The following is a 57430-nucleotide window of genomic DNA, read 5'->3' on the forward strand; positions in this document are numbered from 1 at the left end:
CAAGATCGATTTCCAGGATTATTACTACTACTCCCAGCCCAAATCGACGCCGGGGCCGAAGTCGCTCGACGAGATCGATCCGGAAATCCTCGCCACCTACGAGAAGCTCGGCATTCCGCTGCGCGAGCGGGAAATCCTGCTGGGCATTGAGCCGTCGTCCCGCGTGGCGGTTGACGCGGTGTTCGACAGCGTGTCGGTCGCCACCACTTTCAAGGCGGAACTGGCCAAGGCCGGCGTGATCTTCTGCGCGATTTCCGAAGCCATCCGCGAACATCCCGACCTCGTGCGCCAGTATCTCGGCTCCGTGGTGCCGGTCTCCGATAATTTCTACGCCACGCTCAATACGGCGGTCTTCTCAGACGGGTCGTTCGTCTACATCCCCAAGGGCGTTCGCTGCCCCATGGAGCTGTCGACCTATTTCCGCATCAACGAGCGCAACACCGGCCAGTTCGAGCGCACTCTCATCATCGCCGAAGAGGGGGCCTATGTGAGCTACCTCGAAGGCTGCACCGCACCCCAGCGGGACGAGAACCAGCTTCACGCTGCCGTGGTCGAACTGGTGGCGCTGAAGGATGCCGAGATCAAATATTCCACCGTTCAGAACTGGTATCCCGGCGACAAGAACGGCAAGGGCGGCATCTATAATTTCGTCACCAAGCGCGGCGACTGCCGGGGCGACAATTCCAAGATCTCCTGGACCCAGGTGGAAACCGGCTCTGCCATCACCTGGAAATATCCCAGCTGCATCCTGCGCGGCGACAACAGCCAGGGCGAGTTCTATTCCATCGCCATTTCCAACGGCTACCAGCAGGTGGACAGCGGCACCAAGATGATCCACCTCGGCAAGAATACGTCGAGCCGCATCATCTCCAAGGGCATCGCCGCCGGCCGCTCGGAGAACACCTATCGCGGACAGGTGACGGCGCATCGCCGGGCGACCAACGCCCGCAACTTCACCAATTGCGATTCGCTGCTCATCGGCGACAAGTGCGGCGCGCATACCGTGCCCTACATTGAGGCGAAGAATTCCACCGCGGTGTTCGAGCATGAGGCGACCACCTCGAAAATCTCCGAGGACCAGATGTTCTACTGCCTCCAGCGGGGGCTTTCCTCCGAGGAAGCGGTCGCGCTGATCGTCAACGGCTTCGTCAAGGACGTGCTCCAGCAACTCCCCATGGAGTTCGCCGTGGAGGCCCAGAAGCTGATCTCGGTGAGCCTCGAAGGCTCGGTGGGCTGATCGCTTTGAACGGCCCGGGCCAAGCCCGGGCACGCTGCAAATTGCGGACTTGCTGGATGTGATGGCCGGACCTGACCCGGCCGCTCCAGCAGCCCGCCGAAACAAAACGGACAAGACCATGGCCCTGCTCGAAATCAAGAACCTGCACGCCCAGATCGAGAACAACCAGATCCTGCGCGGCCTGAACCTCACGGTGAACCCGGGCGAGGTGCATGCCATCATGGGGCCGAATGGTTCCGGCAAGTCCACCCTCTCTTACGTCCTCGCCGGCAAGAAGGACTATGAGGTCACCGAGGGCGAGGCGCTGCTGGACGGCGAGAACCTGCTGGACATGGAGCCGGACGCGCGCGCTGCCGCAGGGGTGTTCCTCGCCTTCCAGTATCCGATCGAAATTCCTGGCGTCGCCACCATGACGTTCCTGCGCACCGCCATCAACGCGCAGCGCAAGACGCGCGGCGAGGCCGAGCTTTCCACCCCCGAATTCCTGCGGGTGGTGAAGGACAAGGCCGGGCACCTCGGCATCAACCAGGACATGCTGCGGCGCGGCGTCAATGTCGGCTTCTCCGGCGGCGAGAAGAAGCGCAACGAAATCCTCCAGATGACCCTGCTTCAGCCAAAGCTCTGCATCCTCGACGAGACCGATTCCGGGCTCGACATCGACGCGCTGAAAGTGGTGTCGGAAGGCGTGAACGCGCTGCGCTCGCCCGAGCGCGGCATGATCGTCATCACCCATTACCAGCGCCTGCTGAACCACATCGTGCCCGACGTGGTGCATGTGATGCACAAGGGCCGGATCGTGCGCACCGGCGGCAAGGAACTGGCGCTGGAGCTGGAAGCCTCGGGCTATGCCGGCTACAGCCAGGACGCGGCGTGAGGACGAGACCATGAACGTCCAGACTCAACCCGTGCGCACCGCCGCAGAGCAGGCACTTCTCGTGCTGATGCAGGAGCGCGTCGCCGACGCGACGCTTCAGGGGCCGCTCGCGGCGCGCCTCGATGAACTGCGCCGGGCGGCGCTGGCGTCCTTTGCGACCCATGGCCTGCCGCACCGGCGCGTGGAAGAGTGGAAATACACCGATCTGCGCGCGATGATGCGCACCTTCGCCCCGCCGGCCAAGCCTCTTGGCCTGGACGTCGATGGCGCGGTGCAGCCCGTGGCGTTTCCCGGCACACGGCGCATTCTGTTCATCGATGGCCAGCTCAACGCGGAGGGCTCGGATCTCGCCGATCTTGAGCCCGGCATATCCGTGGTGGCGCTCGCCAGCGCGCTTACCGACGGCCGTGGCACGGTGGAGCGCCTGGGAACCCTGGCGCCGCAGCGGTATGACGCCGTACTCGCTCTCAACACCGCCTATTTCGGCGAAGGCGTGGTGATCCATGTGGCGGACGGCGCCAAGATCGAGCGCCCGCTGCATATCGCCCACGTCTTCACGGGCACGGACGCTGGCTCGACTTTCACTCGGCATCTGGTGGATGTGGGCGCGGGCGCGACAGTGACCCTGGTGGAGAGTTTCCAGGGCCGCGAAGGCGTCGCCTACCAGATCAATGATGCGCTCGAAGTGTTCGCGGGCGACGAAAGCCATGTGGACTATGTGCGCCTTCAGGAGGACAGCCTCGCGGCGCTCCATTTCGCCACCGTGATGGTGGAGATCGGCCGCGATACCAAATTCCATTCCTTCGGTCTCACCACCGGCGCCGCCGCATCGCGCGTGAGCCTCTACGGCCGGTTCGCCGGGGTGAATTCCCACGCCGGCATTCGCGGCGTGACCCTGCTGAAGGGCCGCCAGCATGCCGACGTGACGCTCGTGCTGGACCATGCCGTTGCCCATTGCGAAAGCCGGGAACTGTTCAAGACGGTTCTTGCCGACGAAACGCGCGGTGTGTTCCAGGGCAAGATCGTGGTGCGTCCCGACGCGCAGAAGACCAACGGGCGCATGATGAGCCAGGCCTTGCTGCTCGGCGAAGCGGCCGAGATGGACAACAAGCCCGAGCTTGAGATCTTCGCCGATGACGTCCAGTGCGGCCATGGCGCGACGGCGGGCGATCTCGACGAGGATCTGCTGTTCTACCTCCAGGCGCGCGGCATTCCTCCCAAGGAAGCCGAGGCGCTGCTGATCCAGGCGTTCGTCGGTGAAGCTCTGGAATTCGTGGAGAACGACGATCTGCGCGAGGCCCTGATCGCCCGCGCCGAAAACTGGCTGAAGACGCGGGCGGGCTGAGCCCGGAGGTTCCCTCTCCCGCTTGCGGGGGAGGGCTAGGCAGGAGGAAGGCGCGGCATTCGACGGAACGGCGGGATGCCGCCCGGAATGCCCCCACCCCAACCCTCCCCCGCAAGCGGGAGAGGGCGTTGTCCGGCAAGGATTATTCCATGACCCAGCCTCACCGCGCCGTTGCCAACGGCTCTTATGATCTCGAAGCTGTCCGCGCCGATTTTCCGGCGCTTTCACTCGAGGTAAACGGCCACCCGCTCTCCTATCTCGACAATGCCGCCTCGGCCCAGAAGCCGCGCCAGGTTCTGGACCGGATGCGGCAGGCCTATGAGAGCGAATATTCCAACGTCCACCGCGGCCTGCATTATCTCGCCAATGCCGCGACCGAGGGCTTCGAGGCGGCGCGCGAGACCGTGCGGGCGTTCCTGAATGCCGGGTCGATCGACGAGATCATCTTCACGCGCGGCGGCACAGGGTCCATCAATCTGGTGGCAAATTCGTTCGGCCAGTCGATCCAGCCCGGCGACGAGATCGTGCTCTCCATCATGGAGCACCACTCCAACATCGTGCCCTGGCACTTCCTGCGCGAGCGCAAAGGCGCCGTCATCAAATGGGCGCCCGTGACCGAGGACGGCGCGTTCGACTTCGCCGCCTTTGAGCAGCTTCTGACGCCCAAGACCAAGATCGTCGCCGTCACCCAGATGTCCAACGTGCTCGGCACCGTCACGCCGGTGAAGGAGATCGCCCGCGCGGCCCATGCGGTGGGTGCGAAAGTGCTGGTGGATGGTTGCCAGAGCGCGGTCCACATGCCGGTGGACGTGCGGGATCTCGACGTCGATTTCTACGCCGTGACCGGCCACAAGCTCTACGGTCCGACCGGCATCGGCGTCCTCTATGGCAAGCTGGACCTCCTGGCCGAGATGCCCCCCTATGAGGGCGGCGGCGAGATGATCCGGGAGGTGAGCGAGGAGCGCGTCACCTACGCCGCCCCGCCGCATCGCTTCGAGGCGGGCACCCCGCCCATCGTGCAGGCCATCGGCCTTGGCGCGGCGCTGGACTATATGACAAGCCTTGGCCGCGAGCGGATTGCCGTCCACGAGCATGAGCTTTCCCTCTACGCGCACGAGAAGCTGGGGGCGATGAACAGCCTGCGGATCATCGGCACGGCTGCGGGCAAGGGCGCCATTGTCTCTTTCGAGATGAAGGGCGCTCATCCCCACGACGTGGCGACAATCCTGGACCGCTATGGCGTTGCCGTGCGCGCGGGCACCCATTGCGCACAGCCGCTTCTTGCCCGATATGGAGTGACGGCGACCTGCCGCGCATCATTGGCGCTCTACAACAGCCGTGCCGACGTGGACCGCCTTGCGCAGGCCCTTTTGAAGGCGCAGGATTTATTTTCATGAGCGATACGATCACCAACGAGACCCCGAACTCTCCGGCGTTCACCTCCGCGATCGCCGAGGAGGAATTGACCCGCCTGACGGACGACATCGTCGCCGCCATGAAGACCGTCTATGACCCCGAAATCCCGGTGGATATTTACGAACTCGGGCTGATCTACAAGGTTGATATTGCCGACGACCGCACGGTTGCGGTGGAGATGACGCTGACGACACCCAACTGCCCGGCGGCTGCTGAACTGCCCGGCATGGTGGAGAATGCAGTCGCCTCGGTGCCCGGCGTCGGCGATGTCACGGTCGAGATCACCTTCGATCCCCCGTGGGATCAGGGCCGTATGTCCGAGGAAGCACGGGCCACCTTGAACTTGTGGTGAGCCTGTCTCCAGCCCGACGCTGACACCTGATCGGCGGGCGAAGGAGATGTCACGGCTTCAGCCTCCGTTAGAATTATTCCATATTTTGAGCAATTGACGCACCTCGGCCGCTGGGTCCTGCGCGCGCATCACGCCGCCCATAACAGCGACGCCGGCAATTCCTGATGTCTTGCAGCGGGGTAGCGTGCGGGCGTCGATGCCGCCGAGCGCCAGCAGCGGCACACGCGAGGTCGCGGCCAGGAGGCTGAGCCCCATTTCCTCCAGCGCCGGCCCATAGCCCGGTTTCGAGGCAGTCTCAAAGGCCGGGCCGGCCACCACATAATCGAGCACGCCGGGTTCGGCGTCCGAGGCTTCTTCCATGCCATGGATTGATTGCCCGACCAGAGCGGCCGTTCCCAGCCGCGCGCGCGCGGCGAAGGCATTCTCGCCCGCCGGAAGGTGCACACCATCGAGCCCGGCGCGCAGGGCAAGGTCCGCCTGCCCGTGCAACGTCACCCGCGCACCGAACGGGATCGCCAGGGCGCGGATGGCTGAGGCGAGCGCCACCTGTTCGTCGTCCGGCAAGTCTTTCTCCCGTACGCTGATCCAGCGCACGCCTCCGGCAAGAGCCGCTTCGACCACGGCCATCAGCCCGCCCTTCGCCTGCGCGCGGTCGGTAATCAGCAGCAGGGGCGGCGAGGGGAGGGGCGGCAAGGCAGGCGTCCGGTTCGGCGGGAGGATGCCATGGGCGGTGAGACAAGGTAAGCGGTGCGTCACGATGCTGCGGGGACGAGTTTGATGGTCCTGCGGCATTTCCTCAACGCGAAGCAGAGTCCCGTTCCGCGCGAAAATGCTCTAGTGGGAACGTAGGTATCCCTGGACGGGCACCTTGCGTGGGAGGAGCTTCATCGTGGCTGACATGGTCTCTATCGCCCCGAGTTCCGGGCCCGCACAGGCCGGCGACTTCAAGGAGATGATCCGCCAGTTCACGCCGAACTGGTTCGGCGCCACCATGGGCACCGGCGTGCTCGCACTCGCGCTCAATCAGTTTCCGCTGCCGATCCCGTTCTTGCCGGAAATTGGCCGTGCGCTCTGGCTGATGAACATCGCCCTCTTCGTCCTGTTCTCCTGCATGTATGCCGCGCGCTGGATTTTCTTCTTCGACGGTGCCCGGCGGATTTTCCAGCATCCCGTGGTGTCCATGTTCTTCGGCACCATTCCCATGGGGCTGGCCACCATCATCAACGGCTTCCTGGTGTTCGGCATCCCCATGTGGGGCAGCACGGCGCTGAGCATCGCCCATACCTTGTGGTGGATCGATGTGGCCATGGCGATCGCCTGCGGACTGATGATTCCCTTCCTCATGTTCACGCGCCAGGAGCACAGCCTGGAGAAGATGACTGCGGTCTGGCTGCTGCCGATCGTGGCAGCCGAGGTGGCGGCGGCGAGCGGTGCGCTGCTGGTGCCCCATCTCGAACCGGCTGAGGCTTATGGCGTGCACATCATCAGCTATGTGCTCTGGGCGTTCTCGGTGCCGCTGGCCATGAGCATCCTGGTGATCCTTCTGCTGCGGCTTATCCTCTACAAGCTGCCGGTGCGCGACATGGCGGCCTCCAGTTGGCTGGCATTGGGTCCCATCGGCACCGGCTCCCTCGGCCTGCTGCTGCTGGGCGGCAATGCGCCCGCGATTTTCACCGCACAGGGCCTTCCGGTGGTGGGAGATGTGGGGTTCGGCATCGGCATCATCGGCGGCGCCATCCTCTGGGGCTATGGCGCGTGGTGGCTGATGCTCGCGGTGCTGAAGACTGTGCGTTACATGGGGGAGGGCATGCCGTTCAACATCGGCTGGTGGGCCTTCACCTTCCCGCTGGGGGTCTATTCCCTTGCGACGCTGGCGCTGGCGCGCGTCACCCATTTTAGCTTCTTCTCGGTGATCGGCGGGGTCCTCATCGTCTGCTTGGCCGGCTTCTGGCTGCTTGTGATGTCACGCACCATCCACGGTGCCTGGCGCGGCTATCTATTCTTCTCGCCGTGCCTCGTATCGGGTGTCGCACCCATCGAGCGGGCGCCGAAGCAGGTGTAGCTTCAGGTCCCCACCAGCCCGAATTCCGGGCTGGAGGCTTCCGCGTGCAACTTCTTGGGGATGCGCCCGGAGAGGCGAGCCAGCCGTCCGCCATCCACCGCGTGGCGGAAAGCGGCCGCCATGCGGACCGGGTCGTGGGCCTTCGAAACCGCTGTGTTGAGCAGCACCGCCGCGCAGCCCAGTTCCATGGCGAGCGCCGCGTCGGAGGCGGTGCCGATGCCGGCATCCAGCACCACCGGCACCGGCGAGCGGGCGCAGATCAGTTCGATCATGTGCGGATTGGCGATGCCCAGCCCCGAGCCGATCATGGAGCCCAGCGGCATGACGGTCGCCGACCCCAGGTCCGCCAGCTTCTGGCATGTGACGGGGTCGTCATTGCAATAGGGCAGCACCACGAAGCCGCGCGCGACCAGATCCTCGGTGGCCTTCAGCAATTCCTCGACGTTGGGATAGAGCAGTTCGCGGTCGCCGATCACCTCCAGCTTCACCCAATTCGTCTCCAGAGCCTCGCGGGCGAGTTCGGCGGTCAGCACCGCGTCCTTGGCGGTCTGGCATCCGGCGGTGTTGGGCAGGATATGGACGCGACCGGTGAGCAGGTCGGTCAGGCTTTCCTCGTAGCTTGCCAAGCTGATCCGGCGGATCGAGGCGGTCGCCATCTGCGAGCCCGAGGCTTCGAGCGCGTCCAGAAACACCTTCTGGTTGGGATAGCCGGCTGTGCCGAGGAATAGGCGCGACGTAAAACGTGCGGCCGGCGATGACGAGGGGGTCGGAAAAGCTGGTCATGGTCTGGTCTTTCAGCGGGCTTATCCGCCCTGTCTTGCCTGAATGATCTCGATGGTGTCGCCCGAGGTCAGCATCTGCTCGGCCCAGCGGGCCCGGGGCACCACGGCGCCGTTCAGCGCCACGGCGATACCCTTGCGCGCGGCCTCGATGCCCTTGGCGTGGAGGAGATCGGAAAGGGTGCTGACGGCGAGCGTTTCGCCCGCACCATTCACCTTGAGGTCGAGGAGTGTAGTCTGCATGGGACTCACTCAGCCGCCGCGCGGGGCCGGAACCGCTCTGCACCGAACGGCGCAGCATGGGCATCGAGCCGGCCGTCGAGCACCAGATCCGCGATGACCTTGGCCGTGATCGGCAGCAGCAGGATGCCGTTGCGATGATGGCCGGTGGCGTAGATCAGCCCGTCCAGTTCGCTCGGTCCGAGGATCGGCGCATCGTCGCGGCTGCCGGGGCGGAAGCCCACCCATTGCTCGATGATCGGCAGTTCCTCGATGGTCGGCACGGCGCGCCACGCATGGGTCAGCAGCGCCAGTTGCCCTCCGGCGGTGATCTGAGTGTCGAAGCCCTTCTCCTCCACCGTGGCGCCGATGATGAGGCGGCCGTCCTTGCGGGGGACCATGTACGTGCCCGGTCCCCACAGCACATGGGAGAGCACCGGCGCGGCCGGGTCCATCTGCACCGCCAGCATCTGCCCCTTGATGGGGCGGACGGGGAGGGGCGCCGCCGGTGCGATATCGACGCCGCGCGACCAGGCACCGGCCGCCAGCACCACGATGTCGGCCTTGTGCAATTGCCCGCCGACCATGACGCCCCGCGGCCGGTCGGCGCCGGCCATCACACGCTCCACCGGCGCATGCTCGTGCAGCCTCACTCCGGCCTTCTCAGTCGCGACAAGAAGGGCGGCGGCAACCTTGCGGTTGTCCACCTGGTGGTCTTCGGGACACCAGAGCGCACCGGCGAGCTTGGTGGCGAGGTGCGGCTCGCGCCGGCGCGCCTCGGCGCCGGTCAGCCATTCCACCGGCAGACCGAGGGATTGCTGGAACGCATGCTGGTGGCGCAGCTTTGCTGCATCGTCGGCATTGAGGGCGACGACGAGGGTGCCGCTTTCGCGCAGATCGACGGACAGGCCGGAGGCGCGCTCCAGGTCGGCCGCGAAGGCCGGCCATTGGCGCTGGCTCTCGCGGTTCAGATCGAGCAGTGTTTCCTCGCCCGGCTCCGCCTCGGCACAGGCCGCGAGCATGCCGGCGGCGGCGTGGCTCGCGCCTGCACCGGCCTTGCCGGCATCAAAGATATCCACCGTGCAGCCGGCCTGTGCCAGGACGCCAGCCGATGGCAAGGCCGACTACGCCCGCGCCGACAATGGCGACGGACGGGCGGGACTTCGCAACAAATGGGGGCGACAAGCTCTCGCTCATCGGCTCCTCCCTACGCTGGTATGATCCAGACCAGGTTTCGATGGGTATGATCTCAGCCGTGCATTATGCACGGCACCCCAGGCCGTCCAGTCATTATCGCCGTTCGACCGTGAGACGGCAAGGGAAACACGGGGAGGACGCCGGCCAGCGCCTTGGCTGACGTCCTCGTTCTCTATATGTTCTAAAGTCTCCATAACAGGAAAACGCCATCCATGAAGCTGTATTGGGCTCCTCACACCCGCGCATTCCGCACCCTCTGGATGATGGAGGAGGCGGGCCTTCCCTATGAGCGGGTGCTGGTGGACATCAATGGCGATGCTCTGCAAAGCGCGGAATATCGCGCCATCAATCCCATGATGAAGGTGCCGGCCTTCGAGGACCAGGGCGTTGCGTTCGCCGAAAGCGGTGCCATCTGCGCCTATGTGGCGGACCTCGCGACCGAAGCCAAGCTGGCCCCGCCGGTGGGCGATATCGCGCGCGGCCCGTATCTGCACTGGATGTTCTTCGATGCCGCCTGCATCGAATCGGCCTTCGTGGAGAAGCTGGCGAATGTCTCCATCCCCTCCCGCGCCGCCGGCTGGGGCACGTTCGACCGCGTGATGGACACGATAGAAGGGCTCGTCTCGCCCGGCCCTTGGGCGATGGGGGAGCAGTTCACCGCCGTGGACGTGATGATCGGTTGCAGCATGTGGTACGGCATGACCCTGCTGAAGGTCGTCAAGGACCGCCCGATCATCGCGGATTACGTGGCCCGCTGCGTGGCGCGTCCCGCGTTCCAGCGCGCGGAAGCCATCGAAGCCGAGACGCTCGCGGCCTGAGGCCAGCACAACGCGGCCGGCGCGTTATAAAATCCCGCGCCGGGCCACGCCGTGGCTATAAAGGGGAAACATGGCTTTAATCCGCCCCCTGCTTCGCCGCATCACCCATGGCGTGACGCTTGGCGTGCGCGTCATCGTCATCGATCCGCAGGAGCAGGTGCTGCTGGTGCGCCACGGCTACGCCCCCGGCTGGCACCTGCCGGGTGGCGGGGTGGATGCCCTTGAGAGCGCGGAGGATGCCGCGCGGCGGGAGTTGCTGGAAGAAACCAATGTCACCGCCGAGGGGCCGCTCGTTCTGCATGGGCTGTTCCACAACCCGCGCTTCGGCGGGCGCGATCATGTGGCGTGCTACCGGGTCTCCGGCTTCTCCTGTGGTGCGGTGCCTGCGCCCCGCTTCGAGATTCGCGAAATCGGCTTCTTCCCTCTCGCGGCGCCTCCGGCGGATGTCTCCGGCGGCACGGCGCGCCGTCTCGCCGAATTGCGCGGCGAGGCCGTTGCGCCGGCCAATTGGTGAACCGGCCCGCCGAACAGCGATTGGCCGCCGGCCGCTAAGGTCGTAATGTGCCGCCGCGCCGCGTCGGGTATCCCGGAATTTCCCGCCTTACGCAGATCGAGACGCGGCAGACAGCGGAAATACTCTCCGCAGCAGATACTTGGAGCTTCGCCGGTGCTCGATCTTTCCCTCCCCGCCACCATCGCCAAGGACGCCCGCGCCATCCTCGAGCGCCTGGGAGTTCCCGCTGATGCACTGGAGGGCGGAAGTCTTGACGCGCGCTCTCCCCTGACCGGCGGCCGCATCGCCGATCCGCGCGAGACACCCTCCGTTTCCGACGCGATCGGCCGCGCCCACGCCGCCTATCTCATCTGGCGCACGGTGCCGGCGCCGCGCAGGGGCGAACTGGTGCGCCTGCTCGGCGAGGAATTGCGCGCCGCCAAGACCGACCTCGGGCGCCTCGTGACGCTGGAGGCGGGCAAGATCCTCTCCGAGGGCCTTGGCGAAGTGCAGGAGATGATCGACATCTGCGACTTCGCCTGCGGCCTGTCGCGCCAGCTTCATGGCCTCACCATTTCCACCGAGCGTCCCGACCATCGCATGATGGAGACATGGCATCCCGCCGGCGTGGTCGGGGTCATCTCAGCGTTCAATTTTCCCGTGGCCGTCTGGTCGTGGAACGCCGCCCTGGCTTTGGTGTGCGGCGATGCGGTGGTGTGGAAGCCGTCCGAAAAGACCCCGCTGACCGCGCTCGCCGTCCAGGCGTTGTACGAGCGTGCGGCGGCGCGTTTCGGTGACGCGCCTGAAGGCCTGTCAACGCTCATCATGGGTGGGCGCGGCGCCGGGGAGGCGTTGGTGAAGGACCATCGCGTGCCCATCGTCTCGGCGACCGGCTCCACAGCCATGGGGCGCGCCGTCGGGCCGCGCCTCGCCGAGCGGTTCGCAAAGGCGATCCTCGAATTGGGCGGCAACAATGGCGCCATCGTCTGCCCCTCGGCGGATCTCGACCTGACCCTGCGCGGCGTCGCTTTCTCCGCCATGGGCACGGCAGGACAGCGCTGCACCACCCTGCGGCGCCTGTTCGTGCATGACAGCGTCTACGACGCGCTCGTTCCGCGCCTCAAGCTGGCCTATGGCTCGGTGAAGGTGGGCGACCCGCGCGAGGCGGGAACGCTGGTCGGCCCGCTGATCGACCGCGACGCATACGCCGCCATGCAGCGCGCCTTGGACAGTGCACGGGCCGATGGCGGCAAGGTCACGGGCGGCGAGCGTGTCGGAGCCGACGTGGCGCCGGACGCCTTCTATATGCGCCCCGCGCTCGTGGAGATGCCCGCGCAGACCGACGTCGTGAAGGCCGAGACTTTCGCTCCTATTCTCTACGTCCTGCGCTACAGCAGCCTCGATGAGGTCATCGCGCAGCACAACGACGTGCCCCAGGGCTTGGCCTCCTCCATCTTCACCACGGATCTGCGAGAGGCCGAGCGTTTCCTTTCGGCGGCCGGCTCGGACTGCGGCATCGTCAACGTCAATATCGGTCCCTCGGGGGCCGAAATCGGCGGCGCGTTCGGCGGCGAGAAGGAGACCGGCGGCGGCCGGGAGGCCGGCTCGGACAGCTGGAAGGCCTATATGCGCCGGGCCACCAACACCATCAATTACGGCACCACGCTGCCCCTCGCCCAGGGCGTCTCCTTCGACGTCGGCTGAAGCACAATGGCAGCCCGCCTTTGCCGGTGGGCTGCGTTTGGGAACCCAGAGATCATTCATGTCAGCACCCCTCGCCGGCGTCCCGCGTCCTTGAGCTTGCCCGCATTCTCGCCGGCCCTTGGGCGGGGCAGTTGCTGGCCGACCTCGGCGCCGAGGTCATCAAAGTCGAACGGGCGGGGGGCAGGCGACGACACCCGCGGCTGGGGCCCGCCGTTTGCTACCGGGGCGGACGGCATGCCGATCGGCGCCGCCTATTTCCACGCCACCAACCGGGGCAAGAAATCCATCGAGGTGGATTTCGACAGCGCCGAGGGCCAGGCCACGGTGCGCGCCCTCGCGGCCCGCAGCGATATCCTGATCGAGAATTTTCAAGGTGGGCGGCCTGGTGAAGTTCGGGCTCGACTACGAGAGCCTGCGCAAGATCAATCCGCGCCTGATCTATTGCTCCGTGACCGGCTTCGGCCAGACCGGCCCCTACGCTCCCCGCGCCGGCTACGACTATCTGGTGCAGGGCATGGGCGGGCTCATGGATCTCAATGGCGAGCCGGACGGCGAGCCGCAGAAGGCGGGCGTGGCGGTGGCCGACATCTTCACCGGGCTTTATGGCGTAACCGGCATCCTCGCCGCGCTGCATCGCCGGGGCGAGACGGGGCAGGGCGCGCATATCGACATGGCGCTGCTGGATACGCAGGTGAGCGTGCTGGCGAACCAGGCGCTTAACTATCTGGTCTCCGGCGAGGTGCCGCACCGCATGGGCAACGCCCACCCCAATATCGTGCCCTACCAGGTGTTTCCAGCGGCGGACGGGCATCTCATCGTGGCGGTGGGGAACGATGGCCAGTTCGCCCGCTTCTGCGCGGTTCTGGGCGAGCCGGGGATCGCGCTGGACCCGCGCCATCTCCACAATGCCGACCGCGTACACAACCGCGATACCCTTTGCCGGACACTGGCGGACCTCACCGCCCGATTTGCCCGCGACGACCTTCTGGCGCGGCTGGAAGGGGTGGGAGTGCCGGCGGCGCCGATCAATTCCATCGACCAGGTGTTCCAGGATCCGCAGGTCATCCATCGCGGCCTGAAGGCGATGCTGCCCGAGGGCGGCGGGGGCACCGTCGCGAGCGTCGCCAGCCCCATCGTCATCGACGGGGTGCGTATGGTGGCCCCCGCGTCCAGCCCCCGCCTCGGTGCGGACACGGCCTCCATTCTCGCTACGCTCGATCAGGGAGAAGGCGCATGATCGCCCCCATCGCCGCCCCGATCGCTCCGCGCACCGGGGGGCAGCTCATCGTCGATCAATTGCTGGCCCAGAAGGTCGAGCGGATCACCTGCGTGCCCGGCGAGAGCTATCTCGCGGTTCTGGACGCGCTGCACGATGCCGCCATCGACGTAATGGTCTGCCGCAACGAGGGCGGCGCCGCGATGATGGCGGACGCCTACGGCAAGATGACCGGCCGGCCGGGCGTCTGCTTCGTGACGCGCGGCCCCGGCGCCACCAATGCCAGCGCCGGACTGCATATCGCCGCGCAGGATTCCACGCCGCTGATCCTGTTCGTCGGCCAGGTCAACACCGCTATGCGCGAGCGCGAGGCGTTCCAGGAGCTGGATTATCGCGCGGTGTTCGGCTCCATCGCCAAATGGGTGGTGGAGATCGACAGCCCGGAGCGGATTCCCGAGCTGGTAGCCCGCGCGTTCCGCGTCGCCCTTCAGGGCCGCCCCGGCCCGGTGGTGGTGGCGCTGCCGGAGAATGTGCTCACCGACCTCGCCGCAGTGGCGGACGCGCCCTATGTGGAGCCCTCCGAGCCCTATCCCGCGCCCGAGGCCATGGCGCGGCTCGCCGAGATGCTGCGCGAGGCTGAGCGCCCGCTGGTTATCCTCGGCGGCACGCGCTGGACACAGCAGGCGCGAGATACCCTGGCGGATTTCGCGGCGCGCTGTGCGCTGCCCATCGCCACCTCGTTCCGACGCGCCGACCGCTTTCCCTCCGACCACCCCTGCTATGTCGGCGATGTCGGCATCTCGCCCAACCCTAAGCTGGCGGAGCGGGTGAAATCGGCGGACCTGCTGGTGCTATTGGGCGCGCGCATGTCGGAGATGCCGTCCTCCTCCTACACGCTCATCGATATTCCCAACCCGCACCAGAAGCTGGTGCAGGTGCATCCCGGTGCCGAGGAACTGGGCAAGGTCTACCAGCCCGAACTGGCTATAGAGGCAACCCCTGGCGCCTTCGCTGCGGCGCTTGCCGCGCTGCCGGCGCCGCCGCAGGGCAAGTGGGAGGACGACACCCGCGCCGGGCATGCGCAATTCCTCGCCTGGACAGAGACGCCAGCCAAGCTGCCGGGGGACTTCCAATATGGCGAGGTGGTGAAAGCGCTCAGCGCGCAGCTTCCGCCTGACACCATCATCTGCAACGGCGCGGGAAATTACGCGACCTGGCTGCACCGCTACTTCCGCTTCCGCACCGGCGGCATCCAGCTTGCGCCGACCTCCGGCTCGATGGGCTATGGCATCCCGGCCGGCGTCATGGCGAAGCGCCAGTTCCCGGAGCGCACGGTGATCGCGTTCGCGGGCGACGGCTGCTACCTCATGAACGGTCAGGAGTTCGCCACCGCCGTTCACTACAAGATCCCGGTCATCATGGTGGTGGTGGACAACGGCATGTACGGGACCATCCGCATGCACCAGGAGCGGGAATATCCCGGCCGTGTCTCCGCCACCCGCCTGACCAACCCCGACTTCGCCGCCTATGCCCGCGCGTTCGGCGGCCATGGCGAGACCGTGCTGAAAACGGAAGATTTCTTTCCTGCCTTCGCCCGCGCCCAGGCGAGCGGGCTGCCCGCGATCCTCCATTGCCGGCTGGACCCGGAGGCCATCACCCCGGCACGCACCCTCAGCGCGATCCGCGAAGAGGCGTTGGCAAAGCACTAAGGCGCGGGTGTCGCACAAAGGAGACTGATATGGCGGATGTCCTCGTGGTGGGTGCCGGGCCGGTGGGCCTTACGCTGGCATCCGAACTGGCGCGCCACGGTGCCAGTGTCCGCATCATCGAAAAACTGGCGGCGCCGCTGCCCTACTGCCGGGCCATCGGCGTCACGCCGCGCACCCTCGAAGTCTATGAAGACATGGGGATTGCCCGGCCGATGATCGATGCCGGGCTGTGGCTGTCCGGCACGCGGCTGATGGTGGCGGGCGGGCCGACCCGCGATGCCATGGTCGATCTTGCCGACCTTCCCTATTCCAGCCTGGGCGTGCCCCAGGGCGAGACCGAGCGCGTCCTGGCCGAGCACCTCGCTGGCTTCGGCATCAAGGTGGAACGGGGCGTGCGCCTTATCTCCTTCACCCAGGCCGGCGAGAAGGTGCGGGTGGATCTGGAAGGGCCGTCCGGGGCAGATTTCGACCATGTGCGCTATGTGGTCGGCTGCGATGGCGCGCATTCGGTGGTGCGCCACCATGTCGGCATTTCGTTCGAGGGCGAAGCCTTCCCCATGCCCTTCATGCTGGGTGATGTGCATCTGGACTGGCCGGAGGGCGGCGTTCTTCCGCGCGGCATGGCGTTGCGTGCGATGCGCTTGCGCGAGAACGACGCACCGGACCTGTTTATCGCCATTCCGCTGCCGGAGCATGGCCGCTATCGCGTCTCCATGCTCGCCGCCGAGAGCCTTGTGGCGCCCGCGGGAGATGATGTGGCCCACGGTATCCAGTCCGAGCGGCCCGGCCCTTCGCTGGCGGACATCCAGGCGGCGGCGGACCGGGTGCTGCCGAACCCGCCGGTGGCCAGCGACCTGCGCTGGTCCTCCCAATTCCGCATCTCCATGCGCCTCGCCGGCCGCTATCGCGTCGGCAATGCCTTCATCGCCGGGGATGCCGCCCACATTCATCCGCCCACCGGCGGGCAGGGCATGAACACCGGCATCCAGGACGCCTACAACCTCGCCTGGAAGCTGGCGCTGGTGTTGAAGGGCATCGCTGCGCCGGCCTTGCTCGACAGCTATGAGGCCGAGCGCCAGCCGGTGGCGGAAGATGTCATCGCCCGGACGGTGGAAGAGAGCATCAATCTCGGCCGCTCCAGCAAGCCCGTGGATCGTCTGGGCAATACCCAGATGCGGGTGACATATCGCGGTAGCGCCATCGTGCGCCAGGACGGCGCGGCACCCCATGAAGCCTCACCCGAGGCCGGGGACCGGGCGCCCGACGTGATGGGCCTGCGCCGCAACGGCGTCGGCTTCGATCTGCGCCTGTTCGACCTACTGCGCGGCACCACCCATGTGTTGCTATGTGCGGTCGCGGACGAGACGGCGTGCGCCGCGCTGGAGGCCGAGGCACGAGGCCTTTTTGCGCTTGGCCTGCCGCTGCGTGTGGTCGCGGTGACACCAAGCGATACCACGCTTCCCGATCCCGTCGGCATCGCTTTGGTGCGCGACGCGCAAGATGGTTTTGCTCACCAATACGGCACCGGCGCCTGGCTGGTCCGACCTGACGGCCATGTCGCTTGGTACGGCCAACGCTGCGATGGCGCGGCATTGCCGGGCTTCCTGCGCGAGACACTCGGGCTTACGCGCTGAAACGGTCTTGAACGCGTACGGGGCCAGCGCGTTCGGAGGGCCGAAAGATTAGCCGTGCTTGAATGATTTGGCTGAAATGGCTGGGGGACTAGGACTTTTTTACAACCGTTGAAATGGCTCTATTGTTGACTTCTTAGGCGAAACTGTTACACAAAACTGCTACACATTGCATTTTTTGACGGTATCTATGTCCCTCCTGTCCGGCATCGTCACCCGCCCTGGTTCGAGAAAATTCTATGCCCGGCTGCGGGTGCCGGACGATCTCCGCGCCGTGCTCGGCAAGAGCGAGCTTTGGACGTCTCTGCGAACCACGGATAATGCCGAGGCGAAGAAATTAGGCACCCGGCAGCTCGCGGAATGGCATGAGCTTTTCGCCCAGCTACGTGCACGCAAGGAGCCGACCGAGGCTGAAGTTCGGGAAATGGTTTGGGCGCGCTACGTGGCGCTGATCGAGGGTGACGAGCGGTTCCGGCTCATCCAGCCGGACGAAGGCGACCTTGACGAGGTTTGGCGCATCCTCGAACGCGAGTACGTCGAACACGACCTGGGCGCCTTCCGCGTCTTCGAAATGATCCGCGATGGTGTGGCGCTGGACCAAGCCGAACGGGCCGAGCGTCTCAAGGTGTTAAGGGCCGAAGCCGCTCGCGGTCACTCGCCATCCTCACTTGAGGAGGCTCACCAAGCCGCAGTCGCCGCTGGCATCGGCCTAGATAAGACATCGCTCGCCGCGCGTAAGCTCTCCGGCGCGTTCGCTCGTGCCGAGCTCGAAGCTCTCCGGCGCGCCGACGAACGGGACGCGGGCGATTGGACCGGTGCCCCTGCCGATCCGATCGTTAAGGCACCCGTGGGGCCGTCAACGACCGCCCCGAAGGGTGAAAAGCTCATGGAGCTGTTTGACCAGTTCCGGCGAGAGAAGGAAGCCTCCAAGGGGCACGACACTTGGGGACAGGATCGAGGGATCATCCGGCGCTTCTCCGAGCACGTAGGCACTCACGTTAACGTCGGCACCATCGGTCGAAAGCACGTCCGGACGTTCAAGGCCGCGCTTTTCAATTGGCCCACGAAGGTCGATCAAGTGGCCGAGTTTAAGGGCCTCAGCTTCGCTGCGGTCATAGCGAAGAACGCTAGCCTTCAGCGTCCGGTTATCGGCGACAAAACGAAGAACCGATATTTGAGCGCGCTTTCAGCGTTCTGCGAATGGCTGACGGCGAACGACCACCTTCCACTAAATCCGGTTCGCGGGCAGTTTTTGGAAAAGTCGAAGGAGCGGAAGCGCATGCCGCTCACACCGGAGCACATGCGAACGCTCTTTACGTCGCCGCTGTATACTGGCTTCCAGCGGGAACGCAGGGAACACCTCGCAGGGAACGAGACCACACGGGATTGGCGTTTCTGGCTTCCCTTGTTGGCTGCATTCACGGGCGCCCGCCTGGGCGAGCTGGCCCAGCTCCATGTCGCTGATATCCGCGAAATGCACGGCGTGTGGATCATCCACGTCACTGAGGAAGGCGAGGCCGGAAAGTCACTCAAGACGGCAGGCTCCGCGCGTATCGTCCCGTTGCACTCGGAGCTGGTGAAGCTAGGGTTCCTCACGTTCCATGCAGCGGCTGCAATTAGCGGTGAGACAAGGCTGTTCGCTAACCTCAAGCCGGACGCTCGTGGCTTTCACTCGGGCGTGCCATCGAAGTTTTTCGGCGCGTATCTGAAGCATGTGGGGATTAAGAAAGACGCATCGCTAACGATCCATTCCTTCCGACATGCGACGGCGGACGCGTTCCGGAGGGCAGGGTACCTTGATGAATCCTTCGGCCCCCTACTCGGGCATACCAAGTCGAGCACGACCGGCAAATACGGCATCGTTGCTGAAGGTCCACTGCTAGAGCGTGTGAGAATGATAGAGGCTATTAGCTATCCTGGCTTGGACCTGAAGCACCTCTATGCCTGACTTCATGTCGGGGCCAGCGGCGGGCTTGAGGCGGAAGCCGGAAGTGTGTCGTGGTCAGATGGGCTGAATGCTAGCAGCGGGATCAATATGAAGTGTGGCGCCGTTCTCGCTGCACCAATGTTCCAGTTCGCGCTTCAATTCAGGCCAAAGCGCACGCGCCCATTCCGGTGCACGTGAGGACCACTCTTTCTCGCTCGGAAGATAGGCGGATAACGCACCCATTGGCAGTTCCAGGACGAAGGAGCCATCACTTCCTGAAACCACCAGCTCTTCTTTCCAGCGCGGCTGAAATCGAAATTGGTTAGTCATGTGGGAAGTCTACGCCACGAGAGCAGAAACTCACTAGGAATTAGTGTCTAGGCATTTTGCCCTTTGTAGGATGATAATCTTGTTGTATAATAAAGCCACCTTGAATTTAAGAGTGGCGTCAGAAAGTGGCAGGTTCAATCAAGTCGCGTTTCCGAGACTGGCTTAACAGCGACATCGAGATTAAGTCGTCCCTCGCCGAGCCTGAGAAGTGGCTTTCCAATCTTCTGGACGGAACCACTGGCGGAACTGGACCCGTCACCGCCTCAACGGCACTTCGTCATCCCGCCGCAGCCTGCGCTATCCGCGTCATCGCTGAAGCCGTGGCAACGCTTCCGGTCATCACCTACCGTCGCCTCGCGGATAACTCGAAGGAGCGGGCGACAGACCATCCGGTCTACGGATTGCTCCACGACGACGCGAATGGCTGGCAATCGGCATTCGACCTGAAGCTCGCCGTCACCATCGACGCGCTCTCCCACGACAAGGGCGGCTTCGCTTACGTTAATCGCGTGGGTGGCCGACCCGTCGAGCTTCTGAGGCTCGATCCGGCAAAGGTCGCCGTCGATTACTCGCCCATGGGCGAACCTTCGTACACCTTTGAAAACCGGGTCTTCGCGCGTGAAGATATCCTGCACGTCAGGGCGCCCGGTGGTGTGGCTCCCCTCACTACGGCGCGCGAGGCAATCGCCCTCGCAAACCTAATGGAAAATCACGGCGCCGGCCTGTTCCGCAACGGCGCCCGCCCCTCCGGCGTCATCTCGCTTGAAGGCGATATCAACGCAACAACGCTAGCCGCAGTACGCGAAGCGTGGACTTCCGCCGTAGGTGTAGTAAAGCCCGGTGGCGTGGCCGTCCTCGACAAGAGCGCCAAGTACACGCCGCTGGCCTTTAGCTCGGTCGATAGCCAGTTTCTCGAACTGCGCACCTATCAGATCTTGGAAATTGCTCGCGCATTCCGCGTTCCCCCGCATATGTTGTATGAGCTTGATAGGGCAACATGGTCTAATACGGGCGAAATGGGTCAGGCATTCCTAACCTATAGCCTTTTGCCCTGGCTAGAAGCCTGGACTTCCGCCATCCGCCGGGCCTGTTTCACGGCCGAAGAGCGAGCTGACTACATCCCGGAATTTTTGGTCGATGATCTCCTTCGCGCGGACCCGTTGAGCCGAGCAACGACAACGTCCACGCTCATTGCGTGTCGCGCTCTTTCTCCCAACGAGGCAAGGGCGATGGATGACCGCCCGCCCTATGACGGGGGCGATGAGTTCGTGAACCCGCACACGACAAGCGCCTCACAGCCGCCCGCACCGTCCCCGGTTGAGGAGGCCGCATGACGTTGACCACGGCCCACATCGCTTTCTTCGGCGACGCAGAACAGACGTTCAAACTCACCCCGGTTTTGATTGTTGAGCTCGAAAACAAGGTCGGCGCCGGCATCGGCGCGATCTTCTCGCGCCTGACGGAGCGCGCCTTCCGCCATGGCGACATTCTCGAAACGATCCGGCTCGGCCTGATCGGCGGCGGCATGCACCCGATGGGCGCCGCTCAAATGGTCACCACCTACGCAGCCGACCGCCCCCTCGCGGAAACGCTCCCGATCGCCATCGGAATTCTCGACGCGACGTTCTTCGGCACGGCCGAAAAGCCCGAACCCAAGGAAGATGAGATCAACAATGGATAATGCCAAGGTTGAACTGCAAGACACCCCCCAGGCACGCGAGGCGTTGGAAGCAATTTTCAAAATTGCCATGTCTCATTTGATCGAAAAGCATGAGGCTGAATTTGATCGGCTTCTAGAAGACGAACTCGACCGGCATATGGTCATATCTATTGTTGATCGAGATGCATCGGTAACACTGCAAACTCCATCGCTTCTGCCGATAACGTTCAACATTGATAATTTTTGGAACAAAGCCAAGAGCGAAGCGGCCTAATGGATCGCTTCTACTTTGAGACCAAAATCCTCGTGGACGACGCGGGCGCCATCGAGGGCCTCGCGTGGCCCTTCGGCTCCCCCGACCGGGTCGGCGACGTGATCGAGAAAGGCGCCTTTAGCGGCGCCTCCCTCCCGCTCCCGATGTTGTTCGGCCACGACATGAACGACCCCGTAGGCGCCTGGACCGAAGCCGTTGAGGCGGAAGACGGACTGCGCCTCAAGGGCCGTCTCTTGGTCGATGACGTGGCCCGCGCTCGTGAAGTCCGCGCCCTGGTGCAGTCTGGAGCAGTGCGCGGCCTCTCTATCGGCTTCGTCACGCGGAAAGCCATGCCCCGGAAGGGTGGGCGAACCATCACTGACCTTCAGCTTTTGGAATGCTCCCTGGTGAGCATCCCCATGCACCCCGGCGCACGGGTCACCAGCGCCAAATCCGCAATTCACGCCCTGGCAATTGCTGCGGCGCTTAACGGCGCCGCGCGCGCAATCTCCGAAGGAAAACACTGATGATTCATTCTGTACCGGCGCCTGTCGGCGTCGAGCTCAAGGGCGAGGAAGACGATCTCGATTCCGTCGTCTTGAAGGCCATTGAAACCTTCAAGGGCGAAGTTGGCGCTCGCTTCGAGAAGGTCGAGACCAAGTCCGGCGAGGCCGAGAAAATCACCGCCCGCCTCGACAAGATCGAAGCGAAGATGAACCGCCCTGGCTCCGGTGAGACCAAGGAAGGCCCTTCGGTCGAGGCAAAAGCGTTCGGTACCTACTTGCGCGTCGGTGCGCAGAACCTGGGCGCCGATGAGCGCAAGGCCCTGACGGTCGCCACCAATGCCGCTGCCGGCTATCTCGCCCCAACCGAGTTCGGCATGGAGATTCTGAAGCGGCTCCGCGAGGTTTCCCCGGTCCGCCAGTTCGCCAAGGTCATCACCATCGGCGGCAAGGAAATCACCTATCCCCGGCGCACGGGTTCGACGGCCGCGACTTGGGTTAGCGAGGTGGCTGACCGCACCGCAAGCGGCCCCACCTATGAGCAGGTGACGCTCACTCCCTATGAGCTGGCGACTTTCGTGGAAGTCTCGGGTCAGCTTCTCGAAGACAATGTGTACAACCTCGAAGGCGAACTGACCTCTGACCTCGCCGAATCCTTCGCCATCGCGGAAGGAACCGCTTTCGTCTCTGGCGATGGCACGGGCAAGCCCAAGGGCATCCTTGCTGCTTCCGGCATCACTCAGATTGTCTCCGGCAACGCCAGCACCCTTGGCAGCAATCCGGCCGACCTTCTGATCGATATGTTCAGCAAGCTCCCGGCAGTCCACGCACAGGCCGGCGCCTGGGCGATGAACCGTAACACTCTCGCGTCCCTGCGGAAGCTGAAGGACACGACCGGTCAGTACCTTTGGCAGCCCGGCCTTCAGGCAGGCCAGCCCGGCACCTTGCTCGGTCGCCCGATCATCGAAATGGTGGACATGCCGGACATTGCGGCGAACGCCTTCCCCATCGTCTTCGGCGATTGGTCCGGTTACCGCATCGTCGATCGCGTGGACATGAGCATTCTCGCAGACCCTTACACGAAGGCTGTGAATGGCATCTATGTCTTCCACGCCCGCAAGCGTGTGGGTGGCGACGTGACGAACCCTGACAGGTTCGTGAAGCTCAAGATCGCGGCTTCCTGACGCCATGCGTCTCGCGGACGACGATATCCTTGTGAACGTGGGGGGCGAGCAATTCGCCCTCCGCGCCTCGTTGCGAGCCGCCCTTCGCTTGTCTCTGAAGTACGGGGACTTTGGTGTCGTCCTTCGCTCGATCCAGCACAAAGAGCTTGGTGTTCTCGCGACAATCGTCGCTGAGACCAGCACCACGCGCACCACTGTTCCCGAGCTGCTCGAATGTCTCTCCGGCCATGCGCTCCAGCAGGTTCTCGCCCAGCTCATTCCTGCGTGTGTCGAGGTAGTCACCCGGTTCCTCGATCTCGGGGACAACGGCGATGACCAGAAGCCGAAGCGCACCCGCCAGGGTGAAAAGCGCGTCACGCATGCTGAATTCTATGAGGCCCTTTTCGAGATCGGCGCCGGACGACTGGGCTGGTCACCAACCGATACATGGGCCGCAACGCCGCAAGAGATTTTGTCAGCCAGCAAGGGCCATAGCGCCTTCTTCGGTGCGACCCCGGAAGGTTCGAACGACGACAGCAAAAGCTCCACCCTCGCCGAAGTCGCCTCGCTAGGGAGAGTGTACGGATGACGGCTCGTGCCCCCCGCATTTGCCCATGTCGCCACGTCATTCCATACGGCCTGCTGTGCCCCTGTCAGCAGAAGAAGGAAGCCGTTCGCAAGGCCAAGGCTGATGCTAAGCGCCCTTCGTCTCGTGAGCGTGGCTATGAAAGCAAGTGGCGTAAGGAGCGCGAGGCGTTCTTAAAGATTCATCACACATGCGTTCGGTGCGGATCTCCGGCAACGGTCGTGGATCACATCCTTCCTCATCGGGGAAACGTCAAACTGTTCTGGTCGCGCTCTAACTGGCAGGCGCTCTGCCGCACCTGTCACAGCAGACACAAACAGAGAGAGGAGCGCGCGGCATGAATATCGTCATGTCGGCACAGGCGCTTGAGCTCGAACGCATTGAGCGCCTGGAGAACGAGGCGCGCCTTATGAAGCTCCTTAAGCAGCAGCTCGCCAGCACGAGGCATCGCGAGCGCGAACGCATTCGCCCCTGGCTCTGCAATGGCGATGCCGGTCCGGAGTTCAAACCCCTCCGGGATCTTCAGGCACCTGACCCATTCGTGACTAAGCCTGTCCGGACGCGACGCGAACCGCGCCAGAAGGCCGAAGTATTGGACGCACCGAATACCAACAAACCCAAGCGTCCGCGTTACGGCGGCACCGTCGCAAAGCGTTACCTCGATAAGACGGCACGGGAATGGGCCGAATGCTTCGGCGTCAAGATAGATGCCATGTATCAGGCGATCCGTCGTCAAGGTTCATTGGAAAATGCGGTCAAATTCTACCAATGGCATGCCGACCGGGGGTACTCGACGACTTACCGTATAGGTAAAAGGACCGGCGGGGATAGCCTCTTGCAATATACGACTTAATTGGGGTTTCCGAAAACCATAATGAAAGAACATGAATGTCAGTCGTGACGCTGGACGAAGTCAAAGAGCATCTGCGCATCCTCGATGATGCCGATAATGCTTTGCTTGCAAGGCTTATCGACGTTGCGGAGGAATTCGTTGAAGGCTTCGCTGGCCCCCTCTCCGGTACTGCGGATGAAGTGCCGGCTGGTCTGAAACAGGCCATTCTTTTGGCTGTTGAGGCTGAGTTTTCGGCCTCCGACGACGCCCGAAGCCGCGCTATGGCTGCGCTTTTGCCCTACCGCCAGTGGGCGTTCTGACATGAGCGCCCAGGCCGACCGCCTTCAAGCTCGCATCAACGCCATCCCAAAGGCCGTCCGCGCTGCCGTCGAGCCCGCCCTGCTCAAGAGCGCGGAGGAGATTGCAGGCGTTATGCGCCAAGTAGCGCCCGACGACCCTGCCACCGGCGAACCTGACCTGAAATCCTCGATCGAGATAACGTCAGCCGGAAAGCACACGCCACCCTACTCACAGCCGGGCGGCTCCATGGTCGTCGCTGAGAATTCGGTCGCGATCACGGCCGGAAACGAGGACGTGCGCTATCCGCACCTTTTGGAATACGGGACATCGAAGATGGAAGCGCAGCCGTTCTTTTGGCCGGCGCTTAGCCTTCTGCGGAAGAAAACCACAGCCCGGATCAAGCGCGCCATCGCGAAGGCTGTGCGGGAGGCGAAGGCGTGATGGGCGAACCTTCATTGCTTATTCAGACGGCCGTCCGCGCTCGCCTTATTGCCTCTCCGGCGATGATGGAGCTTGTCCCCGCTGACCATATCATTTGCGGGCGAAAGCTCCCCGAGCTCGACCGGGAAATCCTCATTGGCGAGGGCCTGACGGTCTTCGATCCCTTCTACTCCAACGTCCACTTGGACTTGCACGTATGGGTGAAAGAGACCGGCTTCGATATCACCAAGGCTATCGCGTCAGCGGCCTATGACGCGCTCCAGATCATCCGCGACCCATGGATGGCCGGTGAATCCATGGTGCATCGCTTGGATATGTCGGCACGCTACCTTCGTGATCCGCATGGCGAGTACGCGCACGGCGTCCTGTCTCTGGACGCACTCATGCAGGCCGCACCATGAAGCCCGCTCGCCTGTCGGAAACACTCGTTATTGAGCATGCGACACGCACCGTTGAACCATCCGGTGCCCCCGTTGAGACGTGGGTGGAGATCGCGCGCGTCCGCGCGGAACGCACTGAACAGGAAGCGGTAGAACAGGCGCAGGACCGAGGCGCCATCGGCGTCGAGACTGCGAGCTTCCGTTCGCGCTGGTGTGACGTGGCACTGGGCGACCGGATTGTCTGGCGCGATCGGGCGTACTCGATCGTCTCGCTGGCTGAGATTGGCCGTCGCGAGGGCCTGGAGATCAAGCTGACGAGGAGCGGCCAATGAAGGGCCGTAAGCCTTCGAGTATCGTCGCTGGCACCTGTCCGGTCATTGAGGTTCCGCGTCCACCCACCTGGTTGTCTAAGGACGGCAAGGCGGAATGGCGCCGGATCATGCCGCACCTGGTGGAACGCAAAACTCTCACCGAAACCGACCTCGCAATGGTCGAAGCGTTTTGCGTTGCAGCCGGCCGCGTGCGTGAGATCGAGCGCCAGATTCAGGCGTCCGGGATGCTCGATCCGGCCATTGTCCGCATGCAGGACAAGGCGATGCAGTCCATGCGCCAGATCGCGGCCGAGATCGGCTTGACGCCTGTTTCGCGCTCCCGCCCTTCCATTCGAGACGACGATGCTGCCGGCGACGTATCCCCATTGGATCTATGACGGCAGCGCCATTCCCGACCCCTATGGGGACGGGGAGCGCGCCGTCCGCTTCCTTCGGGCGCTGAAGCACCCGTTGAGCCGACTGCCGGGCCGCGCCTTCAGTCTGGACCCGTGGCAAGAGCGCATCGTCCGGCGCATTTATGGGCCACGGCACGAGGTGGACGATCCGGCCAACGGCATCCGGAAAGGCCAGCGCATCGTCAACACCGTGTTGTTGCTCTTGCCGCGCGGGAATAGGAAAACAAGCCTAGCAGCGGCTCTTGGTCTCCTTCACACGTTCGGCCCGGAGCGTGTGCCACGCGGGCAGAACATTACGGCAGCAGCAGACCGGAAACAGGCGCGCCTCGCCTATGAGGAGGCGTGCGCCGTCATTAAAATGATGGATCGCAAGAGCCAGCAGCGTATCCGGATTCAGGACTATCGGAACAAGCTGATCCTCTCTGAGACCGGCTCTTTCTATGAGGCTATCTCGTGCGATGCCGGGACACAGCATGGGCGGACGATTTCATTCGCCTTCGTTGATGAGCTGCACATTTGGCGGAAGCGCCTGCTCTGGGAGGCGATCAGTACGGGCGTCGATAAGGTCGACTCCCCGCTTACCGTGATCGCAACGACTGCCGGGCGCGGGCGGGAAAACCTCGCATACGAGATCGTGGAAAAGGCGCGGAAGATCGCGACGGGCGAGATCCACGACCCCTCGTTCCTCCCGGTGATTTTCGAGGCGGACAAGGATTGCGATTGGCGCGATGAATCCGTCTGGCGCGCGGTCAATCCCGGCCTCGCGCACGGCTATCCGAGCCTGCACGGGTTCCGTCGGCATGCCGAACGGGCCGAGCATTCCAACGCGGAGCTAGACAGCTTCAAGCAGCTCAAACTCAACATCCAGCTCGACCACTTCGCGAGCGCGGCGTTCGATATGAGCGCCTTCGACGCGGGCAAGATCGCCTATGACCGGGAGGCGCTGAGAGGCCGCGCGGCCTGGATCGGCGTCGATCTCTCCCGGCGCGGCGACATGACGGCCGTCTGTGCCGTGGTGAAGGAAGGGAATGGCTTCATCGTCCTGCCGAACATCTTCCTGCCAGAAATCGGCCTGGTGGAGCGCGGCGACAAGGATGCCGCCCCCTATGTGACCTGGGCAAAGGCGGGCCAGGTGGTCACCACACCAGGCCCCACCATCGACTTCGGCTTGGTCGAGGCTCGCATTTGCGAACTGTGTGAAGAGTTCGACGTTCAGGAAATCCTCTTCGATCAGACGTTCGCGGCCGAAATGATGAGCAGTCTGATCGAGAAGGGCCACAACGCCATCGGCTTTCCTCAGAGCTGGGCGACCTTGAGCCCAGCGGCCGAAGACCTAATCAAGGTCGTCAAGGATGAGCGCCTTCACCATGACGGCAATCCCGCGGTGCGCTGGACCTTTGAAAATGCCGTGGTCGTGCCTTCGAACCGCACGGACAACACGGCCCTTCACAAGGGAAAGTCGCGCGCCCGCATCGATCCGGTAGTCGCGACAGCTATGGCTCTGGCGCGCGCGAATATGCCACCCGCCGCGCCCTCGATCTATGAAAACCCCGATTTCAACCCTTCAGACCTTGTACTGGGAATGTGATGGCCACTGACGAAGAACGCCTTGTTGTAACGCTTGAAGCCCGTATCCGTGACTTCGAGAAGAACATGGCGAAAGCCTCGAAGACCGGAAGCGATACTTGGCGCAAGATCGAGAAAGACGCGGAGACATCCGGCGCCCGAATGCAGAAGCTCATGGGCAACGTTGGCCGAGGCGTGGCAGACGGCCTTAACAAGGGCTTGGGCGTGCTCGGTGTCGGCGGCGTCGGTATCGCTGGCGTGCTGCTAGGGGTTCAGCAGGCGGTGCGCACCGTCGCCGATCTCGCGGCCGATGCGAAGCGTGCGGGCGTTGGCGTCGAAGCATTCCAGGCGCTCGGCTACGCGGCGGGTCAGGCGCACGTCAACATGGATGGCCTCGCAGATGGCCTCAAGGAAATGCAGCTTCGGGCTGACGAGTTCGTCACCACGGGGGCAGGCAGCGCGGCAGAGGCGTTGCAGCGTATTGGATACAATACGGCCGATCTTAAATCCAAATTGAAAGACCCTGCCGCCTTGTTCGGTGAGATCATCGAGCGCGTGCGCGACCTCGACAAGGCCAGCCAGATAAGGGTTCTCGACGAGATTTTCGGCGGCACAGCTGGCGAACAGTTCGTCCGGTTCATGGACCTGGGGCGCAACTCCATTGCGCGGCTTCAACAGGAAGCAAGGGAGACTGGCGCGATCATCGATGCGCAACTCGTGGCCCGAGCCGAGGAGGTGAACCGCAAGTTCGAGGCGCTCGCGACCACGGTCGGAACGAAGGTGAAATCGGCGATCCTTGAGATCGTGGACTTGGTTTCGAAAATCCGCCTGCCGGACGTTGACGATTTGGCAGCGGGTGCGCCGCTTGACGGCATCGTTCCCGGCGCCGGGCCTCGCACCCGTGCCACCTCCTTCGACGTTGGCTTGCCCTCCGGTGAACCACCTGCCGCGAACGTCCCACTTCCCACGCCCCGACCCGAGGGACTTGCCGGCGCGGGCGACCTTTCAAAGATCAAGCAAGCCGGCGACGCCTTGAAGCGCGGATACGCCGATTTGCACGCCGCCGCCTTGGCCCGCGTCGCCGACCTCGAAACGGAACAGACCGCCCTTGGCATGACGACCCGCGAGGCTGAAGCCTACCGCTTCGAACAGCAGGCGATTGCCGAAGCTCTCCGCATGGGCATCACGCTCACACCACAGCAGGCGGCAGAGCTCGCGGACCTCGCTACCCAATATGGAGAGACTGCCCACGCCATCGAACTGGCAGCAGATGCGCAGGGCCGCGCGCTCGACCTGCAACGTGAGCTTGGCAATATGGGCGTGGGCCTGTTTAGCGGCTTGATCGATGGCTCGCAGACGTGGGCGGATAGCTTGGCGAACGTGGGCAAGCGCCTCTCCGACCTGCTCTTGCAAGCCGCGCTGATGGGCGACGGGCCGCTTGGTGGACTGTTCGGCGCGCCCAGTACTAAGGACGCGGTGGGCGGAATTTTCGGCAGTTTGTTCTCCGGTCTCCCCAAGTTCGCAGGCGGGGGCATCTCCGATCGCCCCGCCATCTTTGGTGAGGCTGGCGCGGAAGCTGCCGTGCCGCTGCCGGACGGTCGGCGCATCCCGGTTGACTTGCGTCTTCCGATCTCGGCTCCGGCAAGCTCGATGGCGGCGCAGGTGGCAGGCGACACGATCAGCGTCACCGTCGCGCCGACGATCCATGTCACCGGTAGCGCCGGCACGTCGGAGCAGAACGCGGACCTTGCAAGCCAGATGGCAAAGCAGATTGAGCAGCTCGCCCGCAGCACGGTTGTTTCCGAGATCCGCAAGCAGCAGCGCCCCGGCGGCGCTCTTCGGCCTGGATATCGGTGAATGTGAAAATAATTTTCGATTTTGGCGTTAGAGCTCTGTGCCGGGCGCTATAATAGCTATGTCAGCCTAATTGCGCCTTGACGGCCGAGATCAATACTTACGAAATCTCTTGATTTCTGAGAATAGATTTCGTATTATTTGTCGTCGCTGGTCTTAGGCATAATCACCGGCGATCCTCTGAAGGACCGACGCTGTATCCTTGCGTCATTCTGTATCGTGACTTCGTTCGCTTTGACTTAAAGGTCGGCCCTAATCAGGCCGACCTTTTTTTAGAAGAACAATTCCACCGGGACAACTCGGGGATTAGAGCAGCTGGCGAGCGAGAGTTAAGGCGAACAGGAATGAAAAGGATATGCTATGCCTGCCGCGTACAAGATTGATATGATGGCGCAGCTTAAAGCTGGCGTTGAAGCTTATGAAAAATCCAAAGCTGCCAGACCGCCGGTAAATGACTGGCTTTCCGGTTCGTTTGTCTCTGAGGCAGCGCCCGCGAACTGCAACACCGATCCGGGCGAGATCAATCAGCAGCTCGATATGCTGGCTGATGACGATGACGATGGAGCCACGAAGGACGAAGAGCCCTCTTTACCGGAGGTAGCGCTGGAGGTTGTAACCCCACGCGCTGAGGCCGATGCTCTTGCCGGCCTTTCGGAGGAGTTGGGTGACATCGTGCTCGCGAACACAGACGCTCTGATTGAGGCCGAGATCGTTGGGCTCAAAGAGCTCAACATTGACACGCCGGTGGATGAATCCGGGCCACCCGCACAGAACACGACCGCCATTGAGCCGCCAGCGTCCGCCGCGCCAGCGTCCGCCGCGCCTGCGCCTGCCGCCCGCTATAGAACCGCGAAGGAACTGGCGGACGAGCGGGAACGGCTGTGGAAGCAGGCGACCTTTCGCATGGTCATTGAGCGTCAGTTCGGGAAACGAGCGCGCATATGGTCCGGCCTGAGGGACGACGCAGCGCTTCTGCTGCGGAAGCGCGAGAATAAGCGTCGCCAGCGCGCCAAGACCGCCCTGGCTAAGCCCGCGCCGGTCATTCGCGTATCTCCGCTTCCGCCCACGGCCGAGCTCTCGCGGCTGGTCAGCGAGTGGCTTGCAAAGCCGGGGCGGCGGCAGAAGCATATCAAGGACAATAATCGCGTGCCCGAGCTCCGGGTACTGATCGCGCTAGTAATTAAGACCTGGAGCAAGCGTGGCCGTCACCCCACGCATGCCGATGTCGCATTAAACTTTTCGAAGATGCTCGGGGCGAAGATCAGCCGGCAGGCGGGCGGGAAGCGGCTGGCGATAATCGACGCTGTCCTGGCTGACTGCGGCGTTCACATTCCAAACGGTGACACCTCTGCAACCCCCAAAAATGGCGACATGCTTGCAACCCCCAAACGGTGACACTTCTGCAACCCCTCGCCGGGGACATTTCCGCAACCCCCTCGACCGGTGCTGGGGGTTATCACACCCCTGGCGCCGGGAGGGTGAGAAGACAGAACGCGTCAGTGAGGCTTAGGCGAACTAGGCACTTTTAATGGCATCTAAAATACACAGAGAAGGCGCTGGGCGGCATCCGCGAGTTTTTAGGTCGCGAAGTAGCTAAAACTATTCCCGGCCGCTAGAGACTCTCTAAACCGGAAGTCATTTATCAACCGGAAGGGTCATCAAAACCGGAGATTTCTATCAGAGCCGGAGATGGGGTTGCAGAAGTGTCGCCGTTTTCCAAAAAGAAGATAACTTAATGAACTACTATTCTTATATATATTACTTATAGGAGAAACGGCGACATTTTTGCAACCCCATCCGTGGCCCTGGCTACCCTCTCCGGTATGGGAAGATCTTATTAAAATCGTTGCGGTTATTAAGTTTCCGATGGGGTTGCAGTCGTGTCTCCATCACCGCTCCGGCTCTGAGCGCAGCGGCCTGGGGGTTGCAAGAATGTCTCCATCCTTGGTTCGCAACACTGTCCCCGGTATGGGGTTGCAGTTCTGTCTCCGTATGGGGTTTCAAGCGCGTCCCCGGCTTAGGGGGTTGCAGAAATGTCTCCGCATGGGGTTGCAAGCGTGTCCCCTTTTTTTGAGATGAGAGGCCATTCCCGGCATGGGGTGGCTAATGCTGTCTCCATTTTGAGGACGACGGCGATGTCCCTGACACGGGGTTGCAGGAATGTCCCCCTTTTGGCCATAGCCCCCAAGTCATCGACGTAGGGTGTCATGCATGTCTCCGCTTGAATGCGCCGATATTCTTGATATGCCGCAGGGGCGGATAAATCAGTCAGTTCTTACTGATCTCAATACTTGTTGATATCAATTTAATTCTACGCCATAATGCAGATGAAGCCGGATAAGACTTCAATCTGAAACCTGGGTGTTAGGATGACCGTCGATTTATCAACTGAGGATGAGATCGTTAAGCGGGTGAGCTTGGCGGCTAACTACGCGCCATTCGCCAGCGCCGACGCGGCAAAGATGGCGCTGGCGATGGTCAATATTTGGTCGGTTTCGACCATGGTGGACGCGATGAAAAATGATCACGTCGCACCTATCGATATCTTCCTGCCCGACGCCGCATATCAGGATGTCGTCGCGACGCTGCGCCAGCTCGGCTCAACGCTGGAGCGTGCAGCGAAGCTCAGCCTGCCGAGGGAGCCCATCGGCTCCGACCTGGCGAGCAAGATCCGCGCAGACCTCGCGGCGAGCGTTCGCGTTAGCTCAGACGGTTTCACTGACAGCATGAGGACGCTCTCGAAGGCGTTCACGGAGGCTCCGGCGAATCGGATGCGGAAGGTTGTCGCAGACCTCGAACCCGGCCCGCTGCTCTCCCCCGAGGCGCTGGCCCGCTTGCCGGGCGCTCAGTCGGACGATCGGACGGATTTATAGACCTTCCTCGCGTACATCCTGATGCCGTCGCGCGAGCCCGCCCCTTCAAAAGGCTGCGGGCTTCCGCACTTCAGGACATCGGTAATGTTGAGAGAATCTCAGAAAAGACAATTGACGCCGAGCCGAACCGTTGTCCGAGAGACATCTTGCAAAATCAAAAGCTCATTAAAGGTGGGAGCTATTGATCCATCTTCCCGCTGGTGGACAATTCGGCCCACCAGCGGAATTAAAAAACCGAGTGAATCACCTTGATTCCTCGGGGGGGGGGCAAGCTTCTAGCCCGCCTCAGGCGCCGACCAAGTTCACCTTACCCGTAGCCAGATCATAGACCGCCCCTACGACCTTGACCTTTCCTTGGCTCACCATTTCAGAAAGGATTGGTGTCGCCGTCTTTAGGCGCTCCACGTTGTAGACGACGTTCGCGACGATTGCGGCGTCCAGCAAGTTGGCTGGCTTCTCGGCCTTCGCCTTCTCAACGCCCGGCTTAATTGCCGCCACAAGCTGCGGCAGATGGCCTGGAAGCTGAACGTTGTCACGCAGGACAGCGATCGTCGCGTTGACTGCACCGCAACCCGAGTGGCCCAGCACCATGATTAGAGGAGCGCCCAACATCTTCGCGCCAAATTCGAGGCTTGCGAGGCCATCGTCATTCACAAAGTTGCCGGCGACACGAACGACGAAAATATCCCCCGGACCTTCATCGAAAGCCAGTTCGGGCGCAACGCGGGAATCTGCGCAACTCAGAATCGCTGCGTATGGAAACTGAGCGGTCGCGCGGGCAGCCCGACCAGCGGAGAAGTCTTTCTGCGTGGTCTGATTGGAGGCATACCGCGCGTTACCGTCCATAAGGCGCTTTAGAGCCTCATCGGGCGAGATTGCATTTTGCGGACTTGCGGGCGTTTGTGCCGATGCCGACATACTAAAACCGCCGGTCATGGCGGTAGCTGCCCCTACAGCCAACAGGTTGCGGCGGCTCAGGTGCGGCCCACTGTGATCATCACACATAGATTTCCCCCTATTTTGTTTCTCAAACGTCGCGGACGAGATTCGCCTTACGGAAGCGAGAGATAATTGTCGGGAGCCGCAGGGGACTTTGCAAATTAAAATTGCCCTTCAATTGGTTGATGCCTTTCCAAGACCCCCCAACTGATCGAGTTTCAGCTCCATTCGTCAGCATAAGTCAGCGCGCTGCGGCCGTTTCTCGCGTGTTATCGACGCCGCCTGGAATGCGTCACATGCGTCTGCCACTTAGGATTGGCTGTCCCCGCTTCGCGGGAAGAAGTTGGGCGGTTCCCCGGAGGGGAGGGGCGCCGGCCTGAATACTAGTTCCGGTTCCCGGGTCCGCCGCCTATCGCGTAGCCCAAAATTGTTACGCGAAACTGTTACGCACGACCCTGCGTCCCAGGGTAGAACGTTCTTATTTTTCAAGGACTTAGCGGAAATGGCTGGGGGACTAGGATTCGAACCTAGATTGACGGAGTCAGAGTCCGCAGTTCTACCGTTGAACTATCCCCCAAACGGCCCGCGAAGCGGGTTCGTCGGAGGCCTGGTGCCCAGAGGGCCCGCAGGCGAGGGCGCTCCTATACGCAATTCGTGGGCCGCGGTCCAGAGGGTGTGTGCGAAGTCTTCACATCATGCTGGTGATAACTTCGCTGGTTAACGTGCGTAGGCGAAGACGGCCTCGCGTTCATAATCTGGTAGGCGGTATACCAGCCTCGCAATGGTGCTATGCACAATCGACCGTGTTGCAACGCAAAAACTTCGCGTATGTTCAGTGTCAGAACGATGGAGGCACACATGAGCACGTTGATTGCGCACCCGAGCCGCGAGACCGGCCTCTTTGGCCGCTTCGGCAATCTGGTGTCTGAGTTCTTCGCCGCCGTTTCTGAAGCGCGCGAAATGTCCAACCGGTATCAGTATCTTGTCCGTCTGTCCGACGCCGATCTCGCGCGTCACGGCCTGACCCGCGAAGAGATTCCCCAGGCCGTTTTCAACGGTCGCTGAGGCACCTACCGCTGCGGCGGCGACAGGAGCAGACCGCGTTCGCGCGGCCGCTCCTTCTCTTAAGACACATCAGACGAACCTCCCGCCTTTGGCTAGATGGAAGCCCTAAGGTCGCCCTCCGCCTCAGGCAGCAGAACGCGTGTCCGCAGGACGTGAATGTGCCGCCTCCCGATGCGGGCGATCAGGCGACGCTCTGGTGATGCGCCATCGGGGTGGCCGCCGATGCGATCATAATGTCGCTTCGAGATAAGGATGCCCTGGCCCGGCCGGGGGCGTCCCAGCAAGGCCAATTGCGCCGCCGCCACGACCTCCCCAACGCGCGGCCCGATCCCATAGCCATCGACGGATAGGCGAAATGTCGCCGCCATTCGGTCGCTCATGCCGCGTCGGTCGACCGTTTCCAGGAAATTCGAGACCTCGCGCGCCCAGCCTTCTCCCAGGATCGAGGTGGGCCGAAGGAACATCAGCCATTTGCCGCGCCCCTGTGCGGCGCCGCGCCGAAGCTGCGCGCCCGGATCTCCCGTTCCTGTCAGAAACAGACACCCCGCCGCGTCCGCGATCGCCGCAGTCTCATCGCCGGATCCGCCGTCCACCAGAATGACATCGCGCAGAATCCCCCCCGTCACGCCCTGGACCAGGGCGGCAAGCGTCGGAACCAGTTGGCGTTCCGCATTGAGGGTGGGGATGACGATCGAAATCAAGCGGCGTCGACCTCTATGCACTCAAGCTATACTGTTCGTGGCATGCACTGTCGATCCTGACGGCGCAAGGGGTTTCACGCGTGCCTGCGTCCCGTCCTTCGCTGCTTCTGCGCGGGCGAAAGCCGCCTTTCGGGAAAGCCAGCGCGCCCCAGTTTGCCCGCGACGCTTCCCTCCAATGCCATCTATAGAATGACATGACGGCAGGTGGGGTGAGACACCCGCTTGGTTCACGCGAATACGCAAGCCAACATGGAGAGCGCGATGGCATTCGAGGATTGGGACAAGGACGCAGGCGGCCGTCTCAAGGTGTGGCCGCTTCAGGCTTTCACGACTGCGGTGTTCGACGGCCAGGCCGGCGGCGTGCGCTTCGAGGTAGGGGTGCCACGCGGGCCGGACGTGCCCCTGCCCGCCGTGCAGATTTCGCTCGATCCCATCCAATTGCGCGCGCTGGCCGAGGCGCTCAACGAAGTGGCCGATCATATCGAGAACGGCACGCTGCCGAGCTGACGCGGTGATGGGCATCGTCTCTAGATTGGCGTGGCGGCCGAACGGCGGGCTCGTACGCTGTGAGAGCGCATGGTGGGGTCTCTTCTGCCTGGTCTGTCTTCTTGCGCCCGCTCCGGCTCGGGCGCAGGCGGCGCCACTGACCGCAATCTCGCAGGTGGGGCGGGCGTTCCAGGCATGCTGGACGGCCCCGTCCGGCACGGAAGGCTCGCGCATCACCTTTCGTTTCGGGTTGAATGCCAAGGGTGAACTGAAGGGCACGCCCAGCGTCACTTATTCACAATTGACGGGAGATCGCGACGCACAGCGGGCCTTCGTTGCGGCCGCACTTCTCTCCTTCTCCCGCTGCACGCCGCTGCTCATGAGCCCGGACCTCGGGCGCGTCGTGGCCTCGCGTGTGCTGACCATTACCTTCGTATCGCGTGGCCGCGCGGGCGGTGTGGATATCTGAAGACGCATCGCCTGTTGACGAAGACGGGAAGCCGCCTGCGCTCGCTTGACAGGGGAGGGGGTGGGACTCTAAATGGCGCCTCCCAAGGTCAGGGGCCGTAGCTCAGATGGGAGAGCGCTGCAATCGCACTGCAGAGGTCAGGGGTTCGATTCCCCTCGGCTCCACCAATCAACACGTCTAACGTATTGATTTTATTGAACTTTCAATAAGAAGCCTTCGGTCAACCCCACTGCCAACCCCACCTTGAAGCGTCGGTTGGACGCGGACGGCTGCATACGAGTGCGGACGGATTGATGGTTGGGAAGCATCGAAGGGGTCGCATGGTGAGTGGTCGCGTTCAAGTGCTGGTGGGCGTTGTGGGCGGCCGTGAGGCGCTATCAACATAGTGCCTTTCAACCGGAGTGAGGGGGAGGTTGGAAATGCTGTCTGAGAAAAGCCCTCGGTCGAGCTTGCCTTCCTCGACGCAGACGAGGCTCAATTTCTCCTCAACCACCGAGATGCTGACACCCTCCGAGATCGCATCGCTGCAGCAGGACAAGCGCGAAGCGACCGCCTACGCTCTAAGGGCATTCTCGGAGATGCGGGCCAGGAGGTCGAAGGACGAGCGGCAGCAGCCGATCTGACGCGCGACGGCATGTCGTCTGGCGGCGTCCTTGACTACCCCATTCATTAAGGCTTGTGGATCGGCGTCACCCTATGGCCAACGGCGATGACGGGGGCGGAGACGAAATGAAAAGGGCTGCCTATTAGGCAGCCCCTTCAAATTCGCCATATAAACCAGCGTTACTGAACCGTCGCGTAGCCATCATCGGCAAGCGGATGGGTAACGGGTTTGAGCGCCGATCCCTGGCAGCTCTTGATGAGCATCGCGAGCGGGTTGTCCGCGTCGCCCTGGACCTTCAGCTTGTCGTTCAACATGCCAAGGTGGCGCATGAGCAGCGTCAGGCTGGCGGTTTTGTCTGCGAGCTTCAGCTTGCGGACGATGCCGGTGGGCTCACCCTGCGCATTGCGCTCTTCAGTGACCTCCAATCCGGCTAGAGCGGCTGCGGTGTCACCGTCCATCTGGTCCAGGCGCTTCATCGTCCCATCGGGATTGAAGGCCTTGCGGATGTCGAAGAATGCCAGCTTGGCGACTTCCTGGAGTACGCGGTCGGCGGTGATCTCGGTTCGCAGGGCCCGCTCTGCCATTGCGGCTTCGATTGCGCGGGCGATGTCTGGTTTTCTTAGGTTTTCCTCGCCGATCTTGGCTGCCGTCCTTCGGCTGTAGCCCGACCGGATCGAGGCCTGGGTGGCGTTAAGGTCCACGAGGTACTCGTGGACGAAGACTTTCTGCTTGGGCGTCATGTCTGCCTCCTGCGGCCTAGATTTCTTTCCCTTGTCCGAAATCACCGAAACCATCTAAATTTAATTTATCATTTTATATCAATAAGTTAAATCTAGAATCGGTTTGGAGATGCGGAATATTCCGCATCTCCGAAATCCGCTCAGTTGCGAAACAGCGCCGGATTGACCGTGAAGTTCTTCGAGGGGCGTCCGGCGGCCTTGCGCGGGCCAGCCACCGTGCGGATCAATCCCGCTTCCACTAACTCCGCGCACGCGGCATCCATGTCCTCGGCGACGCGCAGAAGGCCGCCGATCTTGTGGCGCACAGCACGCGCGTTGAAGGTTGTGGCGTTCTCTTTGCGCAGATAGCGGGCGAGGACAGCGGCGTTGGTTTCGACTTCGGGGATCGAGGCATCGCCAAAGACGCGTTCCGCCATGGCAAGGAAATACGTCCCCATCATCGCGCATGCAGTAGCCACCGCCTTTTCGTCGATCTGGCCAGGAGTCTCCGTTGCTCCATGGCCCGCCGCCCATTGCGCAAAAGTAAGGATCGCCGAGAGCCGAAGAGCATGACCCCGTGCCTTGCCGAGGGCGCCCTTCATCATGGGAGAAGCACCAGCTTCTCGGGCCTTCATTTCCTGGCCGAAACTCTCCAAACGCAGGAGCGCGGCTTCGGTCAACGGGACGAGAAGCGGCACGTCTGGCTCGCCCGCCGGCATGGTCTTCATTATGAGGTTCGTAATGCGGTTGATTGCTTGCCGCGTCGCCGTCGCGTCAACGCTCACACGAGAGATATTGAACCCCGGTATGGGCTCAGGCCAACACCAAAGAAAACGCGCCACCAGCCCATCGTCGACGCCTTTTAGAAGTTCAGACAAGCGATCGGGCTGAATCGCGCCGATAACTCCGATGGAGAGGTGGGGGATATGGATCGGCGTTGCGTGCTTGACACGATCCACCGTATGCGGCCGCCCACCGTATGCCTCAAGCCAGAATGCGCGGTCCGGACCGCCGCCGCCGCTGTAACGTCCGAAGCTTGAAAGCAGGCCGGAAAGCTCGTCCCGGTGAAGAAGGAAACCTCCGGGATTTCCGGCCGCGATGAGCGCGAGCTTCTCCACCGTGGCGTCGTTGACGATGAGCCGCCCCAGCAGAGGGGCGACCGGCTCTATCGCAGCAGCGGGCCGAGGGACGGGGGTGTCTGCTTGGGGCTCATTCAGTGCCTCGCGGAGCTGCCCTTTCCATCGAGCGGTTTCGACTTCGAAAACGACCTTTCTGGTCTCGTAGTCAGCCAGTTGATTTGCATACTTGGAAGCTAGGCGGCGTTCAGCCTCATCGGCTAGCCCCATCACGGCGCTTGATGCCGGGCTCTTACTACTGGACGGATCGCCCACCAGAGCGGCAAAAAGCGCAGGTGTCTCCGACCATGCGGCCCCGGCGATCGGGCGGCGGCGGTTTCCGAGCAGGCCACCCACCAGGGCCAGAAGAGACACCGCCACGTAATCCACCGGAGCACAGACCGCGCGTGCCTGGGCCGTAGCCCACGGGCCGAGGACGGGGCCGAGCCATCCCGGATCGAACGCGGGTGGAGAGCGCCGGCTCTGGTAGAGAACGCTAAGGTCAGGCGCATCCCACGACGCGCCTGTTGTTGCTTCCATTTTGCCCTCGGCCGAGCCAACGACCGTGTGGTCACCGTCTTCGATCCGCTCCGCAATGTCTTTGCCGAGGCGCGTCAACTCTTCAAGATCTTGCCAGCCGAGGGATGCGGGATCGCGATCCAACTGGTCGCAAAGCCAGAGGGCCGCGTCGGTGGCATTGGCCGTGCCGAGATGTTCTAGGACCAAGTCAATGGGCGTGCGCCTTCCCTCGCGCGCGTCGCCCATGTCCGCCACACCGAAATCCACAGCGCCCTGGGGCGTGATAGAAAGGTCCTCCTCCAGGTCGCGACCTAGGTCCTTTGAACTGACCCGATAGCCCTGCTGGCCGGTAGGGCGCGCACCCGGAAGCAGCTTCGGAACCCACATGTCAAGGTTCGCAAGAGCAAGGTCATTCACGCTGCGGAAGAAGTCAGTCCCGCTAGGCTCGCCTGATCCGGAGCGCACCGGCGCGGTGGGGCGAACGGCTCGGGGCTCCGTCGTGGGACGAAACTGAGAGACGCGGACCAACAGCGCTTCAATCGTGCATGGCGCCGCGTGGATTTCGGTGGGCGTACCTTCTATGTGCCTGCCGGTGATGGTGAGGTAGCGCTGGGACGCATACAGCTCGACGTGCGCCGGATCACATTTGACGGCTTTGGGAATATCCCCGCGCGCGATGAGCCGGATGCCGGTATTGGATGGGCTGATCTCGGCATAGGTCTCCGCCAGCGCCAGGATGTCGAGCGCCCAAGGCTCGATCACACCCGTTGTCGCATCCCGGCACTTATCCAGGTCTATGCCGACGAATGGGTCTGCTTCCGTCAGCACAAAGCCGACGCCCGCCAACTTACGCAACTCCACAGCCTGCGCGGCCCGCTCATAGGTGCTCCACGTATTAGGCTTGGAATGGGAGGCCCCGTGCCCATTGAATGGGTTCACAGGCGGTTTGGTCCAGCCATGCCCGGACGCCGTCTCGCGCCGCTCCAAATTCCAGCCCACCCACTGGCGACAGGTCTTCAGCTCATCCAACGCGGGCAACGAGGGCAACCCCTCGAAGGCTGGGCCGAAATGGGGGAAGGCGGTTGCCTCGGGAATTTCGCCAAGGTCGGTGAACGGTGGAGACGACTTTTGCGTGCCGACGATAAAGTCATCGGCCTGGTTTTGGGCTGAGAAGCTCATCACGCGGCCTCCACATCCAAGAGCGCGTCGAGGTCTTCACGCAGAATGAGCCTACGGCCGCCGATCTTCACACTGCGGAGCTTTTCAGCCTGCAGCATCTCATAGAGTGTCGAGCGGCCGAGGCCCACGTACTCACAAGCCTCGCGGATCGGAAATGCCTTCCGCTCGGCTGCGGGGAGGGGAGTACGCCTCGCGGTTCTGGTCTCGGTGGGCATGACGAACATCCGGTGTTTGCGGGTTGGATGTTCGCTTCTCTGAACTGGCTGGCGCCCTAAGTCGGATGGGAATGGCAACAATCAATTGCTGCCCTTCCTGCCCACCACGTACTTCTCAATTGCTGTGCGGACATAATCTCGGATTGACCTGGCTGAAGGTTCGCTCCCCCAAGCGCTCTGACACCAAGCCGCCATATGCCTTTCCAGTTTTGCTTGGCTGAAGCCTTTGGGGCCAGGATCCACCCTCACGCTTATGCCGCCTTCCTCCTCAAGCTTCCGGTCTGCTTCAGCTTCAAAATCCGGCCAGTGATACTTTGGTTTTGCTCCAAGGCGCTTGCCTTCAGCCGGGGCGGTTGCAGGAACAGCGCCTGAGCCGCTAGGTTCCTTGAGGAATAGGGTCAGCTTTTCAGCTATGATCTCGACCTCTTCCCAATCGTGATAAAGGTTCGGGAATTCCATCGACTGACGTGAAGCTTCATCGAATGCCCCATCCTGCACATCGTGGAGTGGAACGAAGGTGATGCTGTTCATATCGGGATTGAAGCCGCGATGGAGCGTATACGGCCCCCGGAGGGACGGATTGAAGTAACTCGACGGTATGCCGACCCGCCGCCCGTCCGGACCAACACCGATGAACGCCAAATCGCCATTTAGCCCGGCTTCGCTGAAGAGAATTTCCAGCGCTAGAGCATTCACATCATCATCCGTCCAGTGAGAAGGAAGGAGCGGATCTTCATTGCTTAAATCCTTTGCCTTGTCGCTAACCGCTTCCAATAGCAAAGCATGCTCCCAGAATTCGCCCAATAAGATCGCATCGCGCCCGTTAAACCAGCCTCCAGACACAACTCAGCTCCTTTATCTGCTCTGTTCTGAAAAGACCGGTGCCTTTGGCGGGCACGAAGAATGCCTCATCAAATTTGTGAATCGATTGACGCCGATCGATTCAAAATAGTCATTAGACGCACCGAAATATAAGGCCATAGCTTCGTCCTTCCGAAAGGTTGCGGGAGGCTTGATGAGACGTTCATTTTTATTGTTTCCGATGGCGGCCATGCTGGCTGGCTGCCAAACTGCTGCAGGCTCCGCGCCAGCGTCGTGGCAAAACTCCGGGGTGAAGACCGAAGCCGCGCGTGATCGGCAATTCGTTATCGACAACGGACGGTGCAAGCAGGTCTCTATGGGAGCGGCGCCGATGCTAGGTCCGGCACCCGTCACAGCCCCATCAAGCTATCAGGTCTCCGGTTCCGGTGCTTCTCCGGGCGCTGGATACCAGACCTACAACGCGACGGTGACACCGATAGACAGCCCAGGTGCATCGTTTGCACAAGGCGTGGCGAATGGGATTACCGTCCGTCGCGCGATCGACGCACGCATGGCGCAGGACGAAATCTATAAGGGCTGCATGTATCAACTGGGTTGGGCGCAAAGCTCAGGATGATTTCAAAGCGTGCTCGCCAAGCGCTTCGGGCGTTGTGACACAGGGGTGCCGGAAGGCACATCAAGTCGTGGCGAGCCGTGAGAGAAGGCCCCTCCGTAGGCTGGATCGATGAACCTGTTTCGACGGGCAAGTCCCCAGGTAGCCCGGATGGGTTTTCTCTGTGCCGGCTCCGGCCAAAAGGTGGTGTGAGCGGCCCGCTTCTCGCGAGCCCTCCCCAGGTGACCAGCCGGAGCCGGCATTTTTCCCTTCTAGCTTGCGTAACTTGCCAAGGCCATGCGCGCCCTTCGCCTCGGATGCAGATCCTTCGGGGCTCCTTCAGAGAGGCCTATCGCGCCGATCTTGCATGGAGAATACCTATATCTTTGGCGAGACCCATCTTTGTCTTGGCAAACAGACCGGTACATAGGTGAATTTCCATACCCACCACTGAATGTAGAGGTCCCATTGTGAGGCGGGGGTACCTCTGCCCGAACATTAGGTGAGCACCGCCCAAAATGGAGATGGCGGTCTTAGTGGGCAGCGAAGATCGCTAGGCAGTATGGCGGCGCTCCTATTTGGAACGCCGCCGTACTCTATCGTTCGAAGCGGCTTCGTCATTCAGGTTGACTAGGTCCTTAGCTGGTCCTCTGCCGTTTCCGACGCCAAGGCGCATTGACCTGCCAATCGCCGGCCATGATGCATCCGTAGGGCAGAACTTCGTCAACGATCTCGGCCAAGCCGTAGCGTTCGATCTGCCGCCTGACTGAGGCTGCGTTCTTGTAGGCGCTCGGCAGTTCCGAAATATCGGTTACGCCTGAGAAAAAGCGCGCGTCGACTGTCTTCGTCTCCTCCGCGAAGATCTCGGCGTCGCTCCGGCCCGCGAGCGAACGCTTATGCTGGCTACGCGAGAAGTTGCGGCCCGCGCCGTGAGGCGAGAACCCCAGGCCGTTTGGTGCATTCTTCCCTCGCACGATCAGAACCGGCTCCGCCATGTTCAGTGGGATCAGTGTAAGATCGGTTGCATCCTCGGCCCAGCCACTAAAGGCCGGGGTCGCGCCCTTGCCGTGGTAGAACAGCCCGTCGGTGCGCCGGAAAACGAAGTTGTGTTCGTTCCAGAACCGGTCGGTGATACGCGCGGACAGCCTCTCAGCAGCCAAGTCGTGGATCACGAGATGGTTCTGCTTCGTCCATTCGCGCACGATCTGCAGCGCAGCCCAGTATTCATCTGCCTCGTGCGTGTCAACCGGGATCCAGGCGTTCTGAGTGCTGGTCTCGGGCGAAATCAGCCTGCGGAACTGTTCAGCGATCTGCATACCCTTGTTGTAGAGCCGGGCGCCGGGGCGGCGGGAGCCGTGGTGTGTAACTAGCACCGTTTCACCGCTCGACTTCAGCGTGCCGACATAGGCGAAGTGATTGCCGTCGCCCTGAGTGCCGAAATGCTCGAGCGCGGCGCTGGTGAGGTCCATCAGTAGCGGGTTGGCAGCGAACCGCTCCATCACTGCAATAGGCGGCCTGAGCTGCAGCCCGCGCGGACGTCCGCCCGGGCCGAAGTGAGTAATCGCCTGGACGGTGTCCAGCAGCGCCAACGGCGCGACCCCGGGAAGCACTGAGATAGCCATAGAGCAACAAATGTCGGCTGAATGCAGCCCGGGATGGATGCCCTCCGACACTGCAATCCCGCCGACGGGAATCGTGCCGACCGGACCGGCAGGGCACGCATCCGGCATCACCGCGCCGGCTCGGATCACCGGCGTGCGCATCAGTTCTTTCATGCTCGCCACAACCGACTCGACATTCACGGCTTCGTCCGGTGTCTCCGCGTCGATATTGAGGTGAAGCGGCAAGCTCCCGATCGCATGCAGAGGCGGCGCCGCCGGCGGCTCGAAGCTGCGGGCGAGCGCGATCGCCTCCTCGAAGGAGCCGCCCTGTTCAAGCAGCGCATTGCCGCCTGTGAGTGCGCGGCCGAACCACTTGCCCTGCCGCACGCCGGCATCGATCAGGTCCTGTCCGCTCAACACTTTGGTCATATCGTCTCTCTTTCCGCCTGCCTTCGCTTCTCGGCCTCATGCGGGCAGTATTCGTCTCGACTTTCAGCGGGATCAGCTGACAGGGATTATCAATTCACGCTTCGTGCCAACGTCGTGGCAGAGAGGTTGTTGCGGTCTAATTCGATTATCTATTTGAAAATATTATGTAATTTCTCCACAAAAATGTTAACCGGCCTGATCGACTGTGTGTCTGTGTCGTGATAATTTATCTTTGAGGATAATAGATAAGATTTTTGGATAGCAGCCCATGCGCCGCCGCGTCGCTATTAGTATTCTCGGAACGACGCTTGATGCCGGCCGCGGCGATCGATGGCAGAGATGGCGCCCTACCGTCGGATTGTGCCGGCAGCCAGAGCTCTTCATCGATCGGCTTGAGTTGATCCACGATGCGAACTCCGCAGGTCTCACGCGCCAGATCACCGCCGATATCGAAACGGTTTCTCCGGCAACCGAGATCCGGCACAACCTGATCGAGGTGGCTGATCCCTGGAATTTCAGCGAAGTCTATACGGGGCTTCGGGACTTCGCCTGCGGCTACACCTTCGACCCTGATCGCGAAGATTATCTCGTCAACATCACCACCGGTACGCACGTCGCCCAGATTTGCTGGTTCTTGCTGACTGAGGCTCGCTACATCCCCGGCCGGCTGATACAGCTCTCGCCGCCACGGGCGCGCGCGGAAGATGAAACCTATGCCGGCAGCCACACGATCATCGATCTCGACCTGTCGCGCTACGATGCAATCGCGACGCGCTTCGCTGCCGAGCATGAGGAGGCGACCTCCTTTTTGAAGTCTGGCATTGCAACTCGCAGTTCGGCCTTCAATGCGATGATCCAGCAGATCGAAAAGGTGGCGATCCGATCGCGCGCACCAGTGCTGCTGACTGGACCCACCGGCGCCGGCAAGTCGCATCTCGCAAAGCGGATCTACGAGTTGAAGAGGACCCAGAACCAAGTCTCTGGCGCCTTCGTCGAGGTCAATTGCGCTACGTTGCGGGGCGACCAGGCGATATCGACCCTGTTCGGTCATGTAAAGGGCGCTTTCACCGGCGCCCTGAGCGACCGGCCAGGGCTGATGAAGGCCGCTGACAAAGGCTTGCTCTTCCTCGACGAGATCGGCGAACTCGGCCTTGATGAGCAGGCAATGTGTCTGCGCGCGATCGAAGAGAAACGCTTTCTGCCGATGGGTTCCGACCGAGATCGCAGTTCTGATTTTCAGGTCATCGCCGGGACCAACCGAGATCTCGCTGCCTGCGTCCGCGACGGCACTTTTCGCGAGGATCTATTCGCGCGGCTCAATCTATGGACCTTTCGCCTGCCAGCCCTGCGCGACCGCAAGGAGGACATCGAGCCCAACCTCGATTTCGAGTTGCGCCGTTTCGCGGAACGGGAGCGGCAGAACATCACCTTCAACAAGGAGGCACGAGCGGCCTATCTCGCTTTCGCGACGGCGCCCGATGCCCGATGGGCCGCAAATTTCCGCGATCTATCGGCGTCGGTGACCCGCATGGCGACACTTGCGCCGGAGGGACGCATCAATCAAGAGACGGTGCGTGATGAGATCGCCCGCCTCACAGAGCAGTGGCGGGTGGACGGCGTTGGTGCGGAGGAGCCCGGTGATCGTCTGGTCGCACTCCTCGGCCGAGAGCGGCTGGAGACAATCGACCTGTTCGACCGGGCCCAACTCGCAGCCGTCGTCGCCATCTGTCGCGAGAGCCGAACCCTCAGTGCAGCTGGGCGCCGCCTGTTCGCCGCCTCCCGCCTGACCAAAACGAGCGGCAACGATGCCGACAGGTTGCGCAAATACCTCGCGCGCTTCGGGCTGACGTTTGAAGGGATGTCTGGGTAAGTCATTTTGATTGGGGCGTTATGACTTAGTGCATCAGGAACGGACATTCAGATTTTACTTTGAATAGAAGATTCGTTTATCGAAAATATACCGAATAGTTTTTTCCTGAAAAATTTTAAGCTTTCCCTATTTCAGTCCGAAAATGTCTTTTCGGATTCTCGGGAAGAAGCGGTTAACACCAAAAATCGCCGTTGTACCGAAGCGTCGCACAGCTATGGTCTAGGTATAATTCTATCTCCTGTGAGAATGCCGCTCGTTGCGAGGCCCCCAGAATGAGCGTTAGGCATAATGGAAGCGCCGCGCTGGTATTTGCGCTGTTGCTCTGCGGTGGCCCGGCCATGGCGCAGACGGCACAGGCTGTGACCGGTCCGGGTTATGTCGTCTATGACGCAAAAGCCGGAAATACCGGCTCGCATGGGAATAATGCATCCGGTTCCGACCTCTGTGCTGACGCGCCCTCGAATGGCGGCAGCGGCACCGCGGGGCCGGATATCTCGGGCAATTTTGAAATCCTCATCGTCGAAAACTGGGGCGGCACGGCTGCTTACATCGGCAGTACGGGTGGGGCCGGGGGGTCGGGCGGAAACAACAATGGATGTGTCTACAGCGGGTACGGCGGTGCGGGCGGCTCTGCGGGCGGGAATGTCACGGTTACGCTGACGCCTGCAGAAACGGGGACTTTCAGCAATACCGCGACCTCCATCCTCATCTACAGCAACGGCGGCAACGGTGGCGACGGGGGCAACACATCGGTTGCCGATAAGAACGCCGGCAATGGCGGGACCGGCGGCGACGGCGGATCGGTGACCCTCACCAATTTGGTGCCGGTCGCCGCGACAGGCACCAATGCCTATGGCATCTGGGCGCAAAGCGCCGGTGGACAGGGCGGTTCCGGTGGCACCAATTCCTCCGGCATTTCGGGAAATGGCGGTCAGGGCGTGTCGGGCGGAAGCGGGGGGACCGTCACGGTCACCAACACCGTCGCGATCACCTCAAATTATGCGATCCCGATTTTCGCCCAGAGCATTGGCGGCTTCGGCGGCAACGGCGGGAGCGGCGGGGGGGTCTTCGGCGGTTATGGCGGCGGGGGCGGCTATGGCGGGGATTCCAATTACGTCACGGTCACCAATAGCGGCGCGCTGTCGTCCAGCCTCGCCTCGGGTTCCCATGGCATCTATGCCCAGTCCATCGGCGGCGGTGGCGGCAATGCCGGTGTTTCGGCGGGCCTGATCGCGCTTGGCGCGAACGGCGGCACGGCTGGCGATTCTTACACTGTCTATGTCACCAACACCGGCGACATTTCGGTCTCAAACGTCTCGTCCGTCGGCATCTTCGCGCAGGCGGTGGGTGGTGCGGGCGGCTCCGGCGGGATGGCGTTCAGCGGCGCGCCGGGATTGGCGGTGGCGGTCGGCGGAAGCGGCGGCGATGGTGGCAACGGCGCGACCATGCTGGTGTGGAACACCGGCAATATCTGCACCGGCAACGGCTGCGTCGCGGGCGGTACCGCGCCGGCCAGCAGCGCCGGCGGCGCGTTCGGCATTCTTGCGCAATCCATCGGCGGCGGCGGCGGTCTCGGCGGCTTCGGCCTCTCCGGCTCGTTGTCTGCGACGGCCGGCCTGTCGGTGGCGCTGGGCGGCACGGGCGGCGGGGGCGGCGCTGCAAATCAAGTGCTGGTCGGCAATATTGGCTCGATCAATACGGTGGAAATCAACTCCGCAGGCATCCTGGCGCAATCGATCGGCGGCGGCGGCGGGTCAGGCGGCGGCTCTCTCGCGCTCGACGTTTCGGGCGGAGCCGCCGGCGCAATCTCCCACGGCGGCTCCGGTGGCTCGGGCGGCTTGGGCGAAAATGTCGGCGTGAATTGCAACAGCTATAGCCCGGGCTCGGCCACAAACAGCGGCTGCTGGGTCTACATTCCGGAAGCGACTGCGCCTGCACCCAACAGCGTTATCTCCACCCAGGGCGCCGGCTCTCCCGGCATTGCGGGCCAGTCCATCGGCGGCGGAGGCGGCGCTGGAGGATATGCGATATCACTGACGGCCAGCGCGGGTGGCAGCCTCTCACTCGCATTCGGCGGGTCAGGCGGGTCCGGAGGTGGTGGGAACGCAGCCTATGTCGGTACCAACGGCGTGCAGATCATTACGTCGGGGTCCGATTCACCCGGCGTCATCGCCCAGTCCATCGGCGGCGGTGGCGGCAGCGGCGGCTCGGTTATCAGCGGCAGCGGTGCACCGGTTGCCGCCATCGCCCTAGGGGTCGGCGGCGCTGGCGGCTCAGGCGGTTTTGCTCGCAACGTCGTGGCCGAGAACCAGGGCGGTGTCCTTACCACCTCGGGCACACGCTCGCCGGGCCTCCTCGCCCAGTCCGTCGGCGGCGGCGGCGGCGCGGGTGGCTCGTCCATCTCCATTGGCGTCTCAGAAGCGGCGACGCTTACCCTGTCGGTGGGTGGCACGGGTGGTGACGGCGGCTATGCCAGCTCTGTCACCGTCTACAACGAGACCTTTTCCGGTTCCTCGCTGGGCGGTGGCAATGGTGCCATTACCACCAGTGGCTACGGCTCCGGCGCGATCCTGGCGCAGTCGATCGGCGGCGGCGGCGGCAATGGCGGATACGACGTTTCCGGCGCGATCTCGCTATCGGATGCCGCTGCCGTCGGCATTGGCGGGCCGGGTGGGGGCGGGAATTACTCGGGAGCCGTCACGGTCACCAACGCGGGCACGCTTACCACAACCGGCGGTGGTGCAGCGGCGATCACCGCGCAATCCATCGGCGGCGGCGGCGGCAATGGCGGCTTCACGGCGGCGGGCGATGTGGCGATCGCCGCAGGGGGCTCCCTCGGCGTTGGGGGTACGGGTGGCGGCGGTGCCACGAGCGGCAGCGTCGCCGTCACCAACACCGCGGTCATCACAGTGTCCGCGGCGCAGACCGGAAATGCCCCCGGCATCCTCGCGCAATCCATTGGCGGCGGCGGGGGCAACGGCGGCTTCTCCGCCACGGGGTCGCTGTCCAATGCGGCATCCTCCGCCCTGTCGGTCGGTGGCGGCGGGGGGTCGGGTGGTGCGGGTCAGGATGTGACCATCACCAATTCCGCAGCGGTCTCCGTCACGGGCCCGCTGTCGTCCGCCCTCGTGGCTCAGAGCATCGGCGGCGGCGGCGGCAGCGGCGGTTTCGCGGTTGCCGGAAGCCTCTCCAGCGGCGCCAGCCCGGCGGCAAGCATCGGCGGCGGCGGCGGAACGGGCGGCAGCGCCTCCACCGTGACGGTGACCCATTCCCAGGGCAACCTAACCGTTGTCGGCGACCAGTCGTCGGCGATCATCTCGCAATCCATCGGCGGCTCCGGCGGTCTGGGCGGATGGGATTTCGCCGGATCTCTCGGCGCCGCCGCAGCGCCCGCCGTCAGCCTGGGCGGCACGGGCGGTGTCGGCGGCCGGGGCGGGATCGCGTTGGTCACCGTCGATGCGTCCTTGTCCGTGTCCACCGCCGGTCTGTTGTCGCCGGGCATCCTTGCGCAATCTATCGGCGGGGGCGGCGGTAATGGCGGCTTCAGCGCTTCGGTGGCGGCGTCGGGCGTGGCGGCGCCATCGATCGCGGTGGGCGGGGCCGGAGGAGACGGCAGCTTGTCGAGCGCGGTTTCGGTGAGCGTCGGCGCGCTGGTCCAGACGAACGGCGCGCAATCGGCCGGTATCGTCGCGCAATCCATCGGCGGCAACGGCGGCAATGGCGGCTCGGCGATTTCGGGCTCGGCGGTGGCCGGCGTTGCCGACACGGACGTGGCCATCGGCGCGGCCGGGTCCACCGGTGGCACGGGCGGGACCGGGCAGAACGGCAGCACCGTCACCGTCTCCAGCACCGGCGGCGTGAGCACGCAAGGCATGCTGTCCTACGGCATCCTCGCCCAGTCTATCGGCGGCGGCGGCGGCAATGGCGGGTCGAGCCGAGCCTACAGCGTGTCGGCCAGCTCGGGGAGCACCGATACCGCCGCCGCGTCCGTGGCGGTGGGTGGCGACGGGGCGGCGGGGGGCGACGGCAGCATCGTCACCATCTCCCAGAAGGGCACCATCATCGCCGGAAACAGCAGCCTGCTGAGCGACTTCGCCGCCGGCATCGTCGCGCAGAGCATCGGCGGCAGCGGCGGCAATGGCGGCTCGGCCGATGCCAACGCCATAGCCGGCAATGTGGCGGTTGCGGTCTCCGTGGGCGGCGCCGGCGCGGTCGGCGGCACCGGATCGAACGTGAGCGTCACCAGCAACGAGAACACCGGCGATTCCATCATCACCTATGGCCAGCAGGCGCCCGCCATCATGGCTCAGTCCATCGGCGGCGGCGGCGGCAATGGCGGCTGGTCGCAGAGCGATGCGTCGAGCAACCAGTATGCCGCTGCCGTCGCCGTTGGCGGATGGGGCGGTGGCGGCGGCTCCGCAGACACGGTCACCGTCACCTCGTACAGCACCCTCATAACCAACGGCGCCAGTTCCGCCGGCATCTTCGCCCAGTCGGTGGGCGGCGGCGGCGGCAACGGCGGTTCCAGCTCCACGGTGGCGAAGGGCACCGAGGGCGGCGAGATCGGCGGCGGCATCGCCTCCTATACTGGCATCGGCGAGGCCCACGGCACCACGGTGGCCTCTGCGGGCATCAGCGCCACCCAGCCGAAGGGCACCACCAGCGCGCCAAGCGACGGCAAGGCCGCGAGCGTGAGCATCGGCGGCTACGGCGGGACGGGCGGGAATGGCGGCGCGATCGTCCTCTCCAATAACGGCGCCATCGCCACCTATGCCGCCAATTCCAACGGCATCTTTGCCCAGTCGGTGGGCGGCGGCGGCGGCAGCGGCGGCGATAGCGATGCGGACGCGGACGGCGGCCAGTATTCCGCCGCCGTGAGCCTCGGCGGCGGCGGCGGGGTCGGTGGGTCGGCCTCCACCGTGACGGTCTCCAATCTCGGCGCCATCTCCACCTACGGCGCGCAGTCGGTGGGCGTGTTTGCGCAGTCGGTGGGCGGCGGCGGCGGCAATGGCGGGACGGCATCCAGCTCCGCGAGTTCCGACGGCACGGCCGCCCTTTCCTTCGGCCTCGGCGGCAGCGGGGCGGGCGGCGGGGGCACCGGGACGGTGAGCCTCACAAACGCTGGCGTCATCACCACGTCGGGGGCCAATGCGGCGGGACTGTTCGCGCAATCGGTGGGCGGCGGCGGCGGCAACGGCGGCTCGGCGCTCTCTACCACCAAGGCGACCACAGGCCTTTCGCCGGTTTCGAGCAGCGCCTCGACCGGCACCCTGCCAGCGTCGACGGACGGCTCCTCCACCAATGCCGCCGCCGCAGGGTCAGATTCCACCGGGGCGAAGGGCAGCCAGTCCGGCTCCAGCGGCGGCACCGCGCTCGGCATGAGCATCGGCGGCGCCGGCGGGGCGGCCAGCGCGGGCGGCGAAGTCACGGTTTCCAACAGCGCGACTATCGTCACCGGCTATGGCGTGGATGTTTCGACTGGCGCCGCATCGCCGGACAATTCGCCCACCATTTTCGCCCAATCGGTGGGCGGCGGCGGCGGCAATGGCGGCTCCAGCACCACCAATTACGAGGCGTCCGCCGCATCGGTCGCGCTCTCGCTCGGCGGGTCCGGCGGCGGCGCGGGCGCGGGCGGTGCGGTGAGCGTGTCGAACAGCGGACAGCTCACCAGCATCGGCAACTATTCCGCGGCCATCTTCGCCCAGTCGGTGGGCGGGGGCGGCGGCAACGGCGGCTCCGCCAACACGTCGTCGGGCGATGGCGGAACGGTCTCATTCGCCTTCGGCCTTGGCGGGTCGGGCGCCGGCGGCGGGAGCGGGGGCAGCGTCACGCTCACGCTTGCCGGAACCGCACAGCTTCAGACGTCCGGTGTCGGCTCACAGGGCATCTTCGCCCAATCTGTCGGCGGCGGCGGCGGCAGCGGCGGGGCCTATAGCAGCGCGGTGTCCGGCGCGGCGGGAACCGGTGGAACGGGAAGCGTCTCAGGCAAGGCCAGCGGCGCCTCCGCATCGGCGAGCAGCGGCGTCGCCATCGCCGCCGGTCTCGGGGGCACCGGCGGCGCGGGGGGGAGCGGCGGTGGGGTCTCGGTGACGAGCAGCAACAACATCTTCACCACCGGCGTCTCTGCCGCCGGCCTGTTCGCCCAATCAGTGGGCGGCGGCGGTGGTGCGGGGGGTGGTGCGGCCACCAATGCCAATTCGGGTGCGTTCCTGGTGGGCTTCGGCCTCGGCGGGGAAGGCGGCACGGGCGGCATCGGCGGCGCGGTCACCGTCTCCCAGAGCGGCGATATCTCAACCGAGGGCGCGCTGTCCTATGGCGTGTTCGCCCAGTCGGTCGGCGGCGGCGGCGGCGTCGCGGATGCGTCCAGCACCACGTCGGGCGGGGCGGGCGATGCGGCGCTGACCATGGCGCTGGGCGGTACTGGCGGCACAGGCCAGACCGGCGGCTCTGTGGGGGTGACCATCTCCAACACCGTCCAAACCACGGGTGCGTGGGCCACCGCGATCCTCGCCCAATCGGTGGGCGGCGGCGGCGGCGCGGGCGGCGCGGTCAGTTCCAGCAGCACGGGCAGCGGTACGGCAACCGGCACCTTCGGGCTGGGCGGCAGCGGTGCGGCGGGTGGCGATGGCGGCAATGTCACGGTCAGCATCGCGGGCGGCGCCATCACCGCCAGGGGCACGGCGGCCATGGGCGTCCTCGCCCAGTCGGTGGGCGGCGGCGGCGGCCTCGGCGGCGGCACCACCACGCTGGAAAACGCCACGCAGTATGCCGGCGCCTTCACTCTCGGCGCCGGCGCCTCCACGGCCGGCGCAAGCGGCACCGGCGGGATCGGCGGCGCTGTCAGCGTGACCACCGCGACCCTCGTCGAGACATCGGGCGGCGTCACCGAGGCCATCGATTCCAGCATCGCCACGGGCGGCCCCCTTGGCTACGGCATCCTCGCCCAGTCAGTCGGCGGCGGTGGCGGCGTGAGCAACGCCGTCGTCACCACCTCCGGGTCCGGCGGCGATATCTCGCTCGCCATGAGGCTCGGCGGAGCGGGCGGGGGCAACACGCAGACTGGCGGCGCCGTCAGCGTCACCAGCGGCGGCGCCATCTCCACGTCCGGATCGACGGCGATCGGCATCGCAGCCCAGTCCATCGGCGGCGGCGGCGGCGTGGGTGCGTTCATCTATTACGGGGACGACATCAGCGTCAGCCAGCAAGTGATCGTGGGCCTCGGGGCCGGCGCCGGGGGCGGGGGGGACGGGCAGGGGGTGTCGGTTTCCTCGTCCGCCAAGATCACCACCGCCGGTTCGCACGCGTCGGCGATCCTGGCGCAAAGCATCGGCGGCGGCGGCGGATTGGCCGTCAGCCTGATCGCGGGCAACGGCGGCAGCGTCTCCTATACCGGCAGCAGCGTGACGCTCGGCGGATTGACCGGAGGCAGCGGCGGCGCGGTCAGCGTCACCACCACCGCAGGCGCCATCGACACGCAGAGCGGCGTGTCGCACGGCATCGTGGCGCAGAGCGTGGGCGGCGGCGGCGGCATGACGACGAACACCGCATCCGCGGTGCTGGGCGGTACGAACGGCGGTGCCGGCGGCAACGTGAGCGTCACCACCGCGCCCGCCATCACCACGACGGGCGCGGCATCGGTCGGCATCTTGGCGCAGAGCGTGGGCGGCGGCGGCGGCATCACGCTGGCGGACACCGTGCTGCTCGGAGGCGCCTCAACCAGCGCCAACGGCGGCACGGTGCTCGTGACCAGCGGCGGGGCGATCACCACCAGCGGGGAGAACGCCGTCGGCATCCTGGCGCAGAGCGTCGGCGGGGGCGGGGGTATCGGCCTCTCCACCGGCGGGGCCGTGACCGCTTCCCTGCAAGCGGGCGCGGGCGATGGCGGGGCGGTGACCGTAACCGTGAACGCGCCCATCACCACATCGGGCGCGGGCGCCGATGGCGTCGTCGCGCAGTCGATCAGCGGCGGCGGCGGGCTGGTGATCAGCGGAAATTCGCTGAAGGCCTTCGGCAGTACGGGCGCCTCCGGCAAGGTGACGGTGTATGCCAACGCCAGCATTCTCGTGTGGGGCGCCTACGCCACCGGCATCTATGCCCAGGGCAATGGCGATCCCATCATCAATGTGGCGTCCGGCGTCAGCATCGTCGGCGGCGTCGGCGGCACGGCGATCACGAGCGACGGGACGGAGACCTTCATCAACAACTCCGGCTCGCTCTCCACCGTGGACGGATCGACGGGCCTCGCCATCCAGACCACCACCGGCCCCGCCGTGGTGACCAACGGCGGCACGATCGCCGGCAACCTCAGCCTGACGGCCGGCGCCGCGAACCTCGTGGACAACCTCGCCTCGGGCATCATCCTAGCCGGTCCCTCGCTGGACCTCGGCGGCACAAGCGGCGTGCTGCGCAATACCGGCACGCTCGAGAGCGCGGCATCCGCGCCCGGTACCACCACCATAAACGGGAGCCTGGTGCAGACCTCCTCCGGCGTCCTCGTGGTGCGCGCCGACCAAGCTACCGGCCAGGTGGACCAGTTTGCCGTGAGCGGCAGCGCAACGCTCAGCGGCTCCGTGAGCGGCGTGCTGCTCAATCCGGGTCTCGCGACGGCGGGCAGCTTCACGACGCCATTCCTCACGGCGGGCGGCGCGGTCACGACCTCCGGCCTCACCATCCTCGGCAACACCGCCATACTCTCTTATTTGCTCGCCGGGACGGGCCCGGGTCTCAACCTCACAACCAGCATCGACTTCACGCCCGCCGGTCTGTCCCGCAGCGCGCTATTGGTGGGCGACCTGATCGGGGCCGTCCAGGCGCGCGGCTCATCGCCACTGTTCCAGACCATCGTTCCCGCGCTTCTCGACGTGACCAGCGTATCGGGCCTCGGCCAGGCGTACGGCACGATCAGCGGGGGGGCCGCTTCCCTGGTGCCCCAGGCCATGATCGGCGCCGCCGCGGGTTCGCTGAGCACCATCAACACTCAGATCGACCAGTGGCGCACCGGCCGGCGGGCCACGCTTCAGACCCGTGCACCGGCGGCGGGCGAACCGGGCCCGGATGCCGGCATGTCGCGCTATTTCTGGGCTGCATCCACGGGTAGCGTCACCAGCGGCAGCGGCATCTCCGGCTCCAGCATCGGCGGCGCCACCGGCATCGACGGGCAATTGCCCAACCTGCCGCTTCTGCTCGGTGGTGCGGTCAATTTTTCGGACACCGGCCTGTCGGCGTCGAACTACGGCTCGACCACGTCCACAAGCTATGGCGGCTTCAGCCTCTACGGCCTTTATCAAGCTGGGCCGGCCTACCTCTCGGCGATTGCCACATTGGGGTATGGCAGCAGCAATCTCGACCGCAACCTCCACGGCCTGGGCCTGAGCCTTGCGACCTCGTCCGGTTTCGACGGCACGGTGTTCGGCGGGCGCATCGAGGCGGGATACAGCCTTCGACTGGGCGCTACGGGCGCGAGTCTAACCCCGTTCGCGGCGTTCCAGCCGATCCAGCTTTCGCTCGGCTCCGGCTCGGAAATGTTCTCCGTGGGGCCGGGCCTGAGCTATGACGCCACCACTATCACCGCCCTGCCGGTCTATCTCGGTGCCCAACTGGACGGGCTGTGGACGGCCGGTGGCCGGAGCTACGCGCCGTTCCTGCGCCTCGCCTGGATGCACGACTTCAGCCCCGGTCGCGATATGCCGCGCAGCTTCGCTGAGCTTCCCGGCATCAGCTTCTCGGCCAGCGCCCTGCCGACGGTGAGCGATGCTGCGGACATCCATGCCGGCCTGCAATTCTCTGTCGGGCCGAACGTGACACTCTCCGCTGGCCTGGATGCCCAACTCGCCTCCGCCTATTCCACCTTCGGCGCAACCGGCGCACTGCGGATCAGATGGTGAGAATGGGGAAAGGCCCGGCGGATCGGTTCAGCAACATATGATCAGGCGCGAGGCCCATTAAAGCCGAGACACTTCTCTTCGGTGAGTATTGCGCGGGCCCGAGCGAAGCGCCCCGAAAGCACCTAGGTCTACTTGGAACCATCCTCAATCGGTCGCGCGAAATCGCAAGATTATAGAATACACGGCGCGACAATGGCCGCCTTTCCCGGTGAGACAGGCTGACACTTCGACCAAAAAGCCACCTCAGCGATAAACCAATCAAACCCAAGCAGTGCTTTGTATTTCGAAAGCCGCCGGGGTAATCGGGACTTGGTAATCGGGGGGCCTCTGTGGTTAAGCAGCGGGGCCAAAGGACCTGAGAGTTTCCCGACCATTGCCGATCGGCTTCGAACCCCTATCGTGAAGGCGCGCTTTAGGTGGGGAGGCTGAAAAGCCGCCTTGAAGGCCCAAGCCACCAAATCATTGATCTTCTCAAGCGCGTTCCACGAGTGATCAAAGGCCTTTTCTCTTCGAGAGCTGATGCCGTGCCCATCCGATCAGAGCAACGGCCGACTATCGATCCAATCAAGATAGCCGTTGCGCTCAAGGCACTCGCAATCGCAAATGAGAGCACGCGGATAAGTGCAAACCGCGACATCGTTTTTGAGGAGTTTGCATGCCTTGGGCAACGTTGGGGCGCTCTCCTCACCGGAAGCTCGTGTGCGCCCTCATGTCGACGAAGGTTCCGGCAAGGTTGTCGTCGTCAATATCTGGAACGTCATCGTCTTGAATGTCTCATCCATCGGAATGGCGACATGAAGCCGACGCTACGAGAGAAGCGCGCCCGCTTTCGCGCGTTGCACAACGATGGATGCTTCCTCATTCCCAACCCTTGGGACGTCGGCAGCGCCAGGATGTTGCAGCACCTGGGCTTTAAGGCGTTGGCGTCGACCAGTGCCGGGTTTGCCTGGGCTACGGGACGTCCGGATTATGGGCTTCCTCGAGACGAAGTGCTTCACCACTTGGCGGAACTCAGCAAAGCCGTCGACTTGCCCATCAACGCCGACTTTGAAGCTGGCTTTGCGGCCGACCCCGAAGGCGTCGCAGAAAGCGTCCGGCTCGCAGTCGCGGCCGGCATCTCGGGACTTTCGATCGAGGACCGGGATGTTGTCGGTTCGGGCCTATATGACACCGCGACGTCGATTGAGCGCCTCAAGGCCGCGCGTTCCGCGATCGATGGGGCCGGTGAAGATGTTGTCCTCGTTGCGCGGACGGAATTGCTGCTTTTCGACCCGAGCGCCCTGAAGCCGGCCATCGAGAAGCTCGTCGCTTTCGCCGATGCCGGAGCCGACTGCCTCTATGCGCCCGGCGTTCGAGACCCTCATGACATCGCGCAAATAGTCAAAGCCGTGGCGCCAAAACCACTTAATGTCGTGATGATGAAGCCGGGGCTCAACCTGGCGGCGCTCGCGGATCTCGGCGTCCGGCGTATCAGCGTGGGCGGCGCTCTTGCGCGCGTCATGTGGGCATCGGTGTTTCATGCCGCCCAGCAGATCAGGGATGGCAATTTCGACGTATTCGCGGAGGGCATCCCGGGCGCGGCGTTGAACGACATCTTCCAGTCGTCCGGGACGACCAAGGCGCCATAGGTCGGCCGCTCGCTAAAGCACGCGAAAGCAACCTTCGGGGCCGTGGTCAAACAACCGCTGCTCGCCCCGCCAGAGTGCCGAACACGGCCATCAGCAGGGATAAGGCGACACAGCTCGCGAGCATGATATCCCAGCTTCCGGTCACG

The 57430-nt window shown here is 63.7% G+C and carries 49 protein-coding genes, 2 tRNA genes, 2 pseudogenes and 1 riboswitch (2 of these 54 cut by a window edge); of the genes and pseudogenes, 39 read left to right on the forward strand and 14 right to left on the reverse strand.

Translation table 11 applies throughout. The features are described from left to right. The 5 genes from sufB to ADADO0_RS12725 all read left to right on the forward strand — a co-directional run. Window positions 1-1237, forward strand: partial view of a Fe-S cluster assembly protein SufB gene (gene sufB, locus ADADO0_RS12705; protein WP_511305528.1) — the 3' portion only. It extends 236 nt beyond the left edge of the window; the window shows 1237 of its 1473 coding nt (coding positions 237-1473); its start codon lies beyond the left edge, outside the window; its stop codon occupies window positions 1235-1237. Between the two features lie 118 nt (window positions 1238-1355). After that, a complete protein-coding gene (gene sufC / locus ADADO0_RS12710; RefSeq protein ID WP_511305529.1) occupies window positions 1356-2111 on the forward strand; it encodes a Fe-S cluster assembly ATPase SufC in 756 nt (251 codons plus the stop codon). A gap of 10 nt (window positions 2112-2121) precedes the next feature. Beyond that, window positions 2122-3456 carry a Fe-S cluster assembly protein SufD gene (gene sufD / locus ADADO0_RS12715; RefSeq protein ID WP_511305530.1) on the forward strand — a complete coding sequence of 445 codons (1335 nt, stop codon included), beginning with the start codon at window positions 2122-2124 and terminating at the stop codon, window positions 3454-3456. Window positions 3457-3605: 149 nt separating this feature from the next. Further along, a complete protein-coding gene (locus ADADO0_RS12720; RefSeq protein WP_511305531.1) occupies window positions 3606-4853 on the forward strand; it encodes a cysteine desulfurase in 1248 nt (415 codons plus the stop codon). Continuing rightward, window positions 4850-5224, forward strand: a complete 375-nt coding sequence (locus tag ADADO0_RS12725; RefSeq protein ID WP_511305532.1) for an SUF system Fe-S cluster assembly protein — start codon at window positions 4850-4852, stop codon at window positions 5222-5224. The genes ADADO0_RS12720 and ADADO0_RS12725 overlap by 4 nt, the downstream gene beginning before the upstream one ends. Before the next feature lie 57 nt (window positions 5225-5281). Here ADADO0_RS12725 and ADADO0_RS12730 read toward each other — a convergent pair whose 3' ends face one another. Continuing rightward, entirely contained in the window at window positions 5282-5917 is a 636-nt protein-coding gene (locus ADADO0_RS12730; protein ID WP_511305533.1) for a thiamine phosphate synthase, read from the reverse strand. A gap of 205 nt (window positions 5918-6122) precedes the next feature. Between ADADO0_RS12730 and ADADO0_RS12735 the strand changes: the two genes are divergently transcribed. After that, window positions 6123-7286, forward strand: coding sequence for a TDT family transporter (locus ADADO0_RS12735; protein ID WP_511305904.1), 1164 nt, complete (start codon window positions 6123-6125; stop codon window positions 7284-7286). A 2-nt stretch (window positions 7287-7288) separates the two neighbouring features. Here the strand turns inward: ADADO0_RS12735 and ADADO0_RS12740 are convergent. From ADADO0_RS12740 to thiO, 3 genes and pseudogenes are all read right to left on the reverse strand, one after another. After that, window positions 7289-8069: pseudogene (locus tag ADADO0_RS12740) on the reverse strand (thiazole synthase). A gap of 20 nt (window positions 8070-8089) precedes the next feature. Then, window positions 8090-8308, reverse strand: a complete 219-nt coding sequence (gene thiS / locus ADADO0_RS12745; RefSeq protein WP_511305534.1) for a sulfur carrier protein ThiS — start codon at window positions 8306-8308, stop codon at window positions 8090-8092. A gap of 5 nt (window positions 8309-8313) precedes the next feature. After that, on the reverse strand, window positions 8314-9402 hold the full coding sequence (thiO, locus tag ADADO0_RS12750; RefSeq protein WP_511305535.1) for a glycine oxidase ThiO: 1089 nt from the start codon (window positions 9400-9402) through the stop codon (window positions 8314-8316). A 67-nt stretch (window positions 9403-9469) separates the two neighbouring features. Then, window positions 9470-9571, reverse strand: a riboswitch (TPP riboswitch). A 122-nt stretch (window positions 9572-9693) separates the two neighbouring features. Here thiO and ADADO0_RS12755 point away from each other — a divergent pair. From ADADO0_RS12755 to ADADO0_RS12785, 7 genes and pseudogenes are all read left to right on the forward strand, one after another. Beyond that, a complete protein-coding gene (locus ADADO0_RS12755) occupies window positions 9694-10299 on the forward strand; it encodes a glutathione S-transferase family protein (RefSeq protein WP_511305536.1) in 606 nt (201 codons plus the stop codon). Between the two features lie 70 nt (window positions 10300-10369). After that, a complete protein-coding gene (locus tag ADADO0_RS12760; RefSeq protein ID WP_511305537.1) occupies window positions 10370-10813 on the forward strand; it encodes an NUDIX domain-containing protein in 444 nt (147 codons plus the stop codon). 153 nt (window positions 10814-10966) lie between these two features. Then, window positions 10967-12496, forward strand: coding sequence for an L-piperidine-6-carboxylate dehydrogenase (gene amaB, locus ADADO0_RS12765; protein WP_511305538.1), 1530 nt, complete (start codon window positions 10967-10969; stop codon window positions 12494-12496). Between the two features lie 58 nt (window positions 12497-12554). Then, window positions 12555-13733: pseudogene (locus ADADO0_RS12770) on the forward strand (CaiB/BaiF CoA transferase family protein). Then, the gene (locus tag ADADO0_RS12775) at window positions 13730-15421 is read left to right on the forward strand and encodes a thiamine pyrophosphate-binding protein (RefSeq protein ID WP_511305539.1); all 1692 of its coding nucleotides are present in this window, start codon (window positions 13730-13732) and stop codon (window positions 15419-15421) included. The pseudogene ADADO0_RS12770 and the gene ADADO0_RS12775 overlap by 4 nt, the downstream one beginning before the upstream one ends. A gap of 29 nt (window positions 15422-15450) precedes the next feature. Beyond that, complete coding sequence (locus tag ADADO0_RS12780) at window positions 15451-17055, forward strand: FAD-dependent monooxygenase (RefSeq protein WP_511305540.1); 1605 nt, start codon at window positions 15451-15453, stop codon at window positions 17053-17055. 187 nt (window positions 17056-17242) lie between these two features. Continuing rightward, on the forward strand, window positions 17243-19000 hold the full coding sequence (locus ADADO0_RS12785; RefSeq protein WP_511305541.1) for a DUF6538 domain-containing protein: 1758 nt from the start codon (window positions 17243-17245) through the stop codon (window positions 18998-19000). A 54-nt stretch (window positions 19001-19054) separates the two neighbouring features. On the opposite strand, the gene ADADO0_RS12790 is transcribed toward ADADO0_RS12785, so the two are convergent. Then, window positions 19055-19309, reverse strand: coding sequence for a hypothetical protein (locus ADADO0_RS12790; protein WP_511305542.1), 255 nt, complete (start codon window positions 19307-19309; stop codon window positions 19055-19057). A gap of 125 nt (window positions 19310-19434) precedes the next feature. Here ADADO0_RS12790 and ADADO0_RS12795 point away from each other — a divergent pair, with 125 nt between their 5' ends. The 17 genes from ADADO0_RS12795 to ADADO0_RS12875 all read left to right on the forward strand — a co-directional run bounded on the left by ADADO0_RS12795 (window position 19435) and on the right by ADADO0_RS12875 (window position 32447). Next, window positions 19435-20643 (forward strand): phage portal protein, encoded by a 1209-nt coding sequence (locus ADADO0_RS12795; RefSeq protein ID WP_511305543.1) that lies wholly within the window; start codon window positions 19435-19437, stop codon window positions 20641-20643. Next, window positions 20640-20990 carry a gene transfer agent family protein gene (locus tag ADADO0_RS12800; RefSeq protein WP_511305544.1) on the forward strand — a complete coding sequence of 117 codons (351 nt, stop codon included), beginning with the start codon at window positions 20640-20642 and terminating at the stop codon, window positions 20988-20990. Before ADADO0_RS12795 ends, ADADO0_RS12800 begins: the two co-directional genes overlap by 4 nt. Then, window positions 20983-21243 carry a hypothetical protein gene (locus ADADO0_RS12805; RefSeq protein ID WP_511305545.1) on the forward strand — a complete coding sequence of 87 codons (261 nt, stop codon included), beginning with the start codon at window positions 20983-20985 and terminating at the stop codon, window positions 21241-21243. The genes ADADO0_RS12800 and ADADO0_RS12805 overlap by 8 nt, the downstream gene beginning before the upstream one ends. Further along, window positions 21243-21749: an HK97 family phage prohead protease gene (locus ADADO0_RS12810; protein WP_511305546.1), complete on the forward strand. Its 507-nt coding sequence runs from the start codon at window positions 21243-21245 to the stop codon at window positions 21747-21749. Before ADADO0_RS12805 ends, ADADO0_RS12810 begins: the two co-directional genes overlap by 1 nt. Further along, complete coding sequence (locus ADADO0_RS12815; RefSeq protein WP_511305547.1) at window positions 21749-22909, forward strand: phage major capsid protein; 1161 nt, start codon at window positions 21749-21751, stop codon at window positions 22907-22909. The genes ADADO0_RS12810 and ADADO0_RS12815 overlap by 1 nt, the downstream gene beginning before the upstream one ends. 4 nt (window positions 22910-22913) lie before the next feature. After that, a complete protein-coding gene (locus ADADO0_RS12820; protein ID WP_511305548.1) occupies window positions 22914-23477 on the forward strand; it encodes a hypothetical protein in 564 nt (187 codons plus the stop codon). Continuing rightward, complete coding sequence (locus ADADO0_RS12825) at window positions 23474-23815, forward strand: HNH endonuclease (protein WP_511305549.1); 342 nt, start codon at window positions 23474-23476, stop codon at window positions 23813-23815. Before ADADO0_RS12820 ends, ADADO0_RS12825 begins: the two co-directional genes overlap by 4 nt. Then, window positions 23812-24327 carry a hypothetical protein gene (locus tag ADADO0_RS12830; protein ID WP_511305550.1) on the forward strand — a complete coding sequence of 172 codons (516 nt, stop codon included), beginning with the start codon at window positions 23812-23814 and terminating at the stop codon, window positions 24325-24327. The genes ADADO0_RS12825 and ADADO0_RS12830 overlap by 4 nt, the downstream gene beginning before the upstream one ends. 35 nt (window positions 24328-24362) lie before the next feature. Then, on the forward strand, window positions 24363-24626 hold the full coding sequence (locus tag ADADO0_RS12835) for a head-tail connector protein (protein ID WP_511305551.1): 264 nt from the start codon (window positions 24363-24365) through the stop codon (window positions 24624-24626). 1 nt (window position 24627) lies between these two features. After that, window positions 24628-25047: an HK97-gp10 family putative phage morphogenesis protein gene (locus ADADO0_RS12840; protein ID WP_511305552.1), complete on the forward strand. Its 420-nt coding sequence runs from the start codon at window positions 24628-24630 to the stop codon at window positions 25045-25047. Then, on the forward strand, window positions 25044-25448 hold the full coding sequence (locus ADADO0_RS12845) for a DUF3168 domain-containing protein (protein WP_511305553.1): 405 nt from the start codon (window positions 25044-25046) through the stop codon (window positions 25446-25448). The genes ADADO0_RS12840 and ADADO0_RS12845 overlap by 4 nt, the downstream gene beginning before the upstream one ends. After that, window positions 25445-25759, forward strand: coding sequence for a head-tail adaptor protein (locus ADADO0_RS12850; protein WP_511305554.1), 315 nt, complete (start codon window positions 25445-25447; stop codon window positions 25757-25759). Before ADADO0_RS12845 ends, ADADO0_RS12850 begins: the two co-directional genes overlap by 4 nt. Next, window positions 25756-26136, forward strand: coding sequence for a phage terminase small subunit P27 family (locus ADADO0_RS12855; protein WP_511305555.1), 381 nt, complete (start codon window positions 25756-25758; stop codon window positions 26134-26136). The genes ADADO0_RS12850 and ADADO0_RS12855 overlap by 4 nt, the downstream gene beginning before the upstream one ends. Beyond that, window positions 26102-27742, forward strand: coding sequence for a terminase large subunit (locus tag ADADO0_RS12860; RefSeq protein WP_511305556.1), 1641 nt, complete (start codon window positions 26102-26104; stop codon window positions 27740-27742). The genes ADADO0_RS12855 and ADADO0_RS12860 overlap by 35 nt, the downstream gene beginning before the upstream one ends. Window positions 27743-27945: 203 nt before the next feature. Further along, window positions 27946-29577 (forward strand): hypothetical protein, encoded by a 1632-nt coding sequence (locus tag ADADO0_RS12865; protein WP_511305905.1) that lies wholly within the window; start codon window positions 27946-27948, stop codon window positions 29575-29577. A 357-nt stretch (window positions 29578-29934) separates the two neighbouring features. After that, window positions 29935-30969: a hypothetical protein gene (locus ADADO0_RS12870; RefSeq protein ID WP_511305557.1), complete on the forward strand. Its 1035-nt coding sequence runs from the start codon at window positions 29935-29937 to the stop codon at window positions 30967-30969. A gap of 974 nt (window positions 30970-31943) precedes the next feature. Next, window positions 31944-32447, forward strand: coding sequence for a hypothetical protein (locus ADADO0_RS12875; RefSeq protein ID WP_511305558.1), 504 nt, complete (start codon window positions 31944-31946; stop codon window positions 32445-32447). A 285-nt stretch (window positions 32448-32732) separates the two neighbouring features. Here the strand turns inward: ADADO0_RS12875 and ADADO0_RS12880 are convergent, their stop codons facing one another. Both ADADO0_RS12880 and ADADO0_RS12885 read right to left on the reverse strand, forming a co-directional pair. Next, complete coding sequence (locus ADADO0_RS12880) at window positions 32733-33452, reverse strand: carbonic anhydrase (RefSeq protein WP_511305559.1); 720 nt, start codon at window positions 33450-33452, stop codon at window positions 32733-32735. A gap of 437 nt (window positions 33453-33889) precedes the next feature. After that, window positions 33890-33963, reverse strand: a tRNA-Gln gene (locus ADADO0_RS12885). A 281-nt stretch (window positions 33964-34244) separates the two neighbouring features. Here ADADO0_RS12885 and ADADO0_RS12890 point away from each other — a divergent pair. Next, window positions 34245-34451: a DUF1127 domain-containing protein gene (locus ADADO0_RS12890; protein WP_511305560.1), complete on the forward strand. Its 207-nt coding sequence runs from the start codon at window positions 34245-34247 to the stop codon at window positions 34449-34451. A 92-nt stretch (window positions 34452-34543) separates the two neighbouring features. Here ADADO0_RS12890 and ADADO0_RS12895 read toward each other — a convergent pair whose 3' ends face one another. Then, entirely contained in the window at window positions 34544-35152 is a 609-nt protein-coding gene (locus ADADO0_RS12895) for a glycosyltransferase (protein ID WP_511305561.1), read from the reverse strand. A 261-nt stretch (window positions 35153-35413) separates the two neighbouring features. On the opposite strand from ADADO0_RS12895, the gene ADADO0_RS12900 reads away from it, so the two are divergent. The 4 genes from ADADO0_RS12900 (at window position 35414) to ADADO0_RS12915 (ending at window position 36730) form a co-directional block, all read left to right on the forward strand. Next, entirely contained in the window at window positions 35414-35659 is a 246-nt protein-coding gene (locus tag ADADO0_RS12900; RefSeq protein ID WP_511305562.1) for a hypothetical protein, read from the forward strand. Between the two features lie 7 nt (window positions 35660-35666). Next, window positions 35667-36107: a UCP034077 family protein gene (locus tag ADADO0_RS12905; protein ID WP_511305563.1), complete on the forward strand. Its 441-nt coding sequence runs from the start codon at window positions 35667-35669 to the stop codon at window positions 36105-36107. Window positions 36108-36198: 91 nt separating this feature from the next. Next, window positions 36199-36274: transfer RNA gene (locus ADADO0_RS12910), tRNA-Ala, on the forward strand. 252 nt (window positions 36275-36526) lie between these two features. Continuing rightward, window positions 36527-36730 (forward strand): hypothetical protein, encoded by a 204-nt coding sequence (locus tag ADADO0_RS12915; RefSeq protein WP_511305564.1) that lies wholly within the window; start codon window positions 36527-36529, stop codon window positions 36728-36730. A gap of 160 nt (window positions 36731-36890) precedes the next feature. Here the strand turns inward: ADADO0_RS12915 and ADADO0_RS12920 are convergent, their stop codons facing one another. From ADADO0_RS12920 to ADADO0_RS12935, 4 genes are all read right to left on the reverse strand, one after another. Next, on the reverse strand, window positions 36891-37451 hold the full coding sequence (locus ADADO0_RS12920) for a terminase small subunit (protein WP_511305565.1): 561 nt from the start codon (window positions 37449-37451) through the stop codon (window positions 36891-36893). A 140-nt stretch (window positions 37452-37591) separates the two neighbouring features. Continuing rightward, window positions 37592-40243 (reverse strand): DUF3987 domain-containing protein, encoded by a 2652-nt coding sequence (locus ADADO0_RS12925; RefSeq protein ID WP_511305566.1) that lies wholly within the window; start codon window positions 40241-40243, stop codon window positions 37592-37594. Continuing rightward, window positions 40243-40458 carry an excisionase family DNA-binding protein gene (locus ADADO0_RS12930; RefSeq protein WP_511305567.1) on the reverse strand — a complete coding sequence of 72 codons (216 nt, stop codon included), beginning with the start codon at window positions 40456-40458 and terminating at the stop codon, window positions 40243-40245. The genes ADADO0_RS12925 and ADADO0_RS12930 overlap by 1 nt, the downstream gene beginning before the upstream one ends. 81 nt (window positions 40459-40539) lie before the next feature. Next, complete coding sequence (locus tag ADADO0_RS12935; RefSeq protein WP_511305568.1) at window positions 40540-41301, reverse strand: hypothetical protein; 762 nt, start codon at window positions 41299-41301, stop codon at window positions 40540-40542. Window positions 41302-41473: 172 nt separating this feature from the next. On the opposite strand from ADADO0_RS12935, the gene ADADO0_RS12940 reads away from it, so the two are divergent. Beyond that, complete coding sequence (locus tag ADADO0_RS12940) at window positions 41474-41896, forward strand: hypothetical protein (protein ID WP_511305569.1); 423 nt, start codon at window positions 41474-41476, stop codon at window positions 41894-41896. Window positions 41897-42510: 614 nt separating this feature from the next. Here ADADO0_RS12940 and ADADO0_RS12945 read toward each other — a convergent pair. Continuing rightward, window positions 42511-43902, reverse strand: coding sequence for an RtcB family protein (locus ADADO0_RS12945; RefSeq protein WP_511305570.1), 1392 nt, complete (start codon window positions 43900-43902; stop codon window positions 42511-42513). 268 nt (window positions 43903-44170) lie between these two features. Between ADADO0_RS12945 and rtcR the strand changes: the two genes are divergently transcribed. The 3 genes from rtcR (at window position 44171) to ADADO0_RS12960 (ending at window position 57284) form a co-directional block, all read left to right on the forward strand. Further along, window positions 44171-45772, forward strand: a complete 1602-nt coding sequence (gene rtcR, locus ADADO0_RS12950; RefSeq protein ID WP_511305571.1) for an RNA repair transcriptional activator RtcR — start codon at window positions 44171-44173, stop codon at window positions 45770-45772. A 272-nt stretch (window positions 45773-46044) separates the two neighbouring features. After that, a complete protein-coding gene (locus tag ADADO0_RS12955) occupies window positions 46045-55656 on the forward strand; it encodes a hypothetical protein (RefSeq protein WP_511305572.1) in 9612 nt (3203 codons plus the stop codon). 794 nt (window positions 55657-56450) lie between these two features. Continuing rightward, the gene (locus tag ADADO0_RS12960) at window positions 56451-57284 is read left to right on the forward strand and encodes an isocitrate lyase/PEP mutase family protein (RefSeq protein WP_511305573.1); all 834 of its coding nucleotides are present in this window, start codon (window positions 56451-56453) and stop codon (window positions 57282-57284) included. Window positions 57285-57330: 46 nt separating this feature from the next. Here ADADO0_RS12960 and ADADO0_RS12965 read toward each other — a convergent pair whose 3' ends face one another. Next, window positions 57331-57430, reverse strand: the 3' end of a protein-coding gene (locus ADADO0_RS12965) for an MFS transporter (protein WP_511305574.1). The gene runs 1019 nt beyond the window's last position; only the last 100 of its 1119 coding nucleotides appear in the window; the start codon falls outside the window, past its right edge; it ends in the stop codon at window positions 57331-57333.

The organism is Aquabacter sp., assembly GCF_965279295.1.
Classification (GTDB): domain Bacteria; phylum Pseudomonadota; class Alphaproteobacteria; order Rhizobiales; family Xanthobacteraceae; genus Aquabacter.

What these genes read in the sequence shown, in the direction of transcription:
- sufC (WP_511305529.1), top strand. Translation starts at nt 1,356, where the DNA reads ATGGCCCTGCTCGAAATCAAGAACCTGCACGCCCAGATCGAGAACAAC.
- sufD (WP_511305530.1), top strand. Translation starts at nt 2,122, where the DNA reads ATGAACGTCCAGACTCAACCCGTGCGCACCGCCGCAGAGCAGGCACTT.
- ADADO0_RS12720 (WP_511305531.1), top strand. Translation starts at nt 3,606, where the DNA reads ATGACCCAGCCTCACCGCGCCGTTGCCAACGGCTCTTATGATCTCGAA.
- ADADO0_RS12725 (WP_511305532.1), top strand. Translation starts at nt 4,850, where the DNA reads ATGAGCGATACGATCACCAACGAGACCCCGAACTCTCCGGCGTTCACC.
- ADADO0_RS12735 (WP_511305904.1), top strand. Translation starts at nt 6,123, where the DNA reads ATGGTCTCTATCGCCCCGAGTTCCGGGCCCGCACAGGCCGGCGACTTC.
- thiS (WP_511305534.1), bottom strand. Translation starts at nt 8,308, where the DNA reads ATGCAGACTACACTCCTCGACCTCAAGGTGAATGGTGCGGGCGAAACG.
- ADADO0_RS12755 (WP_511305536.1), top strand. Translation starts at nt 9,694, where the DNA reads ATGAAGCTGTATTGGGCTCCTCACACCCGCGCATTCCGCACCCTCTGG.
- ADADO0_RS12760 (WP_511305537.1), top strand. Translation starts at nt 10,370, where the DNA reads ATGGCTTTAATCCGCCCCCTGCTTCGCCGCATCACCCATGGCGTGACG.
- ADADO0_RS12775 (WP_511305539.1), top strand. Translation starts at nt 13,730, where the DNA reads ATGATCGCCCCCATCGCCGCCCCGATCGCTCCGCGCACCGGGGGGCAG.
- ADADO0_RS12780 (WP_511305540.1), top strand. Translation starts at nt 15,451, where the DNA reads ATGGCGGATGTCCTCGTGGTGGGTGCCGGGCCGGTGGGCCTTACGCTG.
- ADADO0_RS12785 (WP_511305541.1), top strand. Translation starts at nt 17,243, where the DNA reads ATGTCCCTCCTGTCCGGCATCGTCACCCGCCCTGGTTCGAGAAAATTC.
- ADADO0_RS12790 (WP_511305542.1), bottom strand. Translation starts at nt 19,309, where the DNA reads ATGACTAACCAATTTCGATTTCAGCCGCGCTGGAAAGAAGAGCTGGTG.
- ADADO0_RS12800 (WP_511305544.1), top strand. Translation starts at nt 20,640, where the DNA reads ATGACGTTGACCACGGCCCACATCGCTTTCTTCGGCGACGCAGAACAG.
- ADADO0_RS12805 (WP_511305545.1), top strand. Translation starts at nt 20,983, where the DNA reads ATGGATAATGCCAAGGTTGAACTGCAAGACACCCCCCAGGCACGCGAG.
- ADADO0_RS12810 (WP_511305546.1), top strand. Translation starts at nt 21,243, where the DNA reads ATGGATCGCTTCTACTTTGAGACCAAAATCCTCGTGGACGACGCGGGC.
- ADADO0_RS12815 (WP_511305547.1), top strand. Translation starts at nt 21,749, where the DNA reads ATGATTCATTCTGTACCGGCGCCTGTCGGCGTCGAGCTCAAGGGCGAG.
- ADADO0_RS12820 (WP_511305548.1), top strand. Translation starts at nt 22,914, where the DNA reads ATGCGTCTCGCGGACGACGATATCCTTGTGAACGTGGGGGGCGAGCAA.
- ADADO0_RS12825 (WP_511305549.1), top strand. Translation starts at nt 23,474, where the DNA reads ATGACGGCTCGTGCCCCCCGCATTTGCCCATGTCGCCACGTCATTCCA.
- ADADO0_RS12830 (WP_511305550.1), top strand. Translation starts at nt 23,812, where the DNA reads ATGAATATCGTCATGTCGGCACAGGCGCTTGAGCTCGAACGCATTGAG.
- ADADO0_RS12835 (WP_511305551.1), top strand. Translation starts at nt 24,363, where the DNA reads ATGTCAGTCGTGACGCTGGACGAAGTCAAAGAGCATCTGCGCATCCTC.
- ADADO0_RS12840 (WP_511305552.1), top strand. Translation starts at nt 24,628, where the DNA reads ATGAGCGCCCAGGCCGACCGCCTTCAAGCTCGCATCAACGCCATCCCA.
- ADADO0_RS12850 (WP_511305554.1), top strand. Translation starts at nt 25,445, where the DNA reads ATGAAGCCCGCTCGCCTGTCGGAAACACTCGTTATTGAGCATGCGACA.
- ADADO0_RS12855 (WP_511305555.1), top strand. Translation starts at nt 25,756, where the DNA reads ATGAAGGGCCGTAAGCCTTCGAGTATCGTCGCTGGCACCTGTCCGGTC.
- ADADO0_RS12860 (WP_511305556.1), top strand. Translation starts at nt 26,102, where the DNA reads ATGCTGCCGGCGACGTATCCCCATTGGATCTATGACGGCAGCGCCATT.
- ADADO0_RS12870 (WP_511305557.1), top strand. Translation starts at nt 29,935, where the DNA reads ATGCCTGCCGCGTACAAGATTGATATGATGGCGCAGCTTAAAGCTGGC.
- ADADO0_RS12875 (WP_511305558.1), top strand. Translation starts at nt 31,944, where the DNA reads ATGACCGTCGATTTATCAACTGAGGATGAGATCGTTAAGCGGGTGAGC.
- ADADO0_RS12880 (WP_511305559.1), bottom strand. Translation starts at nt 33,452, where the DNA reads ATGTGTGATGATCACAGTGGGCCGCACCTGAGCCGCCGCAACCTGTTG.
- ADADO0_RS12890 (WP_511305560.1), top strand. Translation starts at nt 34,245, where the DNA reads ATGAGCACGTTGATTGCGCACCCGAGCCGCGAGACCGGCCTCTTTGGC.
- ADADO0_RS12900 (WP_511305562.1), top strand. Translation starts at nt 35,414, where the DNA reads ATGGCATTCGAGGATTGGGACAAGGACGCAGGCGGCCGTCTCAAGGTG.
- ADADO0_RS12905 (WP_511305563.1), top strand. Translation starts at nt 35,667, where the DNA reads ATGGGCATCGTCTCTAGATTGGCGTGGCGGCCGAACGGCGGGCTCGTA.
- ADADO0_RS12915 (WP_511305564.1), top strand. Translation starts at nt 36,527, where the DNA reads ATGCTGTCTGAGAAAAGCCCTCGGTCGAGCTTGCCTTCCTCGACGCAG.
- ADADO0_RS12920 (WP_511305565.1), bottom strand. Translation starts at nt 37,451, where the DNA reads ATGACGCCCAAGCAGAAAGTCTTCGTCCACGAGTACCTCGTGGACCTT.
- ADADO0_RS12925 (WP_511305566.1), bottom strand. Translation starts at nt 40,243, where the DNA reads ATGAGCTTCTCAGCCCAAAACCAGGCCGATGACTTTATCGTCGGCACG.
- ADADO0_RS12930 (WP_511305567.1), bottom strand. Translation starts at nt 40,458, where the DNA reads ATGCCCACCGAGACCAGAACCGCGAGGCGTACTCCCCTCCCCGCAGCC.
- ADADO0_RS12940 (WP_511305569.1), top strand. Translation starts at nt 41,474, where the DNA reads ATGAGACGTTCATTTTTATTGTTTCCGATGGCGGCCATGCTGGCTGGC.
- ADADO0_RS12945 (WP_511305570.1), bottom strand. Translation starts at nt 43,902, where the DNA reads ATGACCAAAGTGTTGAGCGGACAGGACCTGATCGATGCCGGCGTGCGG.
- rtcR (WP_511305571.1), top strand. Translation starts at nt 44,171, where the DNA reads ATGCGCCGCCGCGTCGCTATTAGTATTCTCGGAACGACGCTTGATGCC.
- ADADO0_RS12955 (WP_511305572.1), top strand. Translation starts at nt 46,045, where the DNA reads ATGAGCGTTAGGCATAATGGAAGCGCCGCGCTGGTATTTGCGCTGTTG.
- ADADO0_RS12960 (WP_511305573.1), top strand. Translation starts at nt 56,451, where the DNA reads ATGAAGCCGACGCTACGAGAGAAGCGCGCCCGCTTTCGCGCGTTGCAC.